This is a genomic window from Acetobacter fabarum (assembly GCF_022483405.1).
GTDB lineage: Bacteria > Pseudomonadota > Alphaproteobacteria > Acetobacterales > Acetobacteraceae > Acetobacter > Acetobacter fabarum.
Genome location: NZ_JAKVNI010000001.1, coordinates 1,080,955 through 1,138,625, shown reverse-complemented (window position 1 = coordinate 1,138,625; position 57,671 = coordinate 1,080,955). Strand labels below are relative to the sequence as shown.

Annotated in this window: 52 protein-coding genes, 1 other RNA gene and 3 pseudogenes (1 of these 56 running past the window's edge); 29 read left to right on the top strand and 27 right to left on the bottom strand. The window is 59.0% G+C overall.

Going from position 1 to position 57,671, the window contains the following annotated elements:
- The 3 genes from LKE65_RS05475 to rho form a co-directional block, all read left to right on the top strand.
- Positions 1-123, top strand: the 3' end of a protein-coding gene (locus LKE65_RS05475; RefSeq protein ID WP_278740685.1) for a CorA family divalent cation transporter. Its footprint begins 780 nt before the window's first position; the window shows 123 of its 903 coding nt (coding positions 781-903); its start codon lies beyond the left edge, outside the window; its stop codon occupies positions 121-123.
- 63 nt (positions 124-186) lie between these two features.
- A complete protein-coding gene (locus LKE65_RS05470) occupies positions 187-1,458 on the top strand; it encodes an IS481 family transposase (protein ID WP_278741770.1) in 1,272 nt (423 codons plus the stop codon).
- Between the two features lie 248 nt (positions 1,459-1,706).
- Positions 1,707-3,008, top strand: coding sequence for a transcription termination factor Rho (gene rho, locus LKE65_RS05465; protein ID WP_278740684.1), 1,302 nt, complete (start codon positions 1,707-1,709; stop codon positions 3,006-3,008).
- 62 nt (positions 3,009-3,070) lie between these two features.
- Here rho and LKE65_RS05460 read toward each other — a convergent pair whose 3' ends face one another.
- Positions 3,071-3,355: a sulfurtransferase TusA family protein gene (locus tag LKE65_RS05460; protein WP_095349629.1), complete on the bottom strand. Its 285-nt coding sequence runs from the start codon at positions 3,353-3,355 to the stop codon at positions 3,071-3,073.
- A 161-nt stretch (positions 3,356-3,516) separates the two neighbouring features.
- On the opposite strand from LKE65_RS05460, the gene LKE65_RS05455 reads away from it, so the two are divergent.
- The 4 genes from LKE65_RS05455 to LKE65_RS05440 all read left to right on the top strand — a co-directional run bounded on the left by LKE65_RS05455 (position 3,517) and on the right by LKE65_RS05440 (position 7,268).
- A complete protein-coding gene (locus tag LKE65_RS05455) occupies positions 3,517-4,011 on the top strand; it encodes a Fur family transcriptional regulator (protein ID WP_086646304.1) in 495 nt (164 codons plus the stop codon).
- On the top strand, positions 4,008-4,853 hold the full coding sequence (locus LKE65_RS05450) for a GNAT family N-acetyltransferase (protein ID WP_086646305.1): 846 nt from the start codon (positions 4,008-4,010) through the stop codon (positions 4,851-4,853). The genes LKE65_RS05455 and LKE65_RS05450 overlap by 4 nt, the downstream gene beginning before the upstream one ends.
- Positions 4,854-4,939: 86 nt before the next feature.
- The gene (gene lnt, locus LKE65_RS05445; RefSeq protein ID WP_278740683.1) at positions 4,940-6,619 is read left to right on the top strand and encodes an apolipoprotein N-acyltransferase; all 1,680 of its coding nucleotides are present in this window, start codon (positions 4,940-4,942) and stop codon (positions 6,617-6,619) included.
- Between the two features lie 136 nt (positions 6,620-6,755).
- Positions 6,756-7,268 (top strand): helix-turn-helix domain-containing protein, encoded by a 513-nt coding sequence (locus LKE65_RS05440; RefSeq protein WP_278740682.1) that lies wholly within the window; start codon positions 6,756-6,758, stop codon positions 7,266-7,268.
- Between the two features lie 92 nt (positions 7,269-7,360).
- Here the strand turns inward: LKE65_RS05440 and LKE65_RS05435 are convergent, their stop codons facing one another.
- Positions 7,361-8,119 carry a DUF2076 domain-containing protein gene (locus tag LKE65_RS05435; RefSeq protein ID WP_086646308.1) on the bottom strand — a complete coding sequence of 253 codons (759 nt, stop codon included), beginning with the start codon at positions 8,117-8,119 and terminating at the stop codon, positions 7,361-7,363.
- Positions 8,120-8,352: 233 nt separating this feature from the next.
- Between LKE65_RS05435 and LKE65_RS05430 the strand changes: the two genes are divergently transcribed.
- Together LKE65_RS05430 and glyS are read left to right on the top strand one after the other, a co-directional pair.
- Entirely contained in the window at positions 8,353-9,237 is an 885-nt protein-coding gene (locus LKE65_RS05430; protein ID WP_086646404.1) for a glycine--tRNA ligase subunit alpha, read from the top strand.
- Positions 9,238-9,241: 4 nt separating this feature from the next.
- Positions 9,242-11,302 carry a glycine--tRNA ligase subunit beta gene (gene glyS, locus LKE65_RS05425; protein ID WP_278740681.1) on the top strand — a complete coding sequence of 687 codons (2,061 nt, stop codon included), beginning with the start codon at positions 9,242-9,244 and terminating at the stop codon, positions 11,300-11,302.
- 79 nt (positions 11,303-11,381) lie between these two features.
- On the opposite strand, the gene LKE65_RS05420 is transcribed toward glyS, so the two are convergent.
- The 9 genes from LKE65_RS05420 to LKE65_RS05380 form a co-directional block, all read right to left on the bottom strand.
- Positions 11,382-11,558, bottom strand: a complete 177-nt coding sequence (locus tag LKE65_RS05420; protein ID WP_086646310.1) for a DUF1328 domain-containing protein — start codon at positions 11,556-11,558, stop codon at positions 11,382-11,384.
- Between the two features lie 122 nt (positions 11,559-11,680).
- On the bottom strand, positions 11,681-12,421 hold the full coding sequence (locus LKE65_RS05415; protein WP_278740680.1) for an OB-fold nucleic acid binding domain-containing protein: 741 nt from the start codon (positions 12,419-12,421) through the stop codon (positions 11,681-11,683).
- Positions 12,422-12,557: 136 nt separating this feature from the next.
- On the bottom strand, positions 12,558-14,135 hold the full coding sequence (purH, locus tag LKE65_RS05410) for a bifunctional phosphoribosylaminoimidazolecarboxamide formyltransferase/IMP cyclohydrolase (RefSeq protein WP_278740679.1): 1,578 nt from the start codon (positions 14,133-14,135) through the stop codon (positions 12,558-12,560).
- Between the two features lie 95 nt (positions 14,136-14,230).
- Entirely contained in the window at positions 14,231-14,968 is a 738-nt protein-coding gene (gene trmB / locus LKE65_RS05405) for a tRNA (guanine(46)-N(7))-methyltransferase TrmB (protein WP_095349635.1), read from the bottom strand.
- An 18-nt stretch (positions 14,969-14,986) separates the two neighbouring features.
- The gene (gene metK / locus LKE65_RS05400) at positions 14,987-16,174 is read right to left on the bottom strand and encodes a methionine adenosyltransferase (RefSeq protein ID WP_086646314.1); all 1,188 of its coding nucleotides are present in this window, start codon (positions 16,172-16,174) and stop codon (positions 14,987-14,989) included.
- A gap of 188 nt (positions 16,175-16,362) precedes the next feature.
- Positions 16,363-17,142 (bottom strand): 4-hydroxy-tetrahydrodipicolinate reductase, encoded by a 780-nt coding sequence (gene dapB / locus LKE65_RS05395; protein ID WP_278740678.1) that lies wholly within the window; start codon positions 17,140-17,142, stop codon positions 16,363-16,365.
- A 5-nt stretch (positions 17,143-17,147) separates the two neighbouring features.
- Positions 17,148-18,284: a molecular chaperone DnaJ gene (gene dnaJ, locus LKE65_RS05390; RefSeq protein ID WP_095349637.1), complete on the bottom strand. Its 1,137-nt coding sequence runs from the start codon at positions 18,282-18,284 to the stop codon at positions 17,148-17,150.
- Between the two features lie 155 nt (positions 18,285-18,439).
- Positions 18,440-20,347, bottom strand: a complete 1,908-nt coding sequence (gene dnaK / locus LKE65_RS05385; protein ID WP_165925545.1) for a molecular chaperone DnaK — start codon at positions 20,345-20,347, stop codon at positions 18,440-18,442.
- A gap of 194 nt (positions 20,348-20,541) precedes the next feature.
- Positions 20,542-21,123 carry a nucleotide exchange factor GrpE gene (locus tag LKE65_RS05380; RefSeq protein WP_086646318.1) on the bottom strand — a complete coding sequence of 194 codons (582 nt, stop codon included), beginning with the start codon at positions 21,121-21,123 and terminating at the stop codon, positions 20,542-20,544.
- Between the two features lie 193 nt (positions 21,124-21,316).
- Here LKE65_RS05380 and LKE65_RS05375 point away from each other — a divergent pair, with 193 nt between their 5' ends.
- A complete protein-coding gene (locus LKE65_RS05375) occupies positions 21,317-22,033 on the top strand; it encodes a response regulator transcription factor (protein ID WP_086646319.1) in 717 nt (238 codons plus the stop codon).
- Between the two features lie 9 nt (positions 22,034-22,042).
- Positions 22,043-23,824, top strand: coding sequence for a stimulus-sensing domain-containing protein (locus LKE65_RS05370; protein WP_278740677.1), 1,782 nt, complete (start codon positions 22,043-22,045; stop codon positions 23,822-23,824).
- Between the two features lie 28 nt (positions 23,825-23,852).
- Here LKE65_RS05370 and LKE65_RS05365 read toward each other — a convergent pair whose 3' ends face one another.
- On the bottom strand, positions 23,853-24,251 hold the full coding sequence (locus LKE65_RS05365; RefSeq protein ID WP_086646321.1) for a hypothetical protein: 399 nt from the start codon (positions 24,249-24,251) through the stop codon (positions 23,853-23,855).
- A 243-nt stretch (positions 24,252-24,494) separates the two neighbouring features.
- On the opposite strand from LKE65_RS05365, the gene rapZ reads away from it, so the two are divergent.
- Positions 24,495-25,466, top strand: a complete 972-nt coding sequence (rapZ, locus tag LKE65_RS05360; protein ID WP_278740676.1) for an RNase adapter RapZ — start codon at positions 24,495-24,497, stop codon at positions 25,464-25,466.
- A 54-nt stretch (positions 25,467-25,520) separates the two neighbouring features.
- On the opposite strand, the pseudogene LKE65_RS05355 reads toward rapZ, so the two are convergent.
- A pseudogene (locus tag LKE65_RS05355) lies at positions 25,521-26,128 on the bottom strand (YqgE/AlgH family protein).
- Positions 26,129-26,237: 109 nt separating this feature from the next.
- Here LKE65_RS05355 and LKE65_RS05350 point away from each other — a divergent pair.
- Complete coding sequence (locus tag LKE65_RS05350) at positions 26,238-27,134, top strand: polyphosphate kinase 2 family protein (RefSeq protein WP_086646324.1); 897 nt, start codon at positions 26,238-26,240, stop codon at positions 27,132-27,134.
- 84 nt (positions 27,135-27,218) lie between these two features.
- Here the strand turns inward: LKE65_RS05350 and LKE65_RS05345 are convergent, their stop codons facing one another.
- A complete protein-coding gene (locus LKE65_RS05345; protein WP_086646325.1) occupies positions 27,219-28,232 on the bottom strand; it encodes a cache domain-containing protein in 1,014 nt (337 codons plus the stop codon).
- Between the two features lie 234 nt (positions 28,233-28,466).
- On the opposite strand from LKE65_RS05345, the gene LKE65_RS05340 reads away from it, so the two are divergent.
- Positions 28,467-28,967, top strand: coding sequence for a hypothetical protein (locus tag LKE65_RS05340; RefSeq protein WP_278740675.1), 501 nt, complete (start codon positions 28,467-28,469; stop codon positions 28,965-28,967).
- Positions 28,968-29,030: 63 nt separating this feature from the next.
- Here the strand turns inward: LKE65_RS05340 and clpA are convergent, their stop codons facing one another.
- Complete coding sequence (clpA, locus tag LKE65_RS05335) at positions 29,031-31,376, bottom strand: ATP-dependent Clp protease ATP-binding subunit ClpA (protein WP_253528159.1); 2,346 nt, start codon at positions 31,374-31,376, stop codon at positions 29,031-29,033.
- 353 nt (positions 31,377-31,729) lie between these two features.
- Entirely contained in the window at positions 31,730-32,107 is a 378-nt protein-coding gene (gene clpS, locus LKE65_RS05330) for an ATP-dependent Clp protease adapter ClpS (RefSeq protein ID WP_086646328.1), read from the bottom strand.
- Between the two features lie 292 nt (positions 32,108-32,399).
- Between clpS and LKE65_RS05325 the strand changes: the two genes are divergently transcribed.
- From LKE65_RS05325 to ggt, 3 genes and pseudogenes are all read left to right on the top strand, one after another.
- Positions 32,400-33,560 (top strand): D-alanyl-D-alanine carboxypeptidase family protein, encoded by a 1,161-nt coding sequence (locus LKE65_RS05325; RefSeq protein ID WP_244896411.1) that lies wholly within the window; start codon positions 32,400-32,402, stop codon positions 33,558-33,560.
- 114 nt (positions 33,561-33,674) lie between these two features.
- The gene (gene map, locus LKE65_RS05320; RefSeq protein WP_086646330.1) at positions 33,675-34,475 is read left to right on the top strand and encodes a type I methionyl aminopeptidase; all 801 of its coding nucleotides are present in this window, start codon (positions 33,675-33,677) and stop codon (positions 34,473-34,475) included.
- Positions 34,476-34,480: 5 nt separating this feature from the next.
- Positions 34,481-36,281, top strand: a pseudogene (gene ggt, locus LKE65_RS05315) (gamma-glutamyltransferase).
- Positions 36,282-36,301: 20 nt separating this feature from the next.
- Here ggt and LKE65_RS05310 read toward each other — a convergent pair.
- The gene (locus LKE65_RS05310) at positions 36,302-37,351 is read right to left on the bottom strand and encodes a lysine-2,3-aminomutase-like protein (RefSeq protein WP_278740674.1); all 1,050 of its coding nucleotides are present in this window, start codon (positions 37,349-37,351) and stop codon (positions 36,302-36,304) included.
- Between the two features lie 20 nt (positions 37,352-37,371).
- Between LKE65_RS05310 and epmA the strand changes: the two genes are divergently transcribed.
- The 3 genes from epmA (at position 37,372) to LKE65_RS05295 (ending at position 39,728) form a co-directional block, all read left to right on the top strand.
- Positions 37,372-38,397: an EF-P lysine aminoacylase EpmA gene (gene epmA / locus LKE65_RS05305; protein ID WP_095349646.1), complete on the top strand. Its 1,026-nt coding sequence runs from the start codon at positions 37,372-37,374 to the stop codon at positions 38,395-38,397.
- A 95-nt stretch (positions 38,398-38,492) separates the two neighbouring features.
- Positions 38,493-38,903, top strand: a complete 411-nt coding sequence (locus LKE65_RS05300) for a hypothetical protein (protein WP_086646334.1) — start codon at positions 38,493-38,495, stop codon at positions 38,901-38,903.
- Between the two features lie 12 nt (positions 38,904-38,915).
- On the top strand, positions 38,916-39,728 hold the full coding sequence (locus tag LKE65_RS05295) for a fasciclin domain-containing protein (protein ID WP_278740673.1): 813 nt from the start codon (positions 38,916-38,918) through the stop codon (positions 39,726-39,728).
- A gap of 52 nt (positions 39,729-39,780) precedes the next feature.
- On the opposite strand, the gene LKE65_RS05290 is transcribed toward LKE65_RS05295, so the two are convergent.
- The 3 genes from LKE65_RS05290 to LKE65_RS05280 are packed head-to-tail and all read right to left on the bottom strand — an operon-like array spanning position 39,781 to position 41,830.
- The gene (locus tag LKE65_RS05290) at positions 39,781-40,365 is read right to left on the bottom strand and encodes a thiamine phosphate synthase (protein WP_086646336.1); all 585 of its coding nucleotides are present in this window, start codon (positions 40,363-40,365) and stop codon (positions 39,781-39,783) included.
- Positions 40,366-40,403: 38 nt separating this feature from the next.
- Positions 40,404-41,318: a class I fructose-bisphosphate aldolase gene (locus LKE65_RS05285; protein WP_086638149.1), complete on the bottom strand. Its 915-nt coding sequence runs from the start codon at positions 41,316-41,318 to the stop codon at positions 40,404-40,406.
- Positions 41,315-41,830, bottom strand: a complete 516-nt coding sequence (locus LKE65_RS05280; protein WP_095349649.1) for a hypothetical protein — start codon at positions 41,828-41,830, stop codon at positions 41,315-41,317. Before LKE65_RS05280 ends, LKE65_RS05285 begins: the two co-directional genes overlap by 4 nt.
- Positions 41,831-41,885: 55 nt before the next feature.
- Here LKE65_RS05280 and LKE65_RS05275 point away from each other — a divergent pair, with 55 nt between their 5' ends.
- From LKE65_RS05275 to LKE65_RS05255, 5 genes and pseudogenes are all read left to right on the top strand, one after another.
- Positions 41,886-42,182 carry a hypothetical protein gene (locus LKE65_RS05275; protein ID WP_095349650.1) on the top strand — a complete coding sequence of 99 codons (297 nt, stop codon included), beginning with the start codon at positions 41,886-41,888 and terminating at the stop codon, positions 42,180-42,182.
- 3 nt (positions 42,183-42,185) lie between these two features.
- Positions 42,186-42,374: pseudogene (locus tag LKE65_RS05270) on the top strand (cell division protein ZapA); the annotation flags it as partial.
- Positions 42,375-42,533: 159 nt separating this feature from the next.
- A non-coding RNA gene (ssrS, locus tag LKE65_RS05265) (6S RNA) lies at positions 42,534-42,689 on the top strand.
- Positions 42,676-43,260 (top strand): 5-formyltetrahydrofolate cyclo-ligase, encoded by a 585-nt coding sequence (locus LKE65_RS05260; protein WP_278740672.1) that lies wholly within the window; start codon positions 42,676-42,678, stop codon positions 43,258-43,260. Before ssrS ends, LKE65_RS05260 begins: the two co-directional genes overlap by 14 nt.
- Before the next feature lie 33 nt (positions 43,261-43,293).
- The gene (locus LKE65_RS05255) at positions 43,294-44,109 is read left to right on the top strand and encodes a TIGR00282 family metallophosphoesterase (protein WP_165925554.1); all 816 of its coding nucleotides are present in this window, start codon (positions 43,294-43,296) and stop codon (positions 44,107-44,109) included.
- 72 nt (positions 44,110-44,181) lie between these two features.
- Here the strand turns inward: LKE65_RS05255 and LKE65_RS05250 are convergent, their stop codons facing one another.
- The 3 genes from LKE65_RS05250 to LKE65_RS05240 are packed head-to-tail and all read right to left on the bottom strand — an operon-like array spanning position 44,182 to position 46,534.
- A complete protein-coding gene (locus LKE65_RS05250) occupies positions 44,182-44,583 on the bottom strand; it encodes an NUDIX hydrolase (protein ID WP_233129112.1) in 402 nt (133 codons plus the stop codon).
- 5 nt (positions 44,584-44,588) lie between these two features.
- Positions 44,589-45,464, bottom strand: a complete 876-nt coding sequence (locus LKE65_RS05245) for a TIGR01459 family HAD-type hydrolase (protein ID WP_278740671.1) — start codon at positions 45,462-45,464, stop codon at positions 44,589-44,591.
- A complete protein-coding gene (locus LKE65_RS05240; RefSeq protein WP_278740670.1) occupies positions 45,461-46,534 on the bottom strand; it encodes a quinone-dependent dihydroorotate dehydrogenase in 1,074 nt (357 codons plus the stop codon). Before LKE65_RS05240 ends, LKE65_RS05245 begins: the two co-directional genes overlap by 4 nt.
- A gap of 164 nt (positions 46,535-46,698) precedes the next feature.
- On the opposite strand from LKE65_RS05240, the gene LKE65_RS05235 reads away from it, so the two are divergent.
- The 3 genes from LKE65_RS05235 (at position 46,699) to LKE65_RS05225 (ending at position 49,964) form a co-directional block, all read left to right on the top strand.
- Positions 46,699-47,298 (top strand): hypothetical protein, encoded by a 600-nt coding sequence (locus LKE65_RS05235; protein ID WP_086646344.1) that lies wholly within the window; start codon positions 46,699-46,701, stop codon positions 47,296-47,298.
- Between the two features lie 105 nt (positions 47,299-47,403).
- On the top strand, positions 47,404-48,483 hold the full coding sequence (dinB, locus tag LKE65_RS05230) for a DNA polymerase IV (protein WP_278740669.1): 1,080 nt from the start codon (positions 47,404-47,406) through the stop codon (positions 48,481-48,483).
- Between the two features lie 521 nt (positions 48,484-49,004).
- Positions 49,005-49,964 (top strand): transporter, encoded by a 960-nt coding sequence (locus LKE65_RS05225; protein WP_244896413.1) that lies wholly within the window; start codon positions 49,005-49,007, stop codon positions 49,962-49,964.
- 80 nt (positions 49,965-50,044) lie between these two features.
- Here LKE65_RS05225 and LKE65_RS05220 read toward each other — a convergent pair whose 3' ends face one another.
- The 4 genes from LKE65_RS05220 to LKE65_RS05205 form a co-directional block, all read right to left on the bottom strand.
- Positions 50,045-52,786: a M16 family metallopeptidase gene (locus tag LKE65_RS05220; RefSeq protein ID WP_095349656.1), complete on the bottom strand. Its 2,742-nt coding sequence runs from the start codon at positions 52,784-52,786 to the stop codon at positions 50,045-50,047.
- A gap of 42 nt (positions 52,787-52,828) precedes the next feature.
- Positions 52,829-53,488, bottom strand: a complete 660-nt coding sequence (locus LKE65_RS05215; protein ID WP_095349657.1) for a 2OG-Fe(II) oxygenase — start codon at positions 53,486-53,488, stop codon at positions 52,829-52,831.
- Positions 53,489-53,566: 78 nt separating this feature from the next.
- On the bottom strand, positions 53,567-55,822 hold the full coding sequence (uvrB, locus tag LKE65_RS05210; protein WP_278740668.1) for an excinuclease ABC subunit UvrB: 2,256 nt from the start codon (positions 55,820-55,822) through the stop codon (positions 53,567-53,569).
- Positions 55,823-55,978: 156 nt separating this feature from the next.
- The gene (locus LKE65_RS05205; protein WP_165925560.1) at positions 55,979-56,962 is read right to left on the bottom strand and encodes an aldo/keto reductase; all 984 of its coding nucleotides are present in this window, start codon (positions 56,960-56,962) and stop codon (positions 55,979-55,981) included.
- A 116-nt stretch (positions 56,963-57,078) separates the two neighbouring features.
- Here LKE65_RS05205 and LKE65_RS05200 point away from each other — a divergent pair, with 116 nt between their 5' ends.
- Positions 57,079-57,561 carry an NUDIX hydrolase gene (locus LKE65_RS05200; protein WP_408744083.1) on the top strand — a complete coding sequence of 161 codons (483 nt, stop codon included), beginning with the start codon at positions 57,079-57,081 and terminating at the stop codon, positions 57,559-57,561.
- The last annotated feature ends 110 nt before the right edge of the window (positions 57,562-57,671 follow it).

The window sequence follows — 57,671 nt, the reverse complement described above, 5'->3', positions numbered from 1 at the left end:
GACGGCAAAACAACGGCCGCCTATGCGCTGTCGGGCATTCTGCGCGCGCGCATTACATCGGTCAGCCACGACCTGTCCTCGCTCGATGCGTATGTGTCAGGTTGTGAGACGTCATTGGGATGATGTAGCGTGGGCGATACCGCGTTATGCTTCGTTGTTTTCTTCCGTTTGCAGGGAGACCGAATGATGCTTCAGATCCACCCACAGGCACGCACGACACCGGCTGTCCGGGCTGAGATAGCTCGTTCGTCAGAACCGACATCCGTGCTCGCCAGACGCTACGGGATCAGCGATGAAACAGTCCGCAAGTGGCGCAGGCGTGGTTCGGACGCCTGTCAGGACCGCAGCAGCCGTCCCTGGAGGCTGGCCTGGAAAGCCTCGGAGGAGGAGCGCGCCATTGTCTGTCAGATTCGGCGTTCTACCGGTTTTGGTCTGGATGATCTGACCTTTGTCTTACGGCATTTCCTGCCGCATCTGAACCGGGACAATATCTGGCGGATACTGAAAGACGCCGGATTGAACAGGCTGCCTCCTGTTCTAAAGGCCGGACCAGTTCGGGGACAGGGAAAGTTCCGCGATTACGATCCCGGTTATGTCCATATCGATGTGAAACATCTGCCAAAATTACAGACAGCAGATGGGGACAGGCGGAAACGTTTTCTGTATGTCGCCATCGATCGCTGTTCCCGTTCAGTGCACCTGGCTGTTTATGACGCGGAAAATGCGGATAATTCCGTTGATTTCCTCAATGCCGTCAAATCGGCCTTTCCTTTCCGGATCACCCATATCCTGACCGATCGTGGCTCCTGCTTTACAGCGGACGCCTTCGAAAAAGCCTGTCATGACATGGGAATCGACCGACGCCGGACCAAGGCTTACTCCCCTCAGACCAATGGAATGGTGGAACGCTTCAATGGCCGTGTCGCTACAGAAGTACTGCAGGTCTGTGTCTCAAACCATGAAGATCTGGAAATTCTGCTCAGAGGCTTCTGTTTCGCCTACAATCATCGCCCGCAGCGTGTTCTGGGCGGCATCGCTCCCGCCCAATGCATCATCTCATGGCTTGAAAAACATCCCGCGTCACGTAATCAAGACTATATCAAACCGGCTGGTCGTGACATCATGAAACAGGTCGACGAAATCCTTGATTACGCCAATGACGTCTCACAACCTGACACGTATGTCTCCCAGTCACAGGACAAGGTTGAATTCCTGCTTGATGCCACCCTTGGGTTCATCAACATCGAACAGAACGGGGTGATGAAGGTACTGACCGTTGTCAGCTTCATTGGGGTTGCCCCCACCCTGATCGCTGGCATTTACGGTATGAACTTCAAAGACATACCGGAACTGAACTGGTCTTTTGGCTACTGGTACTCGCTCGGGCTCATGGCAACCACCATTGTGCTGCCGCTGCTGTGGTTCTGGAAAAAAGGCTGGCTGGGCGGCATCAAGTAGCCTCTGGCCGCTGGTGCGCCCGCCCCATTCCTGTGTTGACGCGCAATTCCACCCCGAGTAGTATCCGGCCCCAGACGCTGGCTGACTTCACCTGCCCAGCGGTATTCCTTCCCGTCAGGTTCCTTCTGGCTCGGCCTTGCCTTATCAGGCATGCCTGCTTCCGGTCTCCCCGACCGGCTCTGCCGTAGCATGGAACGATCCGGACCTTCCCCTTTTGAACTTCTCTTGCCAGTCAGGGCATTTATTAGATGCATCTTGCGGAACTCAAGGCCAAGTCCCCAGCCGACCTTCTGGCCTGCGCTGAAGACCTGAATATCGAAAACGCGTCCTCCCTGCGCAAGCAGGACATGATGTTCGCCATCCTCAAAACGCTGGCGGATAATGATCAGGCCATTTATGGCGAGGGCACGCTTGAGATCATGCATGACGGGTTTGGATACCTGCGTGCGCCCGAATCCAACTACCTTCCCGGCCCGGATGATATTTACATCTCCCCCACACAGGTCCGCCGTTTTGGCCTGCGCACGGGTGACACGGTTGAAGGGCAGATTCGCGCCCCGCGTGATGGCGAACGCTACTTCTCCATGCTCAAGATCAACACGATCAATTTTGAGCCCCCCGATGCCGTCCGCCACCGGATCAACTTTGACAACCTGACCCCGCTCTACCCCGAGCGCCGCCTGCAGATGGAAGTGGAAAGTCAGGCCACTGCCCCTGAACCCAAAGGCGACAAAAACAACAAAAAGGGCTCCCAGAAGGACTTCACCCCGCGGGTGATCGATCTGGTATCCCCCATTGGCATGGGCCAGCGCGCCCTGATCGTGGCGCCCCCACGTTCGGGCAAAACGGTCATGCTCCAGAGCATTGCCTCTTCCATTTCGGCCAACCACCCCGAAGTGTTCCTGATTGTGCTGCTCATTGACGAACGGCCCGAGGAAGTGACCGACATGGCCCGCTCCGTGCGCGGCGAAGTCATTGCCTCCACCTTTGACGAACCCGCCCACCGCCATGTGCAGGTAACCGAAATGGTGCTGGAAAAAGCCAAGCGCCTTGTGGAACACAAGCGCGATGTGGTGATCCTGCTCGATTCCATTACCCGTCTGGCCCGCGCCTACAACACGGTTGTGCCCTCATCGGGCAAGGTGCTGACCGGTGGTGTGGACGCTAACGCCCTGCAGCGGCCCAAGCGCTTCTTTGGTGCAGCCCGTAATATTGAGGAAGGTGGCTCCCTGACCATTATTGCCACCGCCCTGATTGATACCGGCAGCCGCATGGACGAAGTGATCTTTGAAGAGTTCAAGGGTACGGGTAACTCCGAACTTGTCCTTGACCGCAAGCTGGCCGACAAGCGCACCTTCCCCGCCATTGACATCACCAAGAGCGGCACACGTAAGGAAGAACTGCTGGTTGACCGGGCAACCCTGTCCAAAATGTGGGTGCTGCGCCGGATTCTGGCGCCCATGGGCACCATGGATGCCATGGACTTCCTGCTCGACAAGCTGAAATACAGCAAAACCAACAATGACTTCTTTGAAGCCATGAACAACTAGGCCAGCCACAGGGCCAAGCCCAGCGGCATCAGGCGGGCCGCATCTGCTGAGTGTCTGTTTTTTCAGGCCGAAGCAGATGCGGCTTCTTTTTTGCGGATTGTCAGCACCACACTCCCATCCCGCTGGGGGGCGTCTGCCAGAATAACGTGCCCGAGTGCTCGCGCGGAGCGGCTGACATTACGGTGTGGTTCCTCCCCCATAAGCCGCACCGCCAGCAGACCACCGGGGGGCAGAACATCCAGCGCCAGCCGGGTGCGCACGAAGGTCATGGGGCATTTTTCCCCCGTAATATCCAGAACCGCCGTGCTGGCAGGCTCGTCCTGTCCCGGGATCAGGGTCTCATTCATGCGGATTTTCCTCCTTCAGAGGGAAAAAATGACACGCCAGCATCATACAGGCAGGCATACACACCATAAAAAAACTGTATGATCGTGTAAAATTGGACAAACACCTCTGACTTCGGCTACCTGAATGACGAACGCAGAGATGATAACATTAGGCAGGGTTTGTGACCTTGAAGGTACAAGCGGCAGAATCACGGATTGAGCAGCTGTGTATCGAACACGGCCTGAAAATGACCGGACAACGGCGCGTTATCGCCCGTGTTCTTTCCGAAGCAGACGACCACCCGGATGTGGAAGAACTGTACCGCCGCGCGGCTGTGCTGGACTCCCGCATTTCGGTGGCAACCGTGTATCGCACGGTGCGCCTGCTTGAGGAAAAAGGCATTCTGGAACGCCGGGACTTTGGCGGCGGACGTGCTCGGTACGAAGCAACGGAACATGGTCGGCACCATTATCACCTGATCGACGTGGATAACGGGAAAGTGATCGAGTTTGAAGACCCCGAACATGAGGCCTTCATGATGAAGGTGGCAGACCGGCTTGGATTCGAGTTTGTCTCCATGCGGCTGGAGCTGTTTGGTAAAAAACGCCAGTCCGCAGCCAGTGCTTCCGCGGGCAAAACAACGCCCCGCTCACGCCGCAAGGGAGAGCAGACATGAGTTCCACACAAACCACAGGCGGACTTTCCACGCTTGATCTGGATCGCTCACGCTTTCCCGAACTGCATGGCGGCAGCCTGAGTGTCCGCATTGCTGAAACCGATGATGAACGCGACGCAGCACAAGCCCTGCGCTACCGCGTTTTTTATGAGGAAATGGGCGCTCACCCCAGCCCGGAAACCCTGCGCCTGAAGCGTGATATTGACGAGTTTGACAGCGTTGCCGACCATCTTCTGGTCATTGACAATGCCATTGCCTCGGACGCACGCGGTGTTGTGGGGACCTACCGCCTTGTTCAGGGGGATGCCGCCCAGAAGATCGGGCGCTTCTATTCCTCCAACGAATACGACATTACCCCGCTCAAGGAGTTCCCCGGTCGCCTGCTGGAAGTCGGGCGTTCATGCGTGGACAAGAACTACCGTGGCCGGGCAGCCATGCAGCTTTTGTGGCGGGGTATTGCCTCCTACATCTTCCTGCACCGCATAGACCTGCTGTTTGGCTGCGCCAGCCTGCCCTGCACGGACCCGGACCAGATTGCAGATGAGCTGACCTATCTGTACCACAACCATCTGGCTCCCCCTGCCCTGCGCGTGCGTGCGCTGGAAAACCGCCGCGTGGAAATGCTGCGCACGGACCCGCACACGCTGAATGTACGCCGCTGCCTTGTGGGGCTTCCGCCCCTTATCAAAGGGTATCTGCGCCTTGGTGGCTACGTGGGGGACGGCGCGGTTATTGACCCGCAGTTCAACACCACCGATGTGGCCATTCTGGTAAAGAGCGAACTGCTGGCGGATAAATATTACCGTCATTACGAACGCCGCCTGCGCGATGCGCTGGACTAAGCCACTTACGGCAAGTTGCCCGTCATCCTGATCTTTAACGGATTCATCAGGCCGGCGGGCAGCCCGCCTGTGCCATGAGCACCCTCATGCCCTCAAAAAACGTGTTTTCCCGCTTTTGTCCAAAACGGGAAACTCTTTATTTTGTCGTCTTTATGCTGGGGCTTGGTGGCATATCCACGCTGGCACTGCCACCGCTCCATATTCTGCCAATCCTCCTCCTCGGCTTTGGGCTGCTTGGGCAAAGGCTCAACACGACCCGGAACTGGCGGCATGCCGCCTGGACAGGTGCCCTGTTCGGGTTTGGTTTTTATGCCGCCGGTCTGTACTGGCTGGTCAATGCGGTACTGATCAGGGCAGATGAGTTCTGGTGGTTTGTACCGTTCCCCTCCCTTGGCTGCGCGCTCATTCTGTCCCCTACTGTGGCGGTGCCTGCTGCATTATGCACGCTATTGCCCCCCGGCCTGCGCCGCCTGAGCGCCTTTGCCGCCCTGTGGACCCTGTTTGATATGGGGCGCACCTTCATCTTCAGTGGTTTTACATGGAACGCATTGGGGAGCTGCCTTGCCATACCCGGCCCTGTAGGCACGCTGCTGATCCAGCCTGCCGCATGGATGGGGGAAGATGGCCTGACCCTTGCGCTGGTTCTGCTCGCCCTGCTCTGCGGGACAGCCCTTCTGGACCAGACACCACTCGCCCGCTGGGCAGACCGGCTGCTTGGCACCCATAACGCCCCTGCCCCCCTACCGTCTGCCATACGCAGGCGTGTTTTTGCAGGCTCCATTGCTGCTATGCTGCTGTGGTGCATAGCGGGCACTCTACGGCTTTATACCGTGCACCCCACCAGCGAGCCCGGTCCCATTGCCGTCATTGTGCAGGGCAATGTCCCTGAATCCGAGAAAATAGGCAGGCAGAGTCCGCGTGATATTTTTACCCGCTACCTGCATCTGACCGCACAGGGCGTGCAGGCTGCGCAAGCCTTGCAGACAACACAGCGCAAACCGGGCGAGCGGTTCCGCCCCATTGTGTTCCTCTGGCCCGAAACCGCTTTCCCCGGTTATGACCTGCTGCAGGACAGCCCCCGTGCGCGGCAGGCCATTATGGAATGGGCGGTTGGTGCCGATGCGGGCATTATTGGTGCGCTCCGCATGGATGATGCAGGGCATTACCGCAACTCGGTTATGGCGCTCGCACCAGATGGCAGCATAGAAGCCGTTTATGACAAGGCCCGGCTTGTGCCGTTTGGTGAATACCAGCCCCCCTTCATTCCCCTGCAGATTGTGCCTCAGGGCGGTATGGCCGCAGGCCCCGGCCCACAGACATGGCACCTGCCCGATATTCCCGCAGTGGGCCCCCTTGTATGCTACGAGGTTATTTTTTCGGGCGATGTGGTCAATGCGCATGACCGCCCCCGGTGGCTGGCAAACGTAACGAACGATGCCTGGTTTGGTAATAGTGCAGGCCCACGCCAGCACCTGTCCTCCGTGCGTTTACGGGCTGTGGAGGAAGGGCTTCCAGTGGCCCGCGCTGCCAATACCGGTATTTCCACCGCCTATGACGGTATGGGCCATATGCTGGACCATCTGGAATGGGGCAAGGCGGGCGTGCTGACTGTGGCACTCCCTGCCTCACTTCCGCCAACCTTGTTTGGCAGGATGGGACAGTCCATTCCGCTGGGCCTATGTGTTATGGTGCTAGTATTGGCCTGCCTGCCCCGCCGCGATCACCAGCACGCGACCAGTCCTCCCAACAGTAAAACACAGCTTTAAAACAGGCAGGCATTGTTATGGCGGCAGTATTTCATGCTTTTCTCGAACGTTCCCAATTTTCCTTTATGAAACGTTAAGATTACATGTTATCCGTCATCTTGTTCCAGCCTTTACAGCCGCGGGAAAAAATCCAGTCGTGAGCAAAACCGAGCCTTTGACGGATCCAGCCTCCACGATATCCACGCATGCCGAAACAATAGATGCCCATGTTGGCAAACGTATTCGGCTACGCAGGACATTACTGGGGCTATCGCAGGAAAAGCTGGGCGAAGCACTTGGGGTTACTTTCCAGCAGATCCAAAAATACGAACGGGGCACCAACAGGGTTGGGGCTTCCCGGCTGTACGATATTGCAACTGCGCTGGACGTGCCGATCAGCTTCTTTTTTGATGATATGCTCAACCCGGCCACCGGCATAACCACCACAGGATTTGCCGAAACACGCAAACCTTTTGGTGCGCCCCCTCCCCCATCTGCCCCCGTTCCGCCTGCCTCCACCACACAGGCCATGGCGGACGAGCAGGACCTGCTGGCCAGAAAAGAAACACTCGATCTGGTACGGGCCTATTACCAGATCCCCGACAAAGCCTTGCGGCAGAAAATGCTGGACCTCATCCAGTCCATGGCCCGGCCCAACACTGCGGGTTAACCGCGGAGCTTACCGGCAGGCACGCACACAAAAAAGGGGCGATGCCTGCGCACCGCCCCATCTCTGGTTTGTGTGGTTAGAAAAACCGGGGATCAGAAGCTCTGATCGTCACCACCGCCCCAGTCTCCGCCAGCATCTCCGCCCCAATCGCCACCACCGGCATCAAAGCCCTGATCGGCTTGCACGCCAGCGCCTGCAAAGGGGTCTGCGCCTGTATCGCCGTAATTGTTCACAATGGTTTCGTTGGTTGTTGCGCCACCCATGCCACCATCGCCCATACCGCCATCATGGTGGCCGCTAAACAGGCTGGTGAGTGCATTGGCCGCCAGCATGCCCCCGGCAACACCTGTGGCTGTTGTCAGCGCGCTGCCCAAAAAGCCTGACCCACCCGAGAACGCAGAAGGCTGCATGCCATAAGGCATAGGCTGCGGCTGATACTGCGGCGGCATAGCCGGCCGCCCACCCCAGCCCGGAGGCGGTGCGGACTGCGGCTGGGCAGACTGCCCGCCACCAAACAGGCCACCAAAAAACCCGCCAGATTTCTGCTGCCCGGCATTGCTCTGCTGCTGTGCCGCCTGCAAGGCCTGCTGCGCCTGCTGAAGCTGGAACTGAAGCTGCTGGATCCGATTCTGTGCCTGCACCAGTGCGGCTTCCTGCACCACGGCCATCTGGGTCACGCGGTAACGGGCTTCTGGGTATTTCTGGAATTCCTGCGCAATAAACTGGTCTGCCTGTGGGTCAATCGCGGGCAGGTTGGGCTGGCTTGCGGGTACGCTGCCAAAGCCGTTCTGGGCGGCTCCACCAACACGGGCCATGAATTTTTCAATAAGGTCGCGTTCTTCGTTTGTCATTCCATACCTTCCCGCCCTGCCGGGCCAATTACAGCACCAGAGCTTTGTGCCAGAACACTCTGGCCAAGATGTGGCGCGCCCACAAGCCTGTTACAAGAGAGACCCCCACAAAGGAAACCCTGCCATAAGGCCTGCCTTCTCTTCCGGTCTGGCGCGTGGGGCTGTATGGTGTGGCCACGCGTGCCCTGCGCACATTCAACCTGACCGTCATATTGCGGAGTTTCATCCATACCATGGACCCGGCGTCTCCCCGCCCCACAGAGCGGCCCCTCTCCTTTCAGGACCTTATCCTGACCCTGCACCAGTTCTGGTCAAAACAGGGGTGCGCCATTCTCCAGCCCTATGATCAGGAAATAGGTGCAGGCACACTCTCCCCCCACACAACGCTGCGGGCTTTGGGGAGCAAACCCTGGAAGGCCGCCTACGTGCAGCCCTGCCGCCGCCCGTCCGATGGACGGTACGGGGAAAACCCCAACCGCCTCCAGCATTACTACCAGTATCAGGTCCTGCTTAAACCCACTCCTGAAGAAAGCCAGAAACTGCTGCTGGACAGCTACCGTGCCATCGGGATTGACCCCGACAAGCACGATATCCGCTTTGTGGAAGATGACTGGGAAAACCCGACCATTGGCGCATGGGGCCTGGGCTGGGAAGTGTGGTGCGATGGCATGGAGGTCACGCAGTTCACCTATTTCCAGCAGGTTGGCGGTATTCCCGTAACCCTGCCCTCCACGGAGCTGACATACGGGCTGGAACGTCTGGCCATGTATGTGCAGGGCGTGGAAAACGTGTACGACCTCGACTACAACGGCGCAGGCCTGACCTACGGCGATGTGTTCCTGCGGGCCGAGCAGGATTACTCACGCCATAATTTTGAACTGGCCAACACGGAGCGTCTTTTCCAGCACTTTAGCGATGCGGAAAAGGAAAGTGTTGCACTGGCCGAGGCAGGCGTTGCCCAGCCTGCTTATGACCAGTGCCTTAAGGCCAGCCATCTGTTCAACCTGCTTGATGCCCGCGGCGTCATCAGCGTAAGCGAACGCGCGGCCTATATTGGCCGGGTGCGCACACTGGCAAAACTGTGTTGCGAAACCTGGCTGGCAGGCGAGGACAAATAAGACCATGCCCGAATTGCTGATTGAACTTTTTTCAGAAGAAATCCCCGCCCGCATGCAACAGCAGGCCGGCGAAAACCTGCTCCGCCTGCTGGGCGAGGCGCTGGCCCCGCTCAACCCTGTGGATGCCAGAAGCTATACCGGCCCCCGCCGGATTGCCGCCTCCCTCAACCTGGATGCCATGGTGCCCGGCCGCACCGTTTCCGAACGTGGCCCGCGTGAGAACGCACCAGAAAAGGCTCTGGAGGGCTTTACCCGCAAACATGGCGTGAGCAAGGACGCCCTGACCCTGCAGAACGGGTTCTGGATGCTCGAGCGTGAAGAAGCCCCTATTGGGGCCGCTGCGCATATTGCCGCCATTATGCCCGACCTGCTGCGCCGTTTCCCCTGGCCCAAATCCATGCGCTGGGGTGCTGGCAGCACCATGACATGGGTCCGCCCCCTGCGGCGGATTGTCTGCCTGCTGGACGGCCAGATCGTACCATTTTCCATGGCTACGGCAGACGATAACGGCCACAACCTGAGCGCTTCCAACCAGACCGAGGGGCATCGCTTCCTCAACCCCGGTGTTATGGACGTGACCAGTGCCGCACAATGGCAGCAGGGCCTGCATGAACGCCATGTGATGGTGCATGCCGCCGAACGCCGTGAGGCCATTACCACGGGGCTGAATGCACTGGCACAGGCCGAAGGGCTGAGCATTGTGCCCGATGCCGGGTTGGTGGATGAAGTCTCCGGGCTGGTCGAATGGCCTGTTCCCTTCCTGGGGCAGATCGACCCGATCTTCATGGACCTCCCGCCCGAGGTCATGCAGGTGTCCATGCGCGTCAACCAGCGCTATTTTGCCCTGCGCAACAGCGATGGTTCGGCAGCACCACGTTTTGCCTTTGTCGCCAACATCATTCCTACAGATGATGGCTCCCTGGTTGTCAGCGGGAATGAGCGCGTGCTGCGCGCCCGCTTTGCCGATGCCCGGCACTTCTGGAACCTCGACCGCAAGCAAAGCCTTGCCTCCCGCGTGGAAGGGCTGAACACCATCACCTTCCATGCTAAGCTGGGCTCGCAGGGGGAACGTACCCGCCGTATGGTGCGCCTTGCGGCCATTCTGGCTGACATGGTTGGCGCCCCTGCCGCGTTGTGTGAACGCGCTGCCGAGTTGAGCAAAACCGATCTGACAACCGGCATGGTTGGGGAGTTCCCCGAGCTTCAGGGTGTCATGGGTGGGTATTATGCCCGCCATGATGGCGAACAGCCCGAAGTGGCACAGGCCATTAGCGAGCACTACACACCGCGTGGCCCGGGGGACGAGGTGCCGGTAGCCCCGGTTTCCGTCGTGCTGGGTCTGGCAGACCGGTTTGACATGCTGACGGCCTTTTTTGCAGCTGGCGAAAAACCATCCGGCTCGGGCGACCCGTTTGGCCTGCGCCGTGCAGCCCTTGGCATTATCCGCCTGATCCGTGAAAACGGGTTGCGGCTGGATCTGGTTAAACTGTTCACGCTGGCGGCAGAAGCCCTGCCCGAACCCCTGCGCAATGCACCGGATCTGGCCCTATTGCCCCAGTTTATTGCCGAGCGCCTGCGCGTGCAGGTCCGCACCGAAGGGGCACGGCATGATTGCCTTGCCGCGATTTCGGTCGGTAATGAAGACACGGACATCGTGCGTCTGCTCGCCCGCGCACAGGCATTGCAGACCATGCTGGAAACCGAGGACGGCCAGAACCTGCTGGCGGCCACCCGCCGTGCCGCCAATATCCTGCGGATTGAGGACAAAAAAGACGGCCCGCATGAAGGCATGCCCGACCCCGCCCTGTTTGAGCAGGACGAGGAACGCGCCCTTTATGCAACGCTACAAACGGTAGAACCCGCCGTGGAGCAGGCTTTTGCTGCCGAGCATTTTGCCGATGCCATGCGGGCCGCAGCCAGCCTGCGCCAGCCCCTTGACCGTTTTTTTGAAGATGTCACCGTTAACGCGCCAGATGCCGCACTCCGCCTGAACAGGCTTAAACTCCTGTCCCGCCTTGTGCGTATGATGCGCCTGATTGCCGACTTCAGCCAGATCGAAGGCTAAAAAACACCCCACCTTCCATGCCGGAAGGTGGGGGCATACACACACGGGTATTCCGCCTTTTGCAGGGCCTGTCTGTTTTTTACGGCCCCGAACGCGAACGACCACCAAAAAACAGGCTGATGATCAGCAGCACCACAAAGACGAACAGCAGAACCTTGGCAATTTCCGAGAACCCCGAGGCCGCACCATTAAATCCGAACAGGGATGCCAGCAGAGCAAAAATAAGAAAAACAATAATCCACCGTATCAACGCCATTCTGGCCTCCCTTCGTCCATGTCCATGCCATGCATGTTCCATGCTTCCATAGGGGCTTAACGCAAAATGGCGACCACGGTTCTGTGGTCGCCATTCTGGCATGACACTTTGTGTTCGACGGCTTAGTGCTCATCCGCCCCGGGAATAAGATCATACCCCGGAGACCCCGGAGCAGGGCCCGGCGGGGGTACATTGCCCACGGCAATGCCGATCAGCTTATCCGCAGCAGGTCCAATTTCACGCGCGTCAATGGCAATGCCCAGATCACCACTACTGCCACCACCCACAGCATAGAGCGTCTGCCCGGCCTTAAGCAGGCCAGAAACCCGCGCGGCCTCACGCGGAGACAGATAAATAACCGAATGATCCTTGAGCACGGCACCCGTCAGATGGCCGCCTGCATCATACAGCGGCATCCAGACCTCACCATGCAGAACAAGGTCTGGCCCGGCTATCATTTCGGGGGAATGCAACGGCATTTCAATAAAGCTGTCCTGCACCGTACGCCCACGCGGGCTTGCCACGCTAAAGGCACGGATAATCGGCAGGACCTGCCCCTTGATACCGCGAATGTCCACCTTGTCCCCAACCTTGATCAGGCCTGCAAAGGTATGGGCCTGTTCGGGGGAGACAAAAACCTGCGTGCCATCATCAAGCACAAAGCCGACAATGCCGCCGTGGGGTGCTGGCAGAAACTGCACCACGCTCCCCGTAAACACCGGCAGCACGGACAGGTCATATACGCCTGTGGCCTGCTTTTCCGTTGCGGTCTGCCTGGAGGCAAAGGTGGTGCCGTGGGATGACGCCTCCTTATGTGCAGGGGCTGCCACCGCAACAGAAGACGCCAGAATCAAACCAGACAAACTAAGCAAAGAGCGCATGAAACAACCACTAAGGACAGGCGCGCCCTGCCCCACCGGGGCAGAACGCGGCAATGCGTGAGACTCGTATGCATACTCTGCCATGAAGGCCCATTCCCGCAAGAGCGGGAATAGCGCGTCAGTGACGGAAATGACGCATACCAGTAAACACCATGGCAATGCCTGCGGCATCGGCTGCGGCAATCACCTCATCATCACGGATGGACCCGCCGGGCTGTATAACGGCTGTTGCACCGGCAGCCACAATGGTTTCCAGCCCATCCGCAAAGGGGAAGAACGCGTCGGAGGCAGCAACGGAACCCTGCGTCAGAGGGGTGGACTGGCCGGCGGCCTTGGCGGCTTCCCCACTTTTGCTGGCAGCAATGCGGGCGGAGTCCACGCGGCTCATCTGCCCGGCACCAATGCCCACCGTGGCGCAATCCTTGGCGTACACAATGGCATTGGACTTGACATGCTTTGCCACCCGGAAGGCAAAGATCAGGTCCTGCATTTCCTGTTCCGTGGGAACGCGCTTGGTGACAACCTTCAGCGCCTCAGGAGCAATCCGTCCGTTATCGCGCGTCTGGGCCAGAAAGCCCCCGGCAACCGAGCGCACAACCGTACCAGCAGCAGTGGGGTCAGGCAGGCCACCGGTCAGCAGCAGGCGCAGGTTCTTTTTGCGTGCCAGCAGGGCCTTTGCATCGTCCGCAGCGTCGGGAGCCACAATGACTTCGGTAAAGATAGTGGAAATCTTTTCCGCCGTGACCGCATCCAGCGGACGGTTCAGGGCGACAATACCCCCAAAGGCAGAAACCGGGTCACACCGCAGGGCCTGATCCCAAGCCGAGGTCAGCGTGTCTGCAACGGCAACACCGCAGGGATTGGCGTGTTTGACAATGACCACAGCTGGCGCATCAAACTCGGCAACAGCCTCAAACGCGGCATCTGTATCGTTGATGTTGTTATAAGACAGCGCCTTGCCCTGCACCTGTACGGCCGTGGCCACACCGGGGCGGGTGCTGCCATCGCGGTAAAAGGCTGCCTGCTGGTGGGGGTTTTCACCATAACGCAGGATTTCAGCCCGCTGGCCAGCCAGAGCAAACCGTTCGGGGAACGCATCCTGCGCCTGCGCTGCAAACCATGCCGCAATAGCCGCATCATACGCAGCCGTGCGGGCATAGGCTGCACCAGCATAAAAGCGGCGCATGTCCAGCGTGGTGCCACCATCGCCCAGCGCATCAATCAGCCCTTCATACTGGGCCGGATCGGTCAGTACCACCACATGCGCGTGGTTTTTGGCAGCTGCACGGATAAGGGCCGGGCCACCAATATCAATATTTTCAATGCAGGTTTCGGCATCGGCGCCAGATGCAACCGTTTTTTCAAACGGGTAGAGGTTCACGGCAACCAGATCAATCGGGCCAATGCCATGGTCTTTCATCTGCTCGACATGCGCGGGCAGGTCACGGCGGCCAAGGATACCCCCATGAATTTTGGGTACCAGCGTTTTAACGCGGCCATCCAGAATTTCGGGGAACCCCGTATAATCCGACACTTCCGTAACAGGCACGCCAGCATCACGCAGGGCTTTGGCGGAACCGCCCGTGGACAGGATTTCCGCCCCCTGCGCCACAAGGGCCCGGGCCAGATCAAGCAGACCGGCTTTGTCGGATACGGAAATAAGGGCGCGACGGATAGGAAGCGTCGTCTGGCTCATGGGTGGACCTTTCGCACGGCAAAAAACGTAATGCGGCTGATTAGCCAACATGCCGCGCAGAGGCAACCAGCCGGAACAAAGAAGATGGACACCGCCTAACGGCGGGTAAACGTCCAGTAAAGTGGCTGACGGCCTGCGGCTATGGCCTTGGCCTCATACCGGGTGGGGAACCAGCCATCGGGGCGGATGGTCGCCGGGGGTGGTGCCTCAAAATACGGCTGTGCGGACATGACCTCCTGTACCCAGGCCTGATAGGTCGGGTCGTCACTGGCGACGCGCCAGACAGCACCGGGTTTGAGCACACGGGCACAGAGTTCCACATTCTGCGGATGCACAAACCGGCGTTTGGCATGCCGGGCCTTGGGCCACGGGTCAGGGAACATCAGGAACAGCCGGTCCAGACTGGCATCGGGCAGGGCCCGCAGCACCAGACGCGCATCATCATCCCACAGGCGGAGCATATCCGGCAGCGGGGCGGTGGCTTCCTGCTCAACAGGTACAAGCTTGTTCAGCAGCGAACACAGACCGTTATGAAAAACTTCGGAGGCTATATAGCCGACTTCGGGGTGTGCTTTGGTCTGGGCCAGCACATGCTCGCCCCCACCAAAGCCGACCTCGAACCAGATCTGTTGTGGCGCATGGCCAAAAACAGAAGCTGGGTTCGCTGCCTTATCCAGCGGAAACCGCAGGCGTGGCAGCGTTTCGTCCAGCAGGCGTTCCTGACGGGGGCGGAGCGGATGCCCACGCTGGCGGCCATACAGCCTTTCCGGCGGGGGTTTTACATCCACTGCTTCGGGCTGGCCGGCAATGGCCTGACCTTTTGCCTCCGTCATGAACTCGCTACCTTTATATCAGCGCTTCAGGGCGCTGCGCAGGGCGTCCACCAGATCGGTGCGTTCCCATGTAAAGGTATCCAGCTTGTCATCCGGCGTACGGCCAAAGTGACCATAAGCAGATGTGGTCGCATAGATCGGACGGTTCAGGCGCAGGTGCTTGCGAATACCGCGCGGCGTCAGGTCCATGACTTCACGCAGGATTTCACCCAGACGGGCTTCATCCACATCCTTACCGCTTTCATCCAGGTCCACGTAAACGGACAGCGGATGAGACACGCCAATAGCGTAGGAAAGCTGGATGGTGCAGCGGTCTGCAAGACCAGCAGCCACAACGTTCTTGGCAAGGTAACGGCAGGCATAAGCTGCGGAACGGTCAACCTTGGTCGGGTCCTTACCGGAGAATGCACCACCACCATGGGGGGCTGCACCGCCGTAGGTGTCCACAATGATCTTACGACCCGTCAGGCCGCAGTCCCCATCGGGGCCACCAATAACGAACACGCCGGTCGGGTTGGCGTAGAATTCGCTTTCAGGCGGCATCCAGCCTTCGGGCAGCACGCTGCGGGTTACGTCCAGCAGACGATCGCGCAGAATTTTCTGGTCCGCACCTTCATCATGCTGTGTGGAGATCACAACAGAAGTGGCACCAACCGGACGACCGTTGACGTAACGCAGGGTCACCTGGCTTTTGGCATCGGGCTGGAGGCCTGCAACGCGCTCATCACCAGCGCGACGCAGGTCACGGATGGTGTGCAGGATGCGGTGCGCATAATACAGCGGCGCAGGCATGAGGGTGTCTGTCTCGTTAGAGGCATAACCGAACATGATGCCCTGATCGCCTGCACCTTCGTCCTTGTCCGATGTGCTGTCCACACCAACGGCAATGTCAGCGGACTGAGCATGCAGGTAGTTGGAAGCTTCGGCATGACGCCAGGAGAAGCCGGCCTGATCGTACCCAATATCCTTAACAGCTTCACGAGCCAGATGGATCAGCTGCTCGGAGGTTACGGACTCGGGGCCACGCACTTCACCAGCCAGAACGATACGGTTGGTCGTTACCAGCGTTTCACACGCTACGCGCGCTTCGGGGTCTGCCGCCAGATACGCGTCCAGAACGGTATCGCTGATCCGGTCAGCAACTTTATCGGGATGACCTTCGGAAACTGATTCCGAAGTAAACAGAAAATCGCCGTCTTTACGCATGATGGTGCCGTTCGCCCCACGCCAGTGAAAAAAGAAAACAGGTAACCATCCCCAAAAAAGGGGACGGCATCCTATGGCGGCATAGAAAGTAATGGTCAAGAGCCATACGCCACCAGCGCAAAAGACAAGCCCCTGTTTTCAGCCCTGCGCCAGACGCGGGGCACGCCCCACGCCGCCTGCTTTGGCCCTTACAACGGGGGCAGGCCCAGTACGTCTTCCATGCTGTAAAGCCCTGCTTCCCGCCCTTTTGCCCACAATGCGGCGCGTACTGCACCCGTGGCAAAAATACGCCGGTCAAAAGCCCGGTGCGACAGGGTAATCTGCTCATCAGCAGATGTGAAAAGAACGTCATGTTCCCCCACAATCTGCCCACCACGCAGGGCGGCAAAGCCAATGGCACCGGGTTTGCGGGGGCCTGTCAGGCCATCACGCCCGCTTTCACGCACGTCTTCCAGCGCCACACCACGGCCAAGAGCCACAGCCTGACCAATGGCAAGTGCTGTGCCAGAAGGCGCATCCACCTTCTGCCTGTGATGCATTTCCACAATTTCCGCATCGTAGGAGTCTGCTGGCAAGGCCTGCCCCATCATCTGGGCAAGGCGGCGCACCAGCGTGACACCGGGGGAAAAGTTGGCAGCATGCACAATGGTGATGTCACCCGCGGCATCCCGCAGCGCCTGGTTCTGCTGTGCGGAAAGGCCCGTTGTGCCCAGCACCCAAGCCACCCCCGTACCAACCAGCGCCTGCGCACTCGACGCAACCGTATCGGCATGCGTGAAGTCGATCACAACCTCGCATTCCTTTGCCAGTGCGGACATGCTTGTAAACAGCGGAATACCCGCAGGCAGGCCCGCGGCCTGCTCGGGCGAACGGGTGGTGCCACCGGCTACGGTCGCCCCGGCTGCCAGCACTTCCTCAACCAGCAAACGCCCTACGCGGCCTGTAATCCCTGCAATACCAATGCGCATGTGTGTTATTCCGATCCTTCAAAAAAATCACGCACGCGGCGGAAGAAGCCTGTGTGCTCGGGGCTGTGTTTGATGTCCTCGCCCGCTTCTTTCTCAAATTCTTCAAGCAGTTCACGCTGGCGCTTGGTCAGCACCTGCGGTGTTTCCACCGTGACCTGAATATACATATCCCCCCGCGCACTGGACCGCAGGACCGAGAAGCCCTTGCCCCGCAGGCGGAAATGCGCGCCGGTCTGTGTGCCTGCCGGGATTTTAACAATGGTGCGGCTACCATCAATAACCGGCACTTCTATTTCGGTCCCCAGAGCGGCCTGCGCCATACGCAGGGGTACGCGGCAATACACGTTGGCACCATCGCGCTGGAAGATGGAGTGCTCGGAAACGGAAACATGCACATACAGGTCACCCGGCGGCACACCATTGCCACCGGCTTCTCCCTCCCCTGTCAGGCGGATGCGGGTTCCGTCCTCAACACCTGCGGGGATCTGCACCTTTATGGTGCGTTCCTGCTCCACAGTCCCTTCCCCACGGCAGGCTTTGCAGGGGTCCTTGACCACGCGACCCGCGCCATGGCAGGTCGGGCAGGCCCGTTCCACCACAAAAAAGCCCTGCTGGGCACGCACCTTGCCTGCCCCGTGGCAGCTTGGGCAGGTTTCCACCCCGGCGGCACCACTGTTGGAACCCGTGCCATGGCAGGTATCACAGGCAACACGGGTAATAACCCGTACGTCCTTTTCAACGCCTGCAAATGCTTCTTCGAGCGTGATTTCAACATGGGTCTGGATGTCGTTCCCACTCCGGGCCTGCCCACCACGGCGGCCCATCATGTCCCCGAACATCTGCTCAAAAATATCGCCCAGACCGCCGCCGCCAAATCCGTTAAAGTCGAACCCGCCGGGGCCAGCCCCGCCCCCTTCAAACGCTGCATGGCCGAAGCGGTCGTAAGCGGCGCGCTTCTGCTCGTCCTTGAGCACATCGTAAGCCTGATTGATTTCCTTGAACTTGGCTTCCGCTGCATCATCCCCCGGGTTCCGGTCGGGATGAAACTTCATGGCCATCTTGCGATAGGATTTTTTAATTTCCTCGGCAGAGGCCGTGCGGGTTACCTCAAGAATTTCGTAGTAATCAAGCTGAGTAGCCATGAAAGTCCTCTTGGGGCTGCCTCTTGCATGAGCACAGCATCTGTCCAGAATGTAAAATGTAAAACGGCGTCCGCCTTATAAAAAGCACGGACGCCGGAAAGATAATGCATTGAGGCCATGCTTGTCACATGGCCTCACGGGCTGCATGCGTCCGATCAGGACTTCTTGTTTTCGTTCACGTCTTCAAAGTCGGCGTCAACGATGTCTTTTTCGTCTGCCTTGGCACCAGCGGCACCGGCTTCAGCACCTTCGGCTTCCTGACCTGCCTTGTAGGCGGCTTCACCCACCTTCATGGCGGCCTGTGTCAGGCGTTCCGTTGCACTCTTGAGGGCTTCAACATCCGTGCCTTCCAGAGCAGACTTAACGGCGGCAATGGCACCTTCGGCTTCGGTCTTGTCCGCAGCAGGAACCTTGTCACCCACTTCAGACAGGGACTTTTCGACCTGATGCACAAGGGATTCCGCACTGTTGCGGGCTTCCACCTGCTCGCGCTTGGCCTTATCGGCTGCTGCGTTGGCTTCTGCGTCCTTGACCATCTTTTCGATGTCATTGTCAGACAGACCACCAGATGCCTGGATCTTGATCTGCTGTTCCTTACCGGTGGCCTTGTCCTTGGCGGAAACGGACACAATGCCGTTGGCGTCAATGTCAAAGGTCACTTCAATCTGGGGCACGCCGCGCGGTGCTGCAGGAATACCGGTCAGGTCGAAGTTGCCAAGCAGCTTGTTGTCAGCCGCCATTTCACGTTCGCCCTGATAGACCTTAATGGTCACAGCGCCCTGATTGTCTTCCGCCGTGGAGAACACCTGGCTCTTTTTGGTCGGGATGGTCGTGTTGCGGTCGATCAGGCGGGTGAACACACCACCCAGCGTTTCAATCCCCAGAGACAGCGGAGTTACGTCGAGCAGCAGAACGTCCTTGACGTCACCCTTGAGCACTGCACCCTGAATGGCGGCACCAATGGCAACCACTTCATCGGGGTTCACGTTGCGGGCAGGGTCCTTACCAAAGAATTCCTTAACCGTTTCGATCACCTTGGGCATGCGGGTCATACCGCCGACCAGAATGACTTCATCAATCCCCGAAGCAGACAGACCGGCATCCTTCAGCGCAGCTTTGCAGGGTTCAAGCGTGCGGCTGATCAGGTCATCCACAAGGCTTTCCAGCTTGGCGCGGGTCAGCTTGACCACAAGGTGCTTGGGGCCAGAGGCATCGGCCGTGATGAACGGCAGGTTGATTTCGGTTTCCTTGGAGGAGGACAGCTCAATCTTGGCTTTTTCTGCTGCTTCCTTCAGGCGCTGCAGGGCCAGCTTGTCGGAGCGCAGGTCGATGCCCTGTTCGCGCTTGAACTCGTCGGCCAGGAACCCGATGATACGGTTATCAAAGTCTTCCCCACCCAGGAACGTGTCCCCGTTGGTGGATTTCACTTCGATCACGCCATCAGAAATTTCCAGCACGGAAACGTCGAACGTGCCGCCGCCAAGGTCATACACAGCCACGGTGCCGCCGCTCTTCTTTTCCAGCCCGTAAGCCAGAGCCGCTGCGGTGGGTTCGTTGATGATACGCAGCACTTCCAGACCGGCAATACGACCGGCGTCCTTGGTTGCCTGACGCTGGGCATCGTTAAAGTATGCGGGCACCGTAATAACGGCCTGCGACACTTTTTCGCCCAGATATGCTTCCGCCGTTTCCTTCATCTTGCCCAGAATGAAGGCAGAAATCTGGGACGGTGCGTAGTTTGTGCCGCGGGCTTCAACCCATGCGTCACCATTGTCACCTTTGACAATGCTGTAAGGGACCATGCCCTTGTCCTTCTGGACGGTCGCATCATCAAAGCGGCGGCCGATCAGGCGCTTTACGGCATACAGGGTGTTGGTGGGGTTGGTAACAGCCTGACGCTTGGCGGCCTGTCCGACCAACATTTCACCACCTTCGGTGAAAGCGACCATGGACGGCGTCGTGCGTGCGCCTTCGCTGTTTTCGATGACTTTTGTTTCGTTACCTTCGCGCACGGCCACGCAGGAGTTGGTGGTGCCGAGGTCGATACCAATGACTTTGCTCAATTTCGTGCTCCTTTTAGCGACTTCATCCGACCCGAAGCATCAGACAAAGCCCTTTTTTATCGTAACCGACTGAACCCGGACCAAAGTCGGGGCGCAATCAGAATGACCAACCTGATGTATGGTGCGGTTTTCCCTTTTTCAAGAAGGAAAAACCACTCTGCGGGAAGGTTTTTTATCTTCCCTCCCACGCAGTGTTACTGGGCGTCACCAGCCTTGGCCACAACCACCATGGCGGGCTTGAGCAGACGACCATGCAGCGTCCATGTTGGTGTCCATGCCTGCATGACCGTACCGGGGGTATGCTCGGCGCTGGGCTGTTCGGCCATGGCCTGATGCAGATTGGCGTCAAACGCTTTGCCAGCGGGGTTGTCGCTCTTGATCCCGTGCCGTTCCAGAATGGACAGGAAGGAACGTTCCGTACTTTCAATCCCCTCGCGCATCTTGGTCACAACCGTGTCCTCACCCTCGGTCTGGGCAGGCAGGCTGTCCAGCGCGCGGCGCAGGTTTTCGGCGGCTTCCACCACATCACGCGCGAATTTCTGCACCGCGTACTGGCGGGCATCTTCCACGTCGCGCTTGGCGCGGGCCATCAGGTTCTGGTTTTCGGCTTCAGCACGCAGCCATTTTTCCTTGAACTCCGTAACCGAGCGTTCAAGGTCCTGCACGTGTGCATCGGCGGCATTCTCGGCAGCACCTGCCTGCTGGGGGGCTGCCTGTTCGGCCGGAGCCGGATCTACCGGGGTCTCGACCTGTGTGGGTTCTGTATCTTGGGTCATGTAGCAAGAAGTAGGCAACACCGCCCCAGCCGACAAGACCCGTTGACCCCCTGCAATGCAGGATTTTATGCACGGCAGCCATTGGCCGGAAAAAAGCGTGCATCACGCCATTCCCCCTCTTGGCATTGGAAGCCTGCGGCGCCTAAGCTAAACAGCTTGCGCTGATGGCAAGGGATAAAGGAACACACAAACGATGACAGAGCGCACCAAGCAGACAATTGCGCTGGTTGATGATGATCGCAATATTCTGACATCGGTTCAGATGACCCTGGAAGCAGAGGGTTTTAACGTCCGGACCTATACGGATGGCGAATCGGCATTGCAGGGGCTGACGGCCTACCCGGTCGATCTGGCTATTCTGGACATTAAAATGCCCCGTATGGACGGCATGGAACTGTTGCAGCGCCTGCGCACGCGCTCCAACCTGCCCGTTATTTTCCTGTCCTCCAAAAATGAGGAAGTGGACCAGCTTATGGGCCTGCGGCTGGGGGCGGATGACTATATTACCAAGCCCTTCTCCCAGCGCCTGCTGCTGGAGCGCATTCGCGCGCTGCTGCGCCGCAACGAGGTCAGCCGGGCGGAAGCCAACGGCGCCCCCACAGGTGGGGGTGCGCTCACACGCGGCAATCTCTCGCTTGATGAACTGCGCCACAAATGCACATGGAAAGGGGAGGATGTCCCCCTGACCGTAACCGAGTTCCTGCTGGTCAAAACCCTTGCGCAGCGCCCCGGTCTGGTCAAATCCCGCGACCAGCTGATTGATGCGGCCTACGGAGACACCGTGTATGTGGACGACCGCACCATTGACAGCCACATCAAGCGGGTTCGCAAAAAATTCCGGCAGGTGGATGATGATTTCAACCAGATCGAAACCCTGTACGGCATTGGCTACCGCTACAAGGAAGACTGACCCAAGGGCATGACCAACCGCCCCCCCCTGCTGGCGCACCTGTTTGCACAGGCGCGCAGCCTGCGCATACCCGGCCAGCGCCCGCATAATGGTGGGGTGGAGGCCACGGCAGCCTATCAGGCATCACGCACCCGGCTGATCTCCCCCCTCATGCGCCGTGTGCTGCTGGTGAATATCCTGCCGCTGGCCTTGCTGGGGCTTACGGTGCTGTTCCTTAACCAGTTCCGCAACAGCCTGCTGGCGACCGAGGTAACCGCCCTGCGCGAGCAGGCCCGCATTTACGCCGGAGCACTGGGGCAGAGTGCCGTACGCGCCGCCCACCCCCACGCCGCCCAGCTACAGGACCGTGGGTACGAGCTGGAAGCCGCACTGGCCCGCCCTCTCCTCCAGCGCCTGACCGAACCCAGCCCCAACGCCCATGCCCGCCTGTTTGGCCCCGATGGCCGGCTGGTCGCGGATAACCTGATTGATGTGGCCGACACGCTGGACACACCACCGGAGCCGCACCACTTCCGCTCCCATACCATTCCCTTCCCCCCCGCGTACCAGCCGGGCATTTACGAGCGGTTTTTAACGTGGCTGTGGTCTGGCCATAATCCGGGCATTGTCACCCTCAATACCGATGAGGAAGATATTCCCGACCGCCCGGACCGCCCACAGCGCCTTGACGGTACAGACCACCCACCGCCAGAAGCCCCGCCCTATATTCGCCGCACATCCCGTGGCAGGCTGATTATTACGGTGGCCGAGCCCGTTATGCGCGATGGCTGGACGGTGGGCGTAATCCAGCTGACCCGCGTGGCCTCGCAGGTTGACCGCTCGCTGTTTGCCATCCGTTCGACCATTCTCTCGCTCTTTTTTCTGGCACTGGTGCTGACGGTCCTGCTGTCGTGGTATCTTTCGCTCACTATTGCGCGGCCATTGCTGCGGCTGGCGGCCTCGGCACAGGTCATGCGGGACACCACGGGGCGCACAGGCACGGTGCCCGCACGCCTGCTGGCCCGACGGGACGAAATTGGTGATGTCGCCCGCGCCCTGCAGGCCAGCGCACAGGCATTGTGGAAGCGTATGGACGCCATTGAACGCTTTGCGGCCGATGTCAGCCACGAGATCAAAAACCCGCTGACCTCCATCCGCTCCGCGATCGAAACCCTGCTGCGCATAGAAGACCTCAACCAGCAGCGCCGCCTGCTGACCATTATCAATGATGACGTGCGCAGGCTGGACCGGCTGATTACCGATATTTCCGACGCCAGCCGACTGGATGCGGAAATGTCGCGCGCCAAGGCCCGCCCCGTAGCGGTTGGCCCGCTGCTGGCTGTTCTAACGGAAATTCATCAGGCCACACGTCAGGACGGGCAGCCGGTTATGGTGACCGATGTGCAGGATGACACCCCCGAGCACCCGCTGACTGCTCTGGCCGTAGAAGACCGTCTGGTGCAGGTGCTGCGCAACCTGATCGGCAATGCCATATCGTTTTCTCCCTCCAATGGGCAGATTACCCTGCATGCCGCAGCCAATGGTAAAATGGTCCGCATTTCCGTCTCGGATCAGGGGCCGGGGATTCCTCAGGCCAAGCTGGATTCCATTTTTGACCGCTTTTATTCAGAACGCCCCAAAAGCGAGAACTTTGGCCAGCATTCCGGCCTTGGCCTGTCCATCAGCCGCCAGATCATAGAGGCCCTACACGGCAGCATTGCTGTGGAAAACCTGCATGACCACAAGGGGGGCATAAGCGGGGCCCAGTTCATTATCGAACTGCCCCGCGTGCTGAGCCTGCCGCCACGCTAGACGTGGCGGGGTATGGCGTTGTGGGGCGTCAGAACCCTGCTGCCACGTCCATATCTTCCTCTTCCGGCACGTTGATGATCAGATCAACCGTGATTTTTGGTACCGAAGAGGGAGCATCCTTAAGCCACATCATGGTCATGCCCGGTGATGTGGTAGGAAAAAACTGGCGAAAAACCGGAAAACTGGCAGGAAACTCATCCGCATCCGCAATATGGCAGACAATGCGGCTGACGTCGCGCAATGTCAGATCATGCGGCTCCAGCAAGGTTACGGCTTCTTCAAAGGCTGCCCGGCACTGGTCGGCAAGGTCCACCCCCCGGAACTGGGGGGCATGCAGCCCGGCAAGCTCAAAGCCACCCGCCGTTTGCACGACACGCGGACGACTGGCGACGGAACGTGGGGTCCGTGTCAGGGTTTTATCTTTCATCACGGAATGATGATGTAAGGCAGCCGCGCGGGAACCGCAATTTTCCCTTTCGTAACAAATGCACCACCTTGGGTCGGTTGGCCTCATTCCTTAACATCCGGTATAGCTGGTCTGAGCAGAATGCCTTCTCTTTCCGCATAAAACTGCTTTAAACTCGCGCCGCATCCGAATTGCGCGCCAGAGGCCACCAACGGCCCGGTGGGAGCATGCCTCTGTTCGGACAATAAAAAGGAAGAGCCGGCCATGCACATGGCGGATGATACGTCGGTTCCGCGCCGCATTCTGCTGGTGTCTGGTCTGTCCGGGGCGGGCAAGTCTTCCATCCTGCGGATTCTGGAAGACCTTGACCACGAGGTGATCGACAACCCGCCACTTGGCATGCTGGACGATATTGTAGCCCGCGCAGAACGGCCTGTGGCCATAGGGGTCGATTCCCGCACAAGAGGGTTTGATGCGTCCGCCGTGCTGGCGGCTCTGGCCCGCCTGCGGGTTAACCCCCACCTGCGCGTGGAGCTGATTTACGCCACAGCGGACGAAAGTGTGCTCCTCCGCCGCTATACCGCCACCCGGCGGCGGCACCCGCTAGCCCCCCATAGCAGCATAAAGGAAGGTATAGAGGCCGAAGTCGCCCTGACCGCCCCCCTGCGCGCCGCAGCCGATCTGGTGATCGACACCACCGATATGCCCCCACCAGACCTGCGGCAGTTTGTGGAAAGCCGGTTTAGCCCGTGGCTTGGTGGTGCAAGCGAAGGGCTGACTGTTACCCTTATGTCCTTCGCCTACCCCGCGGGCCTGCCACGGGAGGCGGATATTGTGTTTGATGCCCGCTTCCTGCGGAACCCGCATTACGTAGCCGAACTGGCCCCCAAAACCGGACTGGATGGGGATGTTGCAGCCTACGTAACCCACGACCCGGACTACCTGCCTTTTCTGAACCAGATCCACGCCATGCTCCAGCTTGTGCTGCCGCGCTTTGTGCAGGAAGGCAAAAAATACGCCACCATCGCCATTGGCTGCTCAGGTGGTCGGCACCGCTCGGTTACACTGGTGGAAGCGCTGGCCAAACGCCTGTCCGCCCCCGATGGCATGGGCCATTACAAGGGGTCTGGCCAATGGCCGATCATGATCATGCACCGCGAACTGGCCCGGCAAGGCATAAGTGCCTGGCGCTGGGCCAGAAAACCGACCGAAACCACACGGGTCGATCCTTACTGAGCAACCGGCCTGCCGCCAAGCCGTAATCTGGATATGGGTGTTGAGCACGTGCGCTCAGGCATGGCCCGCCTGCCCGCTCAGACGGGCTGGGTCAATGTTGATGGACGCCAGAGCCCGCCGCCACTTAACGGTATGGTCCATGCCAAAAATCAGCTCACGCGTGGCGGGCACCACCATCCATGCATCGTGCTGAAAAATTTCCTGCTCAAGCTGCCCCGCAGACCAGCCCGCATGCCCCATGGCCAGCAGGGCATCCTGCGGGCCTCCCCCCTGTGCTATGTCCTGCAGTACATCCATGCTGGAGGTGAGTGTCACATTCTCGGTAATACGCAGGCTGTCCTGACCACTCCACTCCCCAGAATGCAGAACAAGGCCATGCCCCTCTTCCACCGGGCCGCCAGCGCACAGGCCAATCCTGCGCACCGGGGGAACAGGGGTAATATGCAACTGCTCCAGCAGATCATCAAAATCTGGGCGGGGCAGGCGTTGTTGATAACAAGCCCCATGGCCCCTCCATCTGGCGTATGGCTGCACATGTAGATAAGGGATTGCCCGAACGCGGTCCCCCCAAGCATAGGCGTTGCCACCAGCAGCATACCTGCCAGCGAAAGGCCGTTATCCATAACAGCAGGGGCGAGTTGGGGCGTGTTTGCGAATACCATCCCCCAAGATATGAGAAACACTTCCTTTTTTGGCAAGATTGCCAGCACAACTGTTGTCTGTAATTCTATGCATCCGACACATATTGCTCAATTTTCAGGACACCTGTCCATGAACACCCTCTCCCGTTTTTTGAATGCACTCGACAGCTACAAGGTCACGGACGGCAGCCAGTTCCGGCTGGGCGACCACAACCCCGATGATGATGGGCATCTGGGACTGGACAAGGACACGGGCAAAAAACTGCTCAGGCAGGTCAAGGGTCTGCTACAGGACCTTCAGGAACTTCTGTACGCCAACCAGACCCACTCGCTCCTGATCATTCTGCAAGGCATGGATGCCGCTGGCAAGGATGGCACGATCAAGCACGTCATGTCCGGCGTGAACCCGCAAGGCGTTGCCGTAACCTCCTTCAAGCAGCCCGGCCCGACCGATCTGCTGCATGGTTTTTTGTGGCGCATCCATGCTGCTGCACCGCAGGCAGGGCGCATCGTTATTTTTAATCGCAGCCAGTATGAGGATGTTCTGGTCAGCCGCGTCCACCCTGACCTGCTTAAAAACGGGCATGTTCCCGGGGCACTCAACACCCCCGAATTCTGGGATGGCCGCTACAGCGACATCCGCCACCTTGAACACTACCTGAGCAGGCAGGGCACAATTGTGCTCAAATTCTTCCTGAACATCTCACGCGAGGAACAGCGCGAACGCCTGCTGGCCCGGCTGGATATTCCTGAAAAACGCTGGAAATTTTCCCCCTCGGACCTGCATGAGCGCGAGTACTGGGATGATTACGCAACTGCTTACCAGGATGCCATTGCCCAGACCGCGCGCGCACATGCCCCATGGATTATCGTGCCTGCCAACCACAAATGGTATGCACGTCTTGTGGTTATTGGCACCATTATCCGGGCCTTGCACAATTTGCGGCAGGTTACCCCACAGCCCAACCCCGACGTCATGCGCCAGCTTGATGACTACCGCACACGCCTGTTGCAGGAAAAACCCTGAAACACCTCCCCCATTGCGGTACAAGCCGCAATGGGGGGAAACTCCTCTGGGGTACAGGCAAACCCTGCTTAAATAGCTTTTGTTTTACAGGCTGGTTTCCAAAACCCCATACCAGCCAAGGCCTTTATAGGTTTCATACCCCGGCGTATGGGCATAAGCGATCAGCTTATCCCCGCTTACGTAGTAGCCACGCTCCGCCTGCGGTGTGAACTTGTAATAATCGCCCGACACACCACTACCGTTAGACGATGCAATAATACGCTTGTGGGCATCTACCAGCATAACGCGCGTCTGCCCCCGTTCCACATCGGACAGGCGCACACCGTTTACAATGGCTTCGGCCTGCGGTGCCCAGTCAAACGCAATGCCGAGCACACCTAGAACCTGCCCGCGCGCATCCCCACCCGCGCGGATGGCGGTGCTGTAAATGGCGGCCTGTTCGTTATTGAGTGCCTGCACACGGTTAACGTCTGCTACCGCATATTCCTCCCCACTTTGCGTGCGCATGGCTTTTGCGAACCATGCCTCGCCCGACATATCGCTCCCTTCCAGAGAACGGTGTGTCTGCGGGCGGCCACAGGCCACCACCTTGCCTCTGGGGTCAACAATAAAAAGATCAAGATAAACAGTATAGGATTTTAAAATTGTTGCCAGACGCTCCGCAGCATACTGGTACGCTTGGGGGGTTGCACTTTCCAGCGCCTGCACAACGGCACTATCGGTTGCCCACCACCTTACGTCGCACGAGCGTTCGTACAGATTACGGTCAATCAGATCCACAACATTCAGGGCCAGGTCGGTCATACGTTCCCCCTTGCCGCGCAAAAGCAGATCGTTCCCGGCCTGTAGCAGGCGCTCGGTGCTGCTGTCCGTTGCACTGCGCAGTTCGGAGGCAATGCCAACAATACGGGTGGAAATACGCCCCATTTCGTCTGCCAGCAGGCCAAAGGCCGCTCCGGCCTGCCCTACCCGCGCGGCTTCAATGCGTGTGTTGATGGCAAGAAACTTGGCTTCGTTCATGACTGAAGCAATCAGATGAATTTTTTCCCGCGTCATCTGAGAGACTTCGTAAGCAAGTTTTAGAATATCGTCTTGCATGCGGGATATGTCTTTCAATCCGGTATCGAAACAATGTGGCGCATGGGACACACAACCATTTTCGCCAAAACAACAGCAGAATATACTGTATCCCCCTGTTTTGCCGAAATTATTAAGATCTGTAAACTCCTGATTATAAGCCTGTTCCATCCCTATCACGTGCATTTGACACAAGGTTACCGCCCGGTCATGAACACAGCCAGATAAACCTGCTGACCCCGTACAAGGATTCCCATGTTCCACTTTACACGCCGCATGTCCCTGCTGGCCCTATGCGCCGGGCTGGCCCTGCCTACCCTGAACACCCCGGCACAGGCCCGGCACAGACACGCAGATACCAACCTGCCTGCCTCCGTGTCTGCCACATGCGATAATCAGGATTTTCTGAGCAAACAGCAGGCGTTTGAAAACGGTGGACCAAAAGCCGATGCCGCAGTGCATATTTGCGGGACTGTTCTAACTCTTTCCAAAACCGCCAGACAAACCCGTAGCGGCCGACATGGCTATTTTTACATAACGGTTGCACCCAATATTTCCATCCGCATTGTGACCAACCTGGACGAAATGCACACCCCCGCTTGGCCATGGGTCGCCAAGGGCGACAAGGTCGAAGTGGTAGGACGGTATTATTATGATTCAGCCCGCCAGCAGGGCGTGGACTGGACACACCGTGGCACTGGCCGCTCATGGGGCATTCCGGGCTACGTTATTGTCAACGGCACAAAATACGACTGAACAAAAAATGGCTGGCCAGAAAAACTGGCCAGCCAAATATGTTTTTCACAGTGAGTGCAAAAGTTAGTCTGCGGCTTCCTCTTCCTTTTCGCTCCCGCGTTCATCCTCGCCAGAGCTGGAGGCAGCGCTGGCATTGCTCTCCACAATATCAAACGCCAGTTCACCATTCTTGAGGCCGATTTTAACGGCACCCCCTTTGGCCAGACGCCCGAACAGCAGCTCCTCGGCCAGAGGTTTTTTGATGGATTCCTGAATAACCCGACCCAGCGGACGAGCACCGTACAGGCGGTCATACCCTTTTTCTGCCAGCCACTCCTTGGCTGCCGAAGACAGTTCAATGGTCACGTGCCGGTCAGCCAACTGTGCTTCAAGCTGCAGCACGAACTTTTCAACAACCTGGCCGACAATTTCCTGCGTCAGATGAGCGAAGGGAATAACCGCATCCAGCCGGTTGCGGAACTCGGGGGTGAACAGACGCTTGATGGCCTCTTCATCCTCGCCTTCACGCACCTTGCGGCCAAAGCCTACGGCCTCCTTGCTCATGTCGGACGCACCGGCGTTGGTGGTCATGATCAGGATAACATTCCTGAAATCGACCGTTTTGCCGTTATGGTCCGTCAGGCGGCCGTTATCCATAACCTGTAGCAGCACGTTGTACAGGTCGGGATGGGCTTTTTCGATCTCATCCAGCAGCAGCACGGCATGGGGGTGCTGGTCGATGGAATCAGTCAGCAGACCGCCCTGATCAAACCCGACATACCCCGGAGGCGCACCCAGCAGGCGGGAGATGGAATGCCGCTCCATGTATTCGGACATATCAAAGCGGATCAGCTCAATACCCAGCGCGTTGGCAAGCTGGCGGGCCACTTCCGTTTTACCAACCCCTGTGGGGCCGGAGAACAGATAGTTGCCAATCGGCTTTTCCGGATCACGCAGGCCAGCACGCGCCAGTTTGATGGCGGCGGAAAGTGCATCAATCGCCTGATCCTGCCCAAACACCATGCCCTTGAGGTCACGCTCCAGAGAACGCAGCACTTCCTTGTCATCAGCAGAAATGCTTTTGGGCGGAATGCGGGCAATACGGGCGATAATGTCTTCCACATCCTTCAGGTTGACCGTCTTGCGGCGGCGGCCTTCAGGCTGGAGCATGCGCGAAGCCCCGACCTCATCAATCACGTCAATCGCCTTATCGGGCAATTTACGGTCATGAATATAACGTGCGGAAAGTTCCACAGCCCCACGAATAGCCTCCTCCGTGTAGCGGACCTTGTGGTGCTTTTCGTAGCTACCTTTCAGGCCGCGCAGGATCTTGACCGCATCATCAATGCTGGGTTCAGGCACATCAATCTTCTGGAACCGCCTTACAAGAGCACGATCTTTTTCAAAGTGCTGGCGAAACTCCTTGTAGGTGGTCGAACCAATGCACCGCAACGTGCCAGCCGCCAGAGCGGGTTTGAGCAGGTTGGACGCATCCATGGCCCCACCCGATGTTGCACCCGCACCGATAACGGTATGGATTTCATCAATAAACAGAATGGCGTGCGGGTCCTGATCCAGCTCCGTCACAACGGCTTTGAGGCGTTCCTCAAAATCACCGCGGTAGCGGGTGCCAGCCAGCAATGCGCCCATATCCAGCGAATAGATGGTGGATTTCAGCAGCACTTCGGGCACGCTGCCTTCCACAATCCGGCGGGCAAGCCCTTCCGCAATGGCGGTTTTGCCTACACCGGGATCGCCTACATATAGCGGGTTGTTTTTGGTACGGCGGCACAGAATCTGGATTGTGCGTTCAATTTCGGTATCCCGCCCGATCAGCGGGTCAACCTTACCAGCCAGCGCCTTGTCGTTCAGATTGACGCAGTAGGTGGACAGCGCATCCTGGCTTTTCTGTGCCTTGGTTTCGGCCCGTTCGGGTTCTTCCCCTTTTTCCGCACCGGTATTGCTGCCCGCAACCGGGCGCCGGGTGGCGCGGTCGGGGGCTTTGGCAATCCCGTGGGAGAGAAAGTTCACGGCGTCCAGACGTGTCATATCCTGCAGTTGCAGGAAGTACACGGCATGGCTTTCACGCTCGGCAAACAGGGCGACCAGCACGTTAGCGCCTGTCACCTCATCGCGTCCGGTGGACTGCACATGAATGGCGGCGCGCTGGATAACACGCTGGAACGCGGCTGTTGGTTTGGGCTCGGTCGGGCGCTCAGACGCCAGACCGGCAAGGTCCTTGTCGAGGAAGCCTGTCAGGTCTGTCCGCAACCGGTCCAGATCAACCCCACAGGCGCGGAACACCGTTACGGCATCCGCATCATCAACCAGGGCAAGAAGCAGATGCTCTAGCGTGGCATATTCATGATGCCGTTCTCCGGCCAGAATAAGCGCCCGATGCAGCGTCTGCTCAAGATTGCGTGACAACATGACGAGACGCTCCTTTCCCCGGACTTTCCGACCACGGCAAAACAACCTCGGGACCATGATCGGGTGCCCTGCAAACATATTTGGCTGCTTCGGCAAGAAATGCGAGTCATAACCACGCAAAAAACGCATGTTCACGCATTTTTCGTTCTCATCTCTGGCAAGAATGCTGGTTTTGCGCGCTTTTTACCCAAGCACTCAATCGCAAAAATATGCGTGTTGTGCCTGCAAAGCGGCATTTGCAGGCCAGAAGCGGGGCTGACACCCCACCGACCACGGGCTTGCGCACACGCCCAACACCGCAGAGCGCGGCTGGCAGCCAACCTGTGTTCAGGAAAACGCTAGAGGTTCTGGTATCAGTCTTTTTCTATGGTGCACTGCAAGGGGTGCTGGTTCTGGCGCGCCAGATCCATGACCTGAGAAACCTTGGTCTCTGCCACCTCATACGTAAACACACCACAGACACCCACACCCTTGCGGTGGACGTTGAGCATGATGTCTGTCGCTTCTTCACGATTCTTCTGAAAAAAGCGTTCAAGGACGTACACCACAAACTCCATGGGAGTGTAGTCATCGTTCAGCATGAGCACTTTGTACATGGCGGGCTTACGGGTTTTAGGTTTGGCCCGCACAACCACGCCAATTTCCACATCATCCCGGTCCGAATCCATGCCTCCATCACGCCGCGACGGCCCGTTGCCTGTATGCAGAACAGGAAGATGAAACGAGGCCATGGCAACCAAACTCCCGAGGCAGGGTGAAAAACGAGTGGTGTTCCTTACCACCATATTGGCAAAGCCAAAGTACAATAAAAGAGAGCGGAACGACAGAATAGCTGGTGTGCGTGCCCAATATGGAACCAGCGCGCCATATTTATGCCACACATGGGCACAACATGGCAGAACAGACGCGGGAACAGCTTATGTTGGATTCCATGCGCCAGAGTTCCAGTTTTTTGCCGCCATGCTCTTGCGATTCCTGACAGTAGGCGGAATAGTGCTCCATAAGGCACAGGTGGGGGTAGCAGTGGCAGACAAACCGGCGTTACGGCAGATAACGGAACACAACAGACTAACATCGGGCAGCACAAAAACTCTCCGTTTGCGTAAATGGGCAGGTCTGCTTGCTGGTGTAACCCTTGCTGCATTTACTACGGCCAGTCAGGCCCGTGCGCAGTATGCCGGACAGATCAGTTCCATTGTCATGGATGCCAATACCGGGGCCGTGCTCTCCCAGACCGATCCGGACCTGCGGCGCTACCCGGCCAGCCTGACAAAGCTGATGACGCTGTACATGACCTTCAACGCACTGCGTGCCGGGGCTATCTCCCTGACCCAGTCCGTGCCGGTTTCCATCCATGCATCCACCATGGAACCTTCCAAACTCGGGCTGGTTCCCGGCACACACCTGACTGTTGAACAGGCTGTGCTTGCGCTGGTCACCAAATCCGCCAACGATGCCGCCTGTGCCTTGGGTGAGCTGATCGGGGGCGGGAGCGAACCCCAGTTTGCCGCCATGATGACCCAGCAGGCCCACGCCATGGGTATGTCCAAGACCCTGTTCCGCAACGCATCCGGCCTGCCCGACCCCGACCAGATGACAACCGCGCGGGATCTGGCCACCCTCGGCCGCCGCCTGATTGCCGATTTTCCTGAATATTACCATTACTTTGCAACCCCGTCCTTCCGCTTCCATGGCCGCTACATCCCCAACCATAACCCCATGCTCAAGGTCTATGCCGGGGCAGACGGCATGAAGACGGGATACACGCAGGAAGCCGGGCGTAACCTTGTGACCTCCGCCCTGCGTGACAATGTGCGGCTGGTTGGTGTGGTTATGGGGGCATCCAGCAACACCCAGCGCTCGCTGGTCATGGCCAACCAGTTGGACCACGGCTTTGATGCCGAAGGCGTAGCCCCTGTTGCCCGCCCGCTTCTTGTAGCACAGGCCACCAGCAGCCAGCGCCACCGCAGCCGCCGTGGCGCGCTGATCATGGCCGCCGCCAACCACAGGCACGCACCACTTGAAGTGGCGGAAGCACCTGCGACCCGCCGTCACCACGCGGCTATTACCAATGTCAGCCATGGCCGCCATACTGCGGTTATTGGGGCCAAGGTCCATACCATTGCCACGCCCACCATCCGCCGCAGCATGGTGCGCCACACAACCGCCCATAACCGGACCTGAACATTTTATGGCCATTTAGGCAGCCCGTTATAACCAAAGCGGGTTGCCTTTGTGGCCTGCACTCTTCATCTTGCTGCTTTCTCAAAAGCACCAACAACGATGAGGAAGTGCAGAATGGCGGGCAGAGGCGGAATCGTTCTCCATACCGAAGAAGACTTCAAGCACCTGCGGGCGGCAGGCCAGCTGGCCGCAGCAACGCTGGACATGATTACGCCTTACGTCAAACCCGGCGTAACCACGGGCGAACTGGACCGCATTATTCATGCCTACACGCTTGAGCATGGCGCCACCCCCGGCCCGCTGAACTACCGTGGCTACCCCAAATCCTGCTGTATTTCGGTCAATCATGTTGTGTGCCACGGCATTCCGGGTGACCGGCCACTGATTGAGGGCGATATTGTCAATATCGACGTCACCCCCAAGCTTAACGGCTGGTTCGGGGATACAAGCCGCATGTACACCGTGGGCAAGGTGTCCATCAAAGCTGCCAAGCTGATCACCACCACGTATGAAAGCCTGATGCGCGGGATTGAGGTTGTACGCCCTGGTGCCACTCTGGGCGATATTGGCTATGCCATTCAGAGCCACGCCGAAAAACACCGCTACTCCATTGTGGAAGATTTTTGCGGGCATGGGATCGGGCAGGTTTTTCATGCCGAACCCAACATCCTGCACTACGGCCGCCCCGGCGAGGGCATGAAGCTGAAGGCCGGTATGGTATTTACCATTGAGCCCATGCTTAACATTGGCAAACCCGAAGTGAAAATTCTTGAAGACGGGTGGACCGCCGTAACGCGTGACCGCTCCTTGTCCGCACAGTTTGAGCATATGCTGGCCGTAACCCAGACCGGGTATGAAATATTTACCCGTTCCCCCGCAGGGTACGACTGCCCCCCTTACCCAACCGAAGGATAAGCGCCATGCAAACCACCCCCACCACGTTGTTCTCCCGTGTTGCGCGCCATGTGGTGCAGGTGGTTTGTTGCCTGAGCGCAGGCTTTGCCACCCTGCCAGCCTACGCGGCACCCGTGGCCGACCCCTTGGCCTACGGGGCAGCGGTGCCGGCTAATGCAGCCGTGGCTGCTCCCGTACCCGGGCAGCACGGCATGGCGGTTTCTGCCCAGAAGCTGGCATCAGAGGTAGGAGCGCGCATTCTGGCCAAAGGGGGCAATGCTGCCGATGCTGCCGTTGCCATGGGGTATGCACTGGCGGTGGTGTACCCTGCTGCGGGCAATCTGGGTGGTGGCGGGTTTATGATGCTGCGCCCACCGGGCAAGCCTGCGATTTTTTTCGACTTCCGGGAAAAGGCCCCTCTGGCAGCCACGCCGGATATGTTTTTGGACAGTAAGGGCAATGTTATCCCCGACCTGTCCCTACTGGGCTGGAAGGCCGTAGCCGTGCCCGGCACTGTGGCCGGGCTGGAGGCCGTGCATAAACGCTGGGGCCACCTGCCCCGAGCAGTGGTCATGGCCCCTGCCATTCAGCTCGCCCGCGATGGATTTGTGCTGGGGGAAGGGGATGTGCAGCTCCTGAACACTTCCACCGCTGCGCTGGCGCAGGACCCCTATGCCCGCAAGGTTTTCCTGCGCCCCGATGGTTCCCCCTTCCAGCCCGGTGACAGGCTGGTACAGAAAAATCTGGCACACTCGCTCGAACTGATCGCACAGAACGGGGCGGATGCCTTTTACAAAGGGCCCATTGCCGCCAGTATTCTGGAGCTGTCCAAAGCCCATGGCGGCATTTTGCAGGCCAAAGACTTTGAACACTACCAGCCGCGCGAACTGCCCCCCATAAGCTGCACCTACCGTGGGTTACTGGTGGAAACAGCCCCCCCCCCCCAGTGCAGGCGGCATTGCCCTGTGCGAAATGCTGGAAGTTCTGGCCGGGTATGACATGCACGCCCTTGGCCTGCACACCGCCCCCGCTCTCCAGCGTGAAATAGAGGCCATGCGCCACGCCTATTCCGATCGGCGGGATCTGGGCGACCCGGCTTTTGTCCATAACCCGGTCAGCAGCCTGCTGGACCCGGCCTATATTGCCAGCATACGCGCGCATATTCCGCCCAACAGAGCCATTCCCTCCGCTGACCTGCGTGCAGGTGTTGCCTCGCCCGAAAAACCCGAAACCACCCAGTTTTCGGTAATCGACCAGAACGGGTTTGCCATTTCCACCACCTATACGCTGAACGGCTGGTTTGGCGCCAAGGTGATGGGGGGGGACACCGGGATCATCATGAATGATGAAATGGATGATTTTTCCATCAAACCCGGGGCGCTGAACATGTTTGGCATTCCCGGCAGTGCGGCCAATGCCATTGCGCCGGGCAAAACGCCCCTTTCCTCCATGGCGCCGACCATTATCTCGCGCGATAACAGGCCGGTCATGGTTATTGGCAGCCCCGGTGGGTCGCGCATTCCCACCATTATACTCTCTGTTATTCTGAGCGTTGTGGATTACGGGCTGAACATCCAGCAGGCCATAGACCTGCCCCGCCTGCACGAACAGTGGATGCCACAAAGTGTGGAGGTTGAGGCAAACGCCCTGACCCCGCAGGTGCAGCAAACGCTGGAGCAGGAGGGGTACAGCTTTGTCCTGCATGCGCCGTGGGGCATTCCCGAGGGGATTCTGGTAGGGGGTCCCGGCCTGAACAGCCACGGACCAGCCCGTTTTTATGGTGGGGCCGACCACCGCCACCCCGGCGGGGCAGCGATAGGGGAGTAAGCTCCCCTCCCCCGCAGCGCCTACAGGCGGTCCAGATTATGGGTGCCGCCCTGTGGGTCACGCACCTGCCGCTCGCCCGTAATATACTCCGGCCCCAGAGGAACCTTGCCGTAGCCTCCGGGAATATCCAGCACGTAAATAGGCCAGGCAAGCCCCGTAACACGCCCCCGCAGACCAGCCAGCAGGCGCTGGCCCTGTGCGACCGGCACATGAAAATGGGCCGTACCCGGCGCAGGGTCGAGCTGGTGCAGGTAGTACGGCCGCATACGGTTTTCCACCATGGTGCGGAACAGGTCTTCCAGTGCCTCCTCGCTGTCATTCACCCCACGCAGCAGCACCGACTGCCCCAACAGCGGTATGCCCCGCCGGGCAATACGGCGCAGGCTGTTCCGTGCAGGTGGAGCCATTTCCCGCGCATGGTTGATGTGTACGGCCATCCACATGGCTTTGTCCGTTTCCAGCGCATCCAGCAATGCGTCTGTCACACGCTCGGGTGCGGCTACTGGCACACGCGTATGCACCCGGATGGTGGTTACATGCGCCATGCCGGAAAGGGCCTGCACAATCTCCCCCAACCGCCGGGGCGAGAGCATGAGCGGGTCCCCCCCGGTCAGAATAACCTCGCGGATCTGCTCATGCGTGCGTAGCCAGTCCAGCGCGCGGCTCAGGGCTTCATCATCCAGCACACCGCCATCTGGCCCCACATGCTCCCGGCGGAAGCAGAACCGGCAGTATAACGGGCATACCAGCAGGGGCTTAAGCAAGGCGCGGTCCGCGTAGCGGTGCACAATACCGGGCACTGGGGAGAGCGCATCATCTCCAATCGGGTCAGAGCGCTCTTCCGGCGTGACCACCAGTTCCTGCATGGTGGGCACAACCTGCACGCCAATCGGGTCGTCCAGACTGTGCATCAGCTCCGTAAAAGCGGGCGGTATGGCCGTGGCATACTGCCGGGCTATGGCTTGCAGGTCCGCTTTTTGCGCGGGCGTGGCCATACCGGCGGCAATCAATTCATCTGGGGTGCGCAGCGTTCGGCTGGTCGCAAAAGGGGGCTTGACCGGGGAAGACATGTACCGGCTCTACTCTGCCCATGTCTGTGTCTGCAACATCTCATCTGTCCTTTGGTGGCCCCGACCCCGAGCGTATTCGCGACCGGCTGCCATTTTTAATCCGCCGCAACCTGACCATGCGGGGTGTGCGCGCGTTTTTGGAATCCCGTGGCTGCGTGGAGGTGGAAACCCCCTGCGCCGTGCCCGTGCCGGGGGAAGAGGTGCATCTGCTCCCCTTCCAGACCGAGCGGGAAACACCCGACGGCCAACGCCAGCCGCTGTTTTTGCACACCAGCCCCGAATTCGCCATGAAGCGGATTATCGCCGCCACCGGGCTGCCGCTGTTCCAGTTTGCCCGTGTCTGGCGCAATGGTGAGGCCAGCGGCACCCATGCCCCCGAGTTCACCATGCTGGAATGGTACCAGCCCGGCATGCCCCTGAGCGGCCTGATGGACGAGACAGAAGCCCTGCTCAAAGCCGTTCTGCCCCCTGTTGTGCACCGCAACGCCTGCACGCTGGACCTGAGCCAGCCCTTTGAACGACTGAGCATGGAAGAGGCATTCCGCCACCATGCTGGTGTTGACCTGCTTCCAACCCAAGGTAATGCGCAGGCACTGGCCCATGCGGCAGGCTGCACCCTGCGCGATGGTGAACACTGGGAAGACCTGTTTTTCCGCTTGTTGCTGGAGCGAATCGAACCCGCCATTGGCCAGACCCGCCCCACGTTTTTAACGCACTGGCCAGCAAGCCAGGCCGCACTGGCGCGCAAGGACCCCACAGACCCGCGCGTGGCCCTGCGGTTTGAGCTTTACGCCGCAGGCATGGAACTGGCCAATGCGTTTGAGGAACTGACAGACCCTGTAGAGCAGCGCCAGCGTTTTACCCATGACAGAGCCGAACGCCAGCAGCTTTACCCGACCCGCCCCACCTGGCCGATGGACGAAAAACTCCTCCACGCCCTGCCCCACATGCCCCCCTGTTCAGGCATTGCGCTGGGCTTTGACCGGCTGGTTATGCTGGCCAGTGGAGCCCGCCAGATACAGGATGTCTTGTGGATACAGGATTAGTCTGCAACATTTAGCCTTAACAGGTGTTTTTTGCTTATCTTCCACTCGTACGACGCACACCGCAGGCGTATTCCACCAAGGGGCAAGTCGGTGCCATGACATACGCAAACAGATTTTTACTGATCGGGCTTCTAGCCCTTGCCGCCTGCCAGGTTCCCAGCGCGGAGGAACGACGCAAGCTCGATTCCATGATCGGGCGGCCAACCGTGGATGTTATCCGCACCTTTGGCGTGCCTACGCGCCAGTTCACCACGGGGGATCACACTTTTCTTGCCTACATCACGCAGGAGACCGACTACACCTCCATGCCCATGGGCGGTGGCTGGGGGTATGGCCCCGGTTGGGGTGGCGGCTGGGGCGGCTATGGTGGCTGGGGCTACGGTGGTTGGGGTTATGGCGGCTGGGGCGGCGGTATGGGCACCGCTTACACCTATAGCTGCCAGACCAACTTTGAACTCGTAAAAGGCCTTGTCATCAGTTGGACAATGCGGGGCGACGGCTGCTAGACCACACGCATCATGCTGAGCCTCCTGCCCTTACCGTTCAACACCACGACTACCCGGGATGAGGCTCCTTTGCGTCACCACACCCCACGCCGCGCACAACACCGCTGGCGTGGGTTTGTGGCTCCCCCGGCACTTATGCTGGCAGGCATGTTCCTGCTGGGTGGTTGCGCGCAGAGCCCCGCCCGGCAGGACACATACACAACGCCAATCTCTACCTGCGCGTATATGATGCCAACAGTCTCGGGCACACGCACCTATACACAGGGGCGCAGTGGCAAGTCCGGGCAGAACAATCCAATTGATAGTGCCGTTGCCTACGGCAACCCGCAAACGCCCGCTTTCTGCGACCGCCCCCTGTCCGACACCCTGCGCAGTTCCATAGAGCTGGCCGACTACACGCATCTGCTGGACAGGACCGGCCTGTTCACGACCTTGCAGCAGGCGGGGCCTTTTACGGTGTTCGCCCTGCCCAATACAGCGCTGGAAACCTATAACGCGCAAACTGGTGGCCAGCTCCTGGACCCAGCCAGCACCGGCAGGGTACGCGCCTTGCTAGGCTATACAATTGTCACCGGAAAATGGCCCCACAAGGCCTTGCGTGCAGCCCTTGCTGCCGCACCGGGCCATAGCCTGCTGCTCCCCACCCTGAACGGGCAGGCGCTGCCCATCTGGCTGGACACACAAACAGAGCAGGTCATGGTTGGCCCACCCCATGGGCAAAGCAGCCCGCTCTGGGTCATGGGGATTCCGCAATCAAACGGTGTGCTATACTTTACACACACGCTGGTTCTGCCACCCGCGGAACAGGCGGCTACGCGCCCCTAACATCCCTTAAGGGGTTTACCCCATACGGCGCAGAGCTACTGGATAGCTGGAGTTAAAAAACCCACGGGGAAGGGTCATCCCACCAGTTGGTATCGGGCATGACAAAATCCGTATCACACCCGGCCAGTGCGCGGGCGTCTTCGGGGGTTGCGGCGCAGGCTACGGCGGGCAGTTCCATCATCATGCACCACCACTGGGCAAGAGCCAGAACGGCCTGTGTGGCCTCTGCACTCTGCGCGGCATCCGGAGCAAAGCAGACGTAATCCGCCCCTTCTTCCCCCGCGCGCATGGCGCCGTCGCGGCTGCTGCCTACGGCCACACCAAGTTGCAGTTCATCACCAATCTGGCGTCGTACGTCGCGCACACTGGCCGCAGTATAGGACTGGGAGAGATGAACCCCATCGCACCCGGTCTGCACAGCCAGTTCGGGTGCGTCTTCCAGCATAAGGGCAATGCCCTCATGCTGCACAAGCGGGCGAATAGCCCCGATCAGGGCTATGGCGGCAGCAGGGGCTATGCCATCCGCCAGACGCAGCAGCAATGCTGCGGGCTGGTGGTTGGCCAGACGCTGCTCCAGCACAGGCAAAAACGCATCGGCGTGCAAGAGTGCAGGCGTAACAAGATAAAGTTCCGACACTGCGACTATCCTTTCCGCACGATGCGCACCTGTTAAGCTCAGCTCTTGAAGATGGTGATAATCTGGTCGAGCAGGGCCAGCGCTTCTGCCTTGGGGCGCTGGAACACGTTACGACCGATAATGGAGCCAAAGCCGCCACCATCATGAATACCCTGAATGGTGGCCAGCAGGTTGTCCGTGCCGGTGTGTTCACCACCAGAGAAGATGACAATCCGGCGACCGGCAAAGCTGGACTGCACAACATGGTTAATGCGCGCGGCAAGCGTTGCCACATCAACCTTGTTCTTTTCGTACACAGGCTTGCAGGCATCCAGTGCCACAACGTCGGTCGGGGGTTTGACCTTGATGATGTGGGCACCACACAGGGCGGCCATATGTGCGGCATAGGCACATACGTCCACGGCTGTTTCGGCCTTCTTGTCCAGCACGGGGCCACGCGGGTAGCTCCATGCGATTACGGCCAGACCCACGGACTTGGCTTCTGCCGCCAGTTCACGCAGTTCTTCCATCTGGTCGAAGCAGTATTCCGAGCCGGGGTAAATGGTAAAACCAATGCCCGCACAACCCAGACGCAGCGCATCCGCCACGGTGCCGGTAACGGCCTGATCTTTTTCGGTCGCAAGGCTGTTGGAACTGTTGCACTTGAGAATAAGCGGAATTTCACCCGCAAAGGTTGCAGCCCCACATTCGAGCATGCCCAGAGGCGCTGCATAGCCGCTCAGCCCGGCTTCGATCGCAAGCTGGAAGTGGTAGTGCGGGTCATAGGCGGCCGGATTGGCTGCGAAAGAGCGGGCAGGACCATGCTCAAACCCCTGATCCACCGGCAGAATGACCATTTTGCCGGTTCCACCCAGCTTGCCAGCATTGAGCAGGCGGGCCAGATTCGTCTTTGTACCGGGGTTATCGCTCTCATACTGATTGAGAATAGCCTTAACCTTCGGGGTAAGCGTCATGGGGAACAGTCCTTCTTTTGCCTTGTGTCCGGCACATTATTTTCCGGATGCTGGTGTTGGCAATAACCGTGGGCGAAATACCCGACAAGAGACGATATGGCACTTAACGGCATGATAAGGTTAAATGATGGCGGGCGTTGTGGCAGAAGTGTCGCTTTTTCCTGTGCATACAAGGCCCGGATTGTCTCATATTGTGGGTTTTGCGGGCGCAGAATGGCAGTTTGCTGGCCACAACGCAACGCCATGAGCGCACCTGCAGGACTACTGTCACAATCGAGCACGTGCACAAAAGGCTGCCGGGCCGATTCTGCGGCATCGTTCATCAGGGCATGCCACCAGCCTACCCCCATGTATGCCACCGCACCGGGGGGGGAGAGCAGGCCAATGCAACCACCATACTCCGCCAGCCCCGCCGCACGCAAAGCCATATGCACACCAGCACGGTCATGGACGCACACATAGCGGATACCCGCCGAAGAAGATGAGAAAAGTGGCCTGTTTTCCGTGAGCATGCTTGACGCAATCGCTTTTGCAGGTGATTCCTTACCCCAAGAGAAGGGAAAAGGAATGCAGGATCAAGACGTGGAGCCGCACTCACCCCAAGGCAACAGCTATGCCAGCATGCACACCCGCGCAAGACCTGCGGAAGAGTCCATTACCCGGCTGGACCGTGCGTTGCAGCGCATTTCCTTTGCTCTTGATAAGCAACAGCAGGCAAAACAGAACCGACCGGAAACCGACCGGCAGGAACTGCTGGCCAACATAGATGCGCTGATCATGCGCGTGCGGGACATTCTGGACCAGACGGGCCAGGCCACACCTGGCCAAGACCCGCTCCTGCCCCGGCATGAGGAAGGGAACTGACCCATGGCGCTTGTTTCGGTCAATATCAACGGCCACAGCTATACAGTCGGGTGCGAAAACGGGCAGGAACGCCACGTTCAGGCCATGGCGCATCAGGTTGAACGCCGTGTACAGCAGGTCCGCAATCTGGGATTTAGCGGTGAAACCCGCGTGCTGGTACTGGCTGCACTGCTGATGGCGGACGAAATTCAGGACCTGTCAGGCAGCCGCGTGCCAGAGAGCACGGCACTGGCAGCCCTGGACGCAGAACGCCTGCGGGCGGAACTGGCCCTGACCAACACCCGGCTGGCTGATCTGGCCGATACTGCGGAATCTCTTGCAGCGGAGATGGAGCGCGCCTACATAGAAGATGCGGGGCTGCCCGACGCGTGAGGCAAGTCATCCCCTGGGCCGATAAGCACTTCCTAGGGAGCTGGCTCTGTTGTGGCCCTGGTCACATTACCCGGCGCCCACCTGCACTAGCAGGTCCTGGAGGTTGAAAGACCCACGGTCCATGGTGGCTCCGCACATCCCCCCCCCCTGCAATGACCCGCCTGACATTGCGCAGCGCAAAAAAACCCTGCGGGTTGAATGCCTTGCCGCCATGCGTGCGCGCGATTACGCACGGGATTGGGGGATTATCCACCGGCTGGAGCCTTTACTGCGCGCAAGCACCGGCCCCATTGCCTGCGTGTGGCCGCTCCCGCACGAGGTGGACCTGCGCCCGCTCTGCCAGGCTCTGGCGCAAGCGGGTAAAACCGTTGTACTCCCCCAGACACCAGCGCGGGGTTCCCCACTGGTTTTTCGCCAGTGGCAGCCCGAATCCACCATGCTGGCGGGCCGCTTTGGCACACACCACCCCGATGGCCCGATTATGGAGCCTGCCCTTGTGCTGGTCCCCCTGCTGGGGTTTGACCGCAGCGGCAACCGGCTGGGTTACGGCGGCGGTTATTACGACCGCACACTGGCCGCCCTGCCCCATGCCGCCAGCATAGGCTATGCTCCCTCCACACAGGAGGTGGCACACCTCCCCCGTGGCCCCCATGACCAGCCCCTGAACTGTATTGTAACCGAAAAGGAGGTTATTCGTTTTGGCTAACCCACACCCCTGCACAGTGCGAAAGACCCACGCGTGAGAATTCTGTTTTTGGGCGATATTGTCGGCCGCACCGGGCGTGATGGCGTTCTTTCCCGCCTGAGTGGCCTGCGCACACAACTGGGGCTGGACCTTGTGGTGGTCAATGCGGAAAACGCAAGCCACGGCTTTGGCCTGTCCCCTGCCATTGCCACAACCCTGCTGCAAAGCGGCGTGGATGTGATTACTCTTGGCAACCACGCATGGGACCGCCGCGACCTGATCGGCCATATTGATGGCGAGCCCCGCATTATCCGCCCGCTCAACTACCCGCCGGCAACGCCGGGGCAAGGGAGTGTGGTGGTGGCGCTGGCCGATGGCCGCAAGGCGCTGGTGGTCAATGTAATGGGGCGGCTGTTCATGGACCCGCTGGACGACCCCTTCCGCTGCACCAACGACTTGCTGGGCAAGCACCGCATGGGTGCCACGGTACATGCCATTGTGGTGGATATTCATGCCGAAGCCACAAGCGAAAAATGGGCCTTTGGCCATATGCTCGATGGCAGGGTGTCCCTTGTTGTGGGCACCCATACCCACACCCCCACAGCAGACCACCGTATTCTGGCCGCTGGCACTGCCTTCCAGACCGATGCCGGCATGTGCGGGGACTATAACAGCGTGATCGGCATGACCAAGGAACCCGCCGTTGCCCGCTTTGTGCGCAAAATGCCCGGCGAGCGGCTCCAACCCTCCGAGGGTGAGGCCACGATCTGCGGCATTATGGTGGAAACGGACGATGCAACCGGTCTGGCCCGCCGCCTTGCCCCCTTGCGGCAGGGGGGACTACTGGCCCAGACCCTGCCGGATTTCTGAACCGCCCCAAACATCCGCCACAGGCAAACCCACCAGCCCACCACACCATACGGCGGGCTGGTGGCAAGGCGCCTATTCCGCCTGCGCGTTAAATGCCTGCACGGCAACCTGTGTGGCTGTGGTTAACGGATGTGGCAGGGCATTCAGGGCAAACCACCCCAGACCATCATGTTTATGGGGCTCGCATAACTGGGGTTCGCCCTGCACTGGGCCTGTTCTGTAAACCGGGGCCACCCAATGCGTGCCTGCGGCACGGTCAATCTGGTCCACCACGCACAAAAGGGGACCGGGTTGCAGTTCCAGCCCCACTTCTTCGCGCACTTCACGCATGGCGGCCTGCGCTGCGGTTTCGAACAGGTCCACCTTGCCACCGGGTAAACCCCAGCACCCGGCCTCTGGCGCCTTGACCCGCCGGATCAGCAGCAGGCAGCCATCACGCAGAATAAACGCGCCACACCCAACCGCTGGCTGCACGGGTGTTACCACACCAACCTGTGCACCGCAGCCGTTGGCCGCAGACCAGCCGCCTGAGCCTCGGCCGTGGCCAGAGCCATGTCATTGCCCACCATTTCCTGATGAATGCCGCCCAGAATCCACAGGCTGTCCACCCCCACGGCGGCAGCCCCCCTGATGTCTGTCCCCAACGCATCCCCAATAGCCAGAATACGTGTGCGGGGCACGTCCAGCATATCAAACACGGGCTGGTACACACCGGGGTATGGCTTGCCAATCCAGCGGACATCCCCGCCCTGTTCGGCATAAAACGCAGCCAGAGCGCCAGCACAGATCTGCCGGTTACCCCCCTTGACCACCACCTTGTCGGGGTTGGCGCAGATCATGGGCAGCTTGCGGGCAAGGCAGGCACGCAGTTCGGGCAGATAGGGGTCCAGCGTTGCAACGCCCCGCTCCAGATCCGGCCCTGTGTTCATCACAAAATCGGCCTGTTCCACGTCTGTTACGCGCTGGATGTTCAGCCCTTCGTACAGCCCCAGATCATGCACACCGCCAATATGGAGCACCTTGTGGCCCAGGCGGGCAAACCATGGGTCTGCCTTCTCCTTCATCTGGCGGTGGGTTTCCTGCCCACTGGTCATGACCCCGTTGTAAAGGGCACGGTCTACGCCAAACCCTTCCAGCTGGGTGGCGATTACCGCAGCAGGCCGGGGCGCGTTGGAGAGCATGATAACCCGTTTGCCCGCATTATGGAGTGCACGCAGGCATTCCAGAGCGCCGGGATAAGGGTTTACGCCATCATGCACGGTGCCCCACAGGTCTATGATGTAGCCATCATACCGATCAGCCAGCGCTTCCAGCCCGGCAATCTGGGGGAGTGACCAGTCTGTGGTGGTGCTCACAGGTCCACCCCACGCACATCATCCAGTGTTTCTATGCCTTGTGCACGCATGATCTGAAGCATCTCCCGCTTGAGACGGGCAATAAGGGCTGGCCCCTCATAGGCAAAGGCCGTGTAAACCTGCACCAGATCGGCCCCAAGGCGGATACGGTCCAGAATATCCTGCCCGCTCTCGATCCCCCCGCAGGAAACAAGAGCCAGACGGCCAGCGGCAATATTGGCAACAAGCCGCAGCATCTGGGTTGAGCGCGCAGCCAGCGGTCGGCCGGAAAGCCCACCGGATTCGCCCTTGTGCGGGCTGCGCAGGCTATCGGGGCGGGCCAGTGTGGTGTTGTTGATGATCAACCCCTGCACACCGCCCTGAATTGCGGCTTCCACAATAGGGGCAATGGCATCGTCTTCCAGATCCGGGGCCAGCTTGACCAGCAGGGGCGGGCGTTCGGGGTGGCGCGCTGCAATGGCGTCCAGAATCCCCTTGAGCCTTGCCGCATCCTGCAACCCGCGCAAACCCGGCGTATTGGGGGAAGAGACATTGAGCACAATGTAGTTCACATACGGTTTGACCCGCGCCACAAGAGCCGGGTAGTCCCGCTCGGGGTCCGCACCGGTTTTGTTGATGCCAATATTGGCCCCCACCGGCACACCGGCTCCCCCTGCCCTGCCAGATGGCAGCGGCCGGGTCAGGCGGGCAAGGCGCACGGCAAAGCGGTCTATCCCCTGATTATTGAACCCCATGCGGTTGATAACCGCCCGGTCCTCCTCCAGCCGGAACAGCCGCGGCTTGGGGTTGCCCGGCTGCGGGCGGGGGGTCACGGTCCCGGCCTCAACAAACCCGAAACCCAGACGGGCGAGCGGGCGCAGCACGCGGGCGTTCTTGTCAAACCCGGCGGCTATGCCAATGGGGTTGGAAAAACGCATACCCAGCGCGCGCGTGGCAAGGGCCGGGTCATCCTCGGGGCGCTTGAAGGGGACGGAAATGCCCAGCGTAAGGGCATCTATGGCAAGCTCATGCGCTTTTTCGGGGTCAAGTTTGCGCACAAGCGGCAGGGAGAGGGATGCTAGCACTGACATGCCCTTTGTACTGCCCCAAGCCGCCCCCTAAGGAAAGAGAAAAAACCAGCCCCGCGACCACACGATTATTGCTCAAAGTTTTACTTGCAACTAAGAGTGATTCTCATTTAATGATCCTCCATGATCGATAGCTAGGGAGGGAGGCGTTGCCTCCGGATCACGCCATGCAGCATACACCTGTGTACCTTACCGACCTTGCCGCAAGTGAACGGCTGACCCTGTGGACCATCCGCCGCCTTGCTGGCGCCCCTCCCCCCTGCGGAGCAGCACCCGGTGCATCGGGCAGCCTGTTCCTGCCCTGCTTCCGGCAGGAGTTTATGGCTGTCTCCCAAGCTTTTCAGGATGCGCTAACCGACATGGCCGCGCATGAAATGCCCGCACTGGATATTTGCGCAGGCAGCACACTGGCCGTAACCGAAACCGAGTATAATCTGCTCCTCGCCACCGAAGCCGCACAGAATGAGCGGGAAACGGACATGCAGGCCCTGTTGAGCCCCCTGCTCCCCTTTGCGCGCCTGCGCCAGCGCATGGTAGCGGCCCTGACCACTCTGGGCGCATGCCTTGCGGGCGCGGGCTACTGGCTCTCCCACCATGCGGCGCGCCCTTTGCAGCAGCCCGTAGCCATGCCGCGCATGAGCCGTGCCGCCTACCCTGCAACCGCAGCCCTTTCGGTCGCACGGTGGCATGATCTGGATATGAGCATCGCCCATTCGTGGCGTTATGCGCCACCACGCCGCAATTTTGCGCAACACAACCCGGGTTAAGCCTGCCGGGCACACCACAGCTTGAGCACTGCGCAGGAATAAGCCCGCAAGGCATGTTCTCTTTCTGTTCCATTTTGGTGCGGTTCATGCCATAGTGGCCGGGCCATGCCTACGCCCATACGCCGCATTATCCACATCGACATGGATGCATTTTATGCGTCGGTCGAACAACGCGACAACCCGGCCCTTAAAGGGCGACCGGTTGCCGTAGGCCATTGCCAGGAACGTGGCGTTGTGGCCGCCGCCAGCTACGAAGCCCGCAAATTTGGCGTGCGCTCTGCCATGCCCTCCCTTATTGCGCGGCGCAAATGCCCCGAACTGGTTTTTGTTCCCCCAAGGTTTGATGCCTACAGGGCTGTATCGGCCCAGATTCACGCCATTTTTTCACGCTATACATCTCTTGTTCAGCCGCTCTCGCTGGATGAGGCTTATCTGGACATCACCCAGCCCTTACTCCGCCGTGCCTCCGCCACCGCCATTGCGGAGGAAATCCGGGCCAGCATTTTTGAACAGACCGGGCTAACCGCCTCTGCCGGGGTTTCCTACAACAAGTTTCTGGCCAAGCTGGCATCGGACTACCGCAAACCCAACGGCCTGTTTGTTATTCCACCGGGCATGGGGGAGGCTTTTGTAGCACCGCTGCCGGTTGGCACCTTCCACGGCGTAGGCCCGGCCACGGCCCGACGCATGAACGGTCTGGGCATTCATACCGGGGCAGACCTGCGCGCCTGTGCACTGGATATTCTCAAACACCATTTTGGCAAGGCTGCCACGTTTTACCACGGCATTGCCCGCGGCGTGGACAACCGACCAGTTGAGCCCAACAGACCAAGAAAATCCCTTGGAAAAGAAACAACTTTTTTACAGGACCTGCATGCCGCCCCCGAGCTGGAACAGGCCATGGACAAACTTGTAACACTGGTCTGGGCTGGCTGCCTAAAGCGTGAGATCAGCGGGCGCACGGTCACACTCAAACTCCGCCATTCGGATTTTACACAACTGACGCGCAGCCAGTCCTTCCCCCATCCCATCCAGAACGAAACCGCCTTGCGAGACGCCGGGAGCCGGCTACTGGCCCCCCTGCTCCCCCTTGCCAAGCCCGTCCGGCTTTTGGGCATATCGCTTGCCGGGCTGAGTGTAGCGGGGCAGCCTGCGGCAGACCGCCAGCTTTCCCTGCTGCCATAAGGCAACACGTGCAGCATAATCCGCTGCCAGATTGACCACATCCAGTACAACACAGAAAATGTTTTGATTTCAAAATGTGTTGAAAGTCAACATTCCTTCATCACAAGGAAAACCCGCCAAAAATTGCGGATACGCAAAGACTACAGGGCAAACAACAAAACCCGATACCCAGCAGATACACTAATTTTGATCCCGTAAGCATCTTTACACCCGCGATAATTCAGGGCAACCGATACAGTTCCATTACAAAACAGTGTCTCTGTAAGGTTGGCTGAATGACTGCGCCCCCCTCCCCGTTTTCCAACGTCGTACCCACTGGCGCAGTCAAACCCGCACACAAGCGCCCATGTGGGCACAAAACAGGGCCAGCACCCGCAGACTTGCCGGGCAGGAACGGCACAGCAGACGCCCCCATGAGCACATTGCTGATACAGCAGGCCAAGCGGTTTTTTGCCCGCACCTGCCTGTATGGTTCCATGCACTGGCGTTTACCTGCCACACTTGGCGTGCCAGCCCTTGCCATGGCCGCCACGCCCACTTGGGCAGCCGATGCAAACAGCACCACCACCACACAGACCCAGAGTGAGCAGGAGGCAAAACCGCAGTGGTACACTGGCTCCCTTGTCTCCCCCTCCGGGGCCATGACCAAAAAAGGCATGATCGCGTGGGAACCGTACATGACCTACAGCCAGCCGGTTGGGCAGTTTAACAGCAATGGTGTGAGCCAGCCCATGCACCCACGGCAAAAAGCCGTTAGTAATTTTACGCTGTATAAATACGCAATTACGGATGCGATCAGTATCCAGCTAACCCCCGTTATCGAGTATCGCTGGAAAAAAGGTGACAACACCAGCAGCGGTTTAAAGTTTGGTGACCTGCCGGTGGACCTGATGTGGCGTTATGTGGATGCAGACCCCAAACGCTACATACCCGCCCTGAGCGTTTTTGCAGGTATGGCCATGCCTACGGGGGATTATAACCGGCTGGGCCGCGTGCAGGATGGTGTGGGTGCTGGCACCTACACTTTTCGTCTGGCGTTAACAGAACAATCCACCTACACCCTGCCCGGCCAGCATGAGCTACGGTTGCGGGTATGGAGCACCTTCCGGCGTGCGGTCACAACCGCACATCTGCATGACGTAACCAGCTATGGCACATCAGCAGGTTTTAAAGGCCGGGCACAGCCGGGCATGTATGGCGAGAGTGGTTTTTCGCTCGAATTCGGCATTAACCAGAAGTGGGTTCTGGCCCTTGATCTGGCGCGGGACTGGTCCAACGGCTCTCATTTACGGGGCACAACCGCCACAGGCAAAAAGGTTGATACCATAGCCCAGTCCTCCGGTGACTGGCAGATTGCTCCTGCCATTGAGTATAACTGGTCCCCCCGCTTTGGGGTTATCGCAGGTGTGTCCACTTACTTTGCCGGCCACAACACAGGTTTGGACGTATCACCCCAGGTTGCGTTTAACAGTGTCTTCTAACACTTAATGCAATACAAAACAGAACGGCGGAAAGAGAACTTTCCGCCGCCTGCATAAAACACCTGTATATTCTATGTCTTTTACAAAGACGGAGCAGGCCCCTTAACAATGGATGCCAGATCATCCGGGCGGATCCACTGGCGGAATGCGGCCTGCACATCTGCGCCGGTTGCATTGTAATAGGCCAGTGCCCCGCGGTCTGCATTATCCAACGGCAGCCCCAGATCGGTCAGATGCAGGTACTGCGCTGCAATCCGGTCCAGACTGGCGCGGGCCAGAGGAATACTCCGCAGAAGTGACGCCTTGGCCAGAGCCAGTTCATCATCCGAAGGAGGGGCCGACTGCATGGCCTTGATGTCCCGCACCGCAGCGGCCTGTGCCTTGCCGACCTTATCGGGGTCTGCGCCGTAATTGACCGTGTACAGGCCACGGGTGCGCCCCCACTCGAACGCGCTCCCCACTGTGTAAACATACCCGGTTTTAACACGCAGGTCGCGGTACAGGCGGGAGGAGAACAGACCGCCCCCCAGCACCTCATTCCCCAACTGGAGCATAAAGTGGTCGGGCTGGGCCGCAGTCAGGCCCAGTGTTTCGGCCAGAACCACTTCGTCCTGCACACTGCTCTTATCTGGCACCTGTGCGTGGGATGCCTTGCTTAGGGGCACGGCTGGCAGGTCAATATCGGGTGCGGGGCCATCGGCTTTCCAGCCCCCGAACGCCTGTTCCAGCACAGCCTGTGCTTTTTCCGGGGTTACGTCCCCGGTCACAACAATGGTTGTTCTGTCTGGCCGCCAGACTTTTTTGTAATAGGTCTGCACGTCATCACGCGTCACACTCATGATGGATTGCGGTGTGGCTTCGCGCAAAGTGGGGTCTTTGGGCGGCAGCACAGCCATTTTTATGGCCCGGTTAAACAGATGGTCAGGCGAGAGCAGTTCCCCTGCCTGTGCCTGTGCCGTCTGCTGACGCACAACCTGAAAATCCTTGTCTGCAAAAGCCGGGTGCAGCTCATTATCAGCCAGCAGGGCAACACCTTTTGCAAAATCGGGTGTCAGAACCTGAAGGGAGAAGCTGCTCCCCGCACTTTCCCATGCAGGAATATCGTCCAGCGCTTTCTGGAAAGCCAGCCGGTCATACTGCGTAGTTCCGTAGGAGAACAGGGCTTCGGTAACGTCATTCACTCCATCCTGTCCTGCGGGCTGCTGGAGGGAGGGGGTCTGCCGGACCTGCCCGCTGAGCTGAATGGTATGGCTGACATGGGCCGGCCAGACGATCAACTTGATCCCGTTGGACAGGGTGCTCACATAAGGCTGGGGTGTGGGTTCAGGCTTGTCCAGCTTGAGCAGGGCTTTTTCTGCCCAATCCGGCAGTTTGACCGGCTTATCGGGGGAAGACGCAAAGGACTCAGCCCCGCCAAACCCTTTGCCCGACACAGGATTACCCGAACTTTCCGGCGTGAGTACGGCAGAAACCGCATGGGCCGGGTTAAGCAGGGTGGCAGCCAGTTTGTTCACCGCTTCTGGTGTTACCGCCTGATACGCGGCAACCAGATCCCCCGGTGCGTCCAGCCCCTGAAAAGCCAGCGCCGTGGACCAGGTGGAGGCCAGACCGCTGACCGAATTGGCAGCAAACTGCATTTGGGCAATCTCGCGCCGTTTGGCGGCTTCCACCAGATCAGCCGGAACGCCATTCTTGCGAATAGCCTCCAGCACACCCCGCATATCCGCCATGGCTTTTGCCGCATCCCCCCCTTTGGGGAACGCTGCCAGAGCAAGCCCAAACCCTGCTTCCTTTTTGGGGGCGTATTCAAACCCGGCAAACAGCGCCTTGCCCTGTGGCACAAGGTCGTACAGTGCCCCACGCTGGCTGGCCAGCACATCGGACAGAATATCCGCCGTGGCGTAATCCGCAGCGGAAGAACCCGGCATGGGGAAGGCAAGTGTTGCAAACCCTATGGGGTAATCCGTTGCCAGCGTAAGCGTTTTGGCCGGTGGTGGCACGGGGGAAACCTTGTGCCGTGCTGGCAATGTTTTACGTGGAACACCGCCAAACGCATCTTCTACCTGTTGCAGGGCGGTAACCGGGTTTACATCCCCCACAATAACCAGAATGGCATTGTTGGGCGCGTACCATTTTTCGTAAAATGCGCGCAGGTCAGCGGCTTTTGTTTTATCAAACGACGGGCGCGTGCCCAGCGCATCATGCTCGTACGGTGTGCCCGCGAACAAAATGGCCTGCAACTGTTCAAGGTAACGGTAGGCGGGGCTGGACAGGTCGCGCGAGACTTCCTGCTCAATAGCACCCCGCTCCTTGTTCCAGTCTGCTTCGGACAGGGTCAGCCCGTTCATGCGCAGGGCTTCAATCCTGAGCAGCACCGGCAGGTCACGTGCCTGAGCAGTGTAAAAATACTGGGTAACGTCCTCGGTCGTGTCTGCATTATAGCTGCCACCAAGGCGTGTACCCACGGCCGCGAGCTGGTCCTTGTCCAGCCCCTTGCTGCCACGGAACATCATATGTTCCAGCGCATGCGCCGTACCGGGAAAACCCTTTGGCACCTCTGCCGACCCGACCAGATAGTTGATTTCCGTTGTGACCACCGGTGCCAACTTGTTGGGCACAATCACAACCCGCAAGCCATTGGGCAGGGTTGCCCGCACGACCTGCGCACTGCTGAGCGAAGGCGGCACCAGTTCCGATGGCATGGAAGGCGCTGCCGCCTGCGCAAATGCACCAACGGGCGAGAGCGCGCTGCCACACAGGGCCAGCCCGGCAACCAGTGCGGCACCCCGCGCGCGGGAGATGGTCATTTTACGGAAAATCATGAAAAATCCTGTGTCCTGTGGAAAACGGCAAAGGAAAAATGCCTAGTACCCCATGGCAGGCAAAGGCAGTTTTTTGGCGAGAGCAGACAGCTTGTGCCGCCGCAGCTCGGAGCGGGCTTTGGCATCCTCGGTCATGTAATTGAGCTGAATGGTATAGCGCGACCCCACAAACTGCTTGTGCCCGTGCCATGTTGTCGGCCCGTTAGGGAAGATGAGCAGTGTGCCATCCACAGGCTGCACTTCCTTTGCGTAGTCCTCAATATCATGCGGGCCACGCAGCAGGCGCAGGCAACCTTCCTGCTTTTCCCAATGCGGGCCTGTAGGGTTCAGGTAAAGCAGAATGGTTACGCGCTTGGCCAGAGAGTCCGTGTGGATGCGACCATCCTTTTCCCGCGTGCGGCCACGAATGGTCAGCATGGAAGGTGCTGTATCCAGGTCAAGGTTCAGCTTTTGGGCAATGATCCGGCGCAGCTCCGGGCCTTCCATCTCGCGCACCAGTGCCTGCACCAGCGGGGCAAGCTTAAGTGATTGTGGAGGGAAAGACCCACCCGAATGAATGGCAGGCAGACTGGCGAACAGTCTGGGCAAGTCATCCTGACGAATAAAGTGCGGCACCATAATATGTGTAAATGGCTCTGCGCAGACAGGAGCCTGCGTTAATGCCGCATAATCGGGCCGGATGGTGGATTCTGACGTGGTCATACCCTGTTGTCCGCAAAAGTGAACCTGTTAACCGCCGAAACGGTAGAAGGGTTGCGCGGCATAAACAAGAGCCAGCCGTTACGAGCGCCGTTTACTGCGGCCCTTTCCGGGTTTTGGCTCATACCCCCCGCCACCCGGCCCCAAGGGACGCGGGACCTGCCCTTTGCCAGCGCCCTTGCGCCCGGCCCCGGCCTTTGGGGCCGGAGGAGGCGGCACGTCCAGCCCGAGTTGCAAGGCTTCCAGCCTTTTAATTTCATCACGCAGGCGGCCTGCTGTTTCAAACTCCAGCTCGGCTGCGGCATCGCGCATCCGCTTTTCCAGCCCGGCAATGGTGGCACTCAGATCCTGCCCCACAAACTCGGCCACCCCGGTATCTTCATCCGGGGCGACGGTCACGTAATCCTGTTCGAACACGGAGCCTACAATATCCCCAATATGCTTGCGCACACTCTGGGGTGTAATGCCGTACTCTGCGTTCCACGCCATCTGCTTTTCCCTACGGCGCGCGGTTTCTTCCACCGCGTAGGTCAGGGAGTCGGTCATTTTATCGGCATACAGCAGCACGCGCCCATCCACGTTACGCGCAGCACGGCCTATGGTCTGGATGAGCGATGTGCGCGAGCGCAAAAAGCCTTCTTTATCCGCATCCAGAATGGCCACAAGCGCACATTCGGGAATATCCAGCCCTTCGCGCAGAAGGTTAATGCCGATCAGCACATCAAACGCGCCCATACGCAGGTCACGGATAATTTCGATCCGCTCCAGCGTATCCACATCGGAATGAAGGTAACGCACCCGAATACCGGCTTCGTTCATGTAATCGGTCAGGTCTTCGGCCATGCGCTTGGTCAGGGTGGTTACCAGCACGCGGCTGCCCTTGGCTATGGTCTCGCGGCATTCGGCCAGCAGGTCGTCCACCTGATGTTCCACAGGGCGGATAACCGTTACAGGGTCGATCAGGCCCGTGGGGCGAATAACCTGCTCTGCAAACACACCGCCTGTGCGCTCCATTTCCCACGGGCCGGGTGTGGCGCTGACAAAGATGGTCTGGGGGCGGAACTTGTCCCACTCCGCAAAATTAAGCGGCCGGTTATCCAGGCAGGACGGAAGCCGAAACCCGAAGTCTGACAAAATGGATTTACGGGCAAAGTCTCCACGCTCCATGCCGCCAATCTGGGGCACGGTCACGTGGCTTTCATCCACAATCAGCAAGGCATCTTCTGGCAGGTATTCAAACAGGGTTGGCGGGGGATCGCCCGGTTTGCGCCCGGAGAGGTAGCGTGAGTAATTCTCAATTCCCTTGCACACACCTGTTGTTTCCAGCATTTCCAGATCAAACGTGGTGCGCTGGTCCAGTCTTTCGGCCTCCAGCAGTTTGCCTGCATGGGTAAACTCATCCAGTCGGGTGCGCAGTTCGTGCTTTATGCCTTTTATGGCCTGATTAAGCGTGGGCCGTGGCGTAACGTAATGGCTGTTGGCGTAAATGGTAATTTCCTGCAAATCAGCCGTTTTATCACCTGTCAGCGGGTCAAACTCTATAATGCCGTCCACCTCATCGCCAAAAAGGGAGACGCGCCAGGCCCTGTCTTCGTTCTGGACAGGGAAAATATCCACACTTTCCCCCCGCACACGGAACGCACCGCGCGCAAAGGCTGCATCGTTCCGGCGGTATTGCAGTTCCACCAGACTTTTGATCAGCTTGTCGCGGTCAATCTCGCCCCCCAGCTCCAGCTTGACCACCATGCGGGAGTAAGTCTCGACCGAGCCAATACCGTAAATGCACGAGACAGAAGCAACAATAATCACATCATTACGCTCAAGCAGCGCCTGCGTGGCGGCATGCCGCATACGGTCAATCTGCTCGTTAATCTGGCTGTCTTTTTCAATATATGTATCAGAACGCGGCACATAGGCTTCGGGCTGATAGTAGTCGTAATAGCTGACAAAATACTCCACGGCATTATTGGGGAAGAACTGCTTCATCTCCCCATAAAGCTGCGCGGCCAGTGTTTTGTTGGGTGCCAGAATAAGGGTGGGCTTCTGGGTGGCCTCGATCACCTTGGCCATGCTGAAGGTTTTGCCCGAACCGGTAACCCCGAGCAGGACCTGATCGCGCTCCTGCCCTTCCACGCCCGCGACCAGTTCCTTGATCGCCTGTGGCTGGTCCCCTGCCGGTTCATATTCGGAGACAACCTCCATCCGGCGCAAACGCGGGCGGGCGGGTTGCTGCTCCGGCACAAACGTAACAGGCGGCAGGCTTGCTGCCCGCTCGCTCAGAGAAGCCCGTTTTTTGCCACGCGCGGGCGGCGCGGCGGAAGAAGATGAAGCACCCATGCCCACAAGATGGGCAACTCTGCTCCCCTATGCAAGAGAGCAGCGGTAACGAGCCCGCACAATTCCACAATCCCCCATGCAGGAAAGGGAGAGATGCCCCCTCCCCTGCATGGCAGCACCTGTACCCCCACCATAGGCAAGGACACAGGTCCGGTTTTATGAGCGGGCGGGAGGTGCCATAAATTCCGGCCCCACAGGGTCGGTAATAGCTTTGTCCAGAATGGCATCAATGGCGGCCATATCGTCCTTGCTGAGTGTCCAGCCAAAGGCATCCTGCACGCCGGTAATCTGCTCGGGCTTTCTGGCCCCCCACAGGGCAATGGTTGGGCCCCGGTCCAGCACCCAGCGAATAGCCAGAGCCAGCAGGCTTTTGCCGTGCTGCTCGGCAATGGTTTTAAGCCCTTCCACTGCGTTCAGATACTGTGCGAAGCGAGGCGGCTGGAACTTGGGGTCCACCTTACGCAGGTCATCCCCCGTAAACACGTGATCTGCTGCCATTTTACCCGACAACAGCCCCCGGCAGAGTGGGCCATAGGCCAGAACAACCAGATTATTGCTTACAGCATAAGGAAGAATGTCTTTTTCAATCTCCCGTTCAAACAGATTATAAGGTGGCTGAATAGCCGCAATTGGTGCGAACTTCCTGAACTCATCCATTTGTTCGGGGGAAAAATTGCTTAGCCCGAGTGCGCGAACCTTGCCGCTCTGCACACTTTTTTCCAGTGCCCGCGCGGTTTCCTCAAACGGGGTTTTGGGGTCCGGCCAGTGCACCTGATAAAGGTCGATATGGTCTGTGCGCAACCGTTTGAGCGATGCGTCCAGTTCCTCTTCAATCCGTGCTTTTCTGCTATCGCGGAATACGTGGCCATCCTGCCAGTCCAAGCCTACCTTGGTTGCCAGCACCACCCGGTCACGCCGCCCTTCCAGCGCCTTGCCCAGAATTTCCTCCGAATGACCAAACCCATAGACCGGTGCGGTATCAATCAGGTTTATGCCAACATCGAGTGCTTTATCTATTGTTTTTGCGGCATTGGCATCATCAGGGCCGCCCCACATAAAGCCACCCATGGCCCATGTACCCAGGGCAATACGCGAGGCCGGTTTGGGAATACCTTCAATTTTTATAAATTCCGCCGTCACGTTTACTCTCCTTGACTATGTTCTGCACCAACAGGCCTGTTACAGCACCATTGCCACACCTTACCCATTAAACACCGCATCTGGATAGAGATGCAGTGTTTTGCAGCAAAGATGGGTTGACCTGCATGCACACCCCCCTACACTACAGGGCCATGAACGCTCCCCCCCTACCCGTATTACCCCGCGTTGGCGTGCTGGCCATTGTGCGCCGTGGCTGTAATTTTCTGCTTGTCCGGCGGGCCAATGCGCCCGATGCGGGCTTATGGGGCTTTCCCGGTGGCAAGGTGGAAGGGGGAGAAACCTTTTTCCGCGCTGCGGAACGGGAGCTTATGGAAGAAACTTCCTTACAGGCCCATGCAACATCTTTGGTAGATGTGTTTGATAGCTTGCATTATGCGCCCGATGGCACACTGGCTTTTCATTACCTTATTCTTGCCGTGCTCTGCACCGAACCACAACCAGCTCTGACCACCCCCATTGCGGGGGATGATGCACGGGAAGTAAGGTGGTTCAGTTACGAGGAAATCGCCCAGCTTGGCGCAAAAGCCAGCGCACGCCTGCACACACTTGCAAAAACTATCATGCAGGCACAGCCATGATCGTGAAAAACCAACATTCAGAGTAACGCGCGCTGCATACACCAGAACCAGACATCTGCTTTTGAACGCAGGGCTTTTCAACACCGCATGGAATATGCGGCAAATATTCG

Coding starts and splice junctions, on each gene's coding strand:
- LKE65_RS05260 (WP_278740672.1), top strand. CDS start 42,676: ATGGTGGCTCCGCACATCCCCCCCCCCTGCAATGACCCGCCTGACATT.
- LKE65_RS05225 (WP_244896413.1), top strand. CDS start 49,005: ATGGCCGCCACGCCCACTTGGGCAGCCGATGCAAACAGCACCACCACC.
- trmB (WP_095349635.1), bottom strand. CDS start 14,968: ATGACGGAGGCAAAAGGTCAGGCCATTGCCGGCCAGCCCGAAGCAGTG.
- LKE65_RS05345 (WP_086646325.1), bottom strand. CDS start 28,232: ATGCAAGACGATATTCTAAAACTTGCTTACGAAGTCTCTCAGATGACG.
- LKE65_RS05450 (WP_086646305.1), top strand. CDS start 4,008: ATGAGTTCCACACAAACCACAGGCGGACTTTCCACGCTTGATCTGGAT.
- LKE65_RS05365 (WP_086646321.1), bottom strand. CDS start 24,251: ATGAAAGATAAAACCCTGACACGGACCCCACGTTCCGTCGCCAGTCGT.
- LKE65_RS05275 (WP_095349650.1), top strand. CDS start 41,886: ATGCAGGATCAAGACGTGGAGCCGCACTCACCCCAAGGCAACAGCTAT.
- LKE65_RS05350 (WP_086646324.1), top strand. CDS start 26,238: ATGAACACCCTCTCCCGTTTTTTGAATGCACTCGACAGCTACAAGGTC.
- dnaJ (WP_095349637.1), bottom strand. CDS start 18,284: ATGGCTACTCAGCTTGATTACTACGAAATTCTTGAGGTAACCCGCACG.
- LKE65_RS05340 (WP_278740675.1), top strand. CDS start 28,467: ATGTTCCACTTTACACGCCGCATGTCCCTGCTGGCCCTATGCGCCGGG.
- LKE65_RS05235 (WP_086646344.1), top strand. CDS start 46,699: ATGCAGCATACACCTGTGTACCTTACCGACCTTGCCGCAAGTGAACGG.
- LKE65_RS05285 (WP_086638149.1), bottom strand. CDS start 41,318: ATGACGCTTACCCCGAAGGTTAAGGCTATTCTCAATCAGTATGAGAGC.
- LKE65_RS05370 (WP_278740677.1), top strand. CDS start 22,043: ATGACCAACCGCCCCCCCCTGCTGGCGCACCTGTTTGCACAGGCGCGC.
- LKE65_RS05295 (WP_278740673.1), top strand. CDS start 38,916: ATGCTGAGCCTCCTGCCCTTACCGTTCAACACCACGACTACCCGGGAT.
- LKE65_RS05420 (WP_086646310.1), bottom strand. CDS start 11,558: ATGGCGTTGATACGGTGGATTATTGTTTTTCTTATTTTTGCTCTGCTG.
- LKE65_RS05280 (WP_095349649.1), bottom strand. CDS start 41,830: ATGCTCACGGAAAACAGGCCACTTTTCTCATCTTCTTCGGCGGGTATC.
- clpS (WP_086646328.1), bottom strand. CDS start 32,107: ATGGCCTCGTTTCATCTTCCTGTTCTGCATACAGGCAACGGGCCGTCG.
- map (WP_086646330.1), top strand. CDS start 33,675: ATGGCGGGCAGAGGCGGAATCGTTCTCCATACCGAAGAAGACTTCAAG.
- clpA (WP_253528159.1), bottom strand. CDS start 31,376: ATGTTGTCACGCAATCTTGAGCAGACGCTGCATCGGGCGCTTATTCTG.
- epmA (WP_095349646.1), top strand. CDS start 37,372: ATGTCTGTGTCTGCAACATCTCATCTGTCCTTTGGTGGCCCCGACCCC.
- LKE65_RS05430 (WP_086646404.1), top strand. CDS start 8,353: ATGGACCCGGCGTCTCCCCGCCCCACAGAGCGGCCCCTCTCCTTTCAG.
- purH (WP_278740679.1), bottom strand. CDS start 14,135: ATGAGCCAGACGACGCTTCCTATCCGTCGCGCCCTTATTTCCGTATCC.
- rapZ (WP_278740676.1), top strand. CDS start 24,495: ATGCACATGGCGGATGATACGTCGGTTCCGCGCCGCATTCTGCTGGTG.
- LKE65_RS05460 (WP_095349629.1), bottom strand. CDS start 3,355: ATGAATGAGACCCTGATCCCGGGACAGGACGAGCCTGCCAGCACGGCG.
- LKE65_RS05435 (WP_086646308.1), bottom strand. CDS start 8,119: ATGACAAACGAAGAACGCGACCTTATTGAAAAATTCATGGCCCGTGTT.
- LKE65_RS05310 (WP_278740674.1), bottom strand. CDS start 37,351: ATGTCTTCCCCGGTCAAGCCCCCTTTTGCGACCAGCCGAACGCTGCGC.
- dapB (WP_278740678.1), bottom strand. CDS start 17,142: ATGCGCATTGGTATTGCAGGGATTACAGGCCGCGTAGGGCGTTTGCTG.
- glyS (WP_278740681.1), top strand. CDS start 9,242: ATGCCCGAATTGCTGATTGAACTTTTTTCAGAAGAAATCCCCGCCCGC.
- LKE65_RS05470 (WP_278741770.1), top strand. CDS start 187: ATGCTTCAGATCCACCCACAGGCACGCACGACACCGGCTGTCCGGGCT.
- LKE65_RS05380 (WP_086646318.1), bottom strand. CDS start 21,123: ATGACCCAAGATACAGAACCCACACAGGTCGAGACCCCGGTAGATCCG.
- metK (WP_086646314.1), bottom strand. CDS start 16,174: ATGCGTAAAGACGGCGATTTTCTGTTTACTTCGGAATCAGTTTCCGAA.
- rho (WP_278740684.1), top strand. CDS start 1,707: ATGCATCTTGCGGAACTCAAGGCCAAGTCCCCAGCCGACCTTCTGGCC.
- lnt (WP_278740683.1), top strand. CDS start 4,940: ATGCCCTCAAAAAACGTGTTTTCCCGCTTTTGTCCAAAACGGGAAACT.
- LKE65_RS05300 (WP_086646334.1), top strand. CDS start 38,493: ATGACATACGCAAACAGATTTTTACTGATCGGGCTTCTAGCCCTTGCC.
- LKE65_RS05375 (WP_086646319.1), top strand. CDS start 21,317: ATGACAGAGCGCACCAAGCAGACAATTGCGCTGGTTGATGATGATCGC.
- LKE65_RS05215 (WP_095349657.1), bottom strand. CDS start 53,488: ATGACCACGTCAGAATCCACCATCCGGCCCGATTATGCGGCATTAACG.
- uvrB (WP_278740668.1), bottom strand. CDS start 55,822: ATGGGTGCTTCATCTTCTTCCGCCGCGCCGCCCGCGCGTGGCAAAAAA.
- dinB (WP_278740669.1), top strand. CDS start 47,404: ATGCCTACGCCCATACGCCGCATTATCCACATCGACATGGATGCATTT.
- LKE65_RS05240 (WP_278740670.1), bottom strand. CDS start 46,534: ATGTCAGTGCTAGCATCCCTCTCCCTGCCGCTTGTGCGCAAACTTGAC.
- LKE65_RS05220 (WP_095349656.1), bottom strand. CDS start 52,786: ATGATTTTCCGTAAAATGACCATCTCCCGCGCGCGGGGTGCCGCACTG.